The organism is Actinoplanes sp. NPDC049316 (assembly GCF_040677315.1).
In the GTDB taxonomy this organism is placed as follows: Bacteria; Actinomycetota; Actinomycetes; order Mycobacteriales; family Micromonosporaceae; genus Actinoplanes.
In genome coordinates this window covers 1-48,717 of the sequence record NZ_JBFAQM010000015.1, presented here as the reverse complement: position 1 = coordinate 48,717, position 48,717 = coordinate 1, and the positions used below count along the sequence as shown (strand labels likewise).

Below are 48,717 nucleotides of genomic sequence, written 5' to 3'. Positions count from 1 at the left end.
GTCCGCCGGACCCGGCCTCCTGCCGCCTCGGCAGCATGGTGGCCACTTCCACCACGCTCCGGTAGCTGATGTCCGGCATCACCGCGAGCGACTCAACCGTGCCCGCCGGGCATGTGTTGCGTTTCGCGTGGCGGATGATGTCGAGCTTGGTCGCAGGGACGTCCAGGCCGCTCAGCCACGCCGGGACGTGGATCCGATCGTTTGTGTCCATGCCGCCGCACCTACCCCGCCGAGTATCCCGTACACGCGACCCCGCGGACATTTTCCCCGCCGTCCCGCCTGCGGACGGTCACCCGGTGATGCCGGCCCTCCGCGCCTGCTAGGCGATCATCGCCGTGGGTTCGCCGGCCAGGGCCCCGACGACCAACCGGTCGGCGAGCGGCAGCCCGGCCAAGGCTGGGGACGCGCCCTGCCCGGCCGGCAGCGAGACGGCGTACGCGGCGTCGCCGAGCAGCACCGTCCGGCCGACGGGCGCCCCTACCCGCGGGCCCGGCGGGCAAACGGTCGTCCGGGCCCCGGGCGGCGGGTCACGCCCCGGACGGACGACCACGTCGGATCCGGCCTGGTCGGCGTTTCCGCGGCCGGCCTCCGGGTAGGCGGAGGGCACGACGCCCGCACGACCGGGGAGGGAAGATGATCAAGCTCGGCACGCGCCGCGACGACCCGAGCCGGTGGCGGCTCATCAGCCGCACGCCTTCCGGGGCGGAGGTGCTGGCCCACGAGGCCACGGGGGCGGATCGGCCGCCGTGGCCGGAGGCGGTCGCGCTGCTGCGTGAAGGTCGGGGCGACCTCGAGGTGGTCCGCGACGCGGGCATGCACTTCCGGTGGCTGCTGCACGCCGCGGGCGGGTCCGTGGTCGCCGAGTCGCCTGCCGTGCACCGCGACGTGGAGGCCTGCCGCAGCAGCTACACCAACGCACGGCGAGCCGCCCGCACCGTGCTCGGGCCGGTTCACGCGCCGGCGCACGACCTCCGGACCGACGGTTAGCGCCGGCAGCCAAAGGGTGGGCTGCGGCCTCAACCGCCGCGTCCGGTCTCCCGGCGGCATTGCCGGGACAATCGGTCGGCCTCGGCCTGATCATGCTGAAGGTCGTCAGGGATCCGTCGAAGCCGTGCCGTCTGCAGCTGGCGCAGGCCAAGAGGTGTCCTCTCTGCGTGGGCACGGTCGTACCCGGGCGGGCAAGCCGGCGAGCGGGCCTGCACGCACGGGCGGCGACGGCCGCGCGGACAAGGTGCCGCGGCGCTCAACGGCGTCGGGCGAGACCCAGGCCCAACATCGCCGCCCGCAATCTCAAGATGCAGCGTTCGCAGGCCGTCGGCTGCATCGTCCTCGAACCGCACTCGCTGTTCCTGGAAGATCCGAACATCGGCGGCATCATGCTCGGCGCCAACGCCACCCTGTCCGCCGCCGACTACCAGATGGTCTTCGCCGACGCCGGCGGTTCCCGCGTCGCCACATGACCTGAACAACGCGGTGGCGGCCGGCCACATTTGGTCGAAAGCCCCGGACCTCGGCCGCAATCGCACGCGATCACCGACGCCTGATCGTCGCCGGCACCGTCCGCGAACGCTCGGCGGCGAAGGTCGCGCCGGCGACCCACTGGAGCGCTAGAAGACGCGTACGGCGACCTCGGCGGGCGCTCTCAGCAGCCGGTCGATCTCGTCGTCGAGGCGGACGAGGGTGAGCGAGGCGCCGGCCATGTCGAGTGACGTGCAGTACTCGTTGACGTAGCTGCGGCCGACGGAGATGCCCCGGTCGGCGAGCTGCTGGTGGGCGCGCCGGTAGAGGACGTACAGCTCGCTGATGGGTGTTCCGCCCAGACCGTTGATCATGAGAGCGACCCGGTCGCCGCTGCTGTACGGGAGGTCGGGGACGACCGCATCGAGCATGGCGTCGACGATCGCGTCCGCGTTCGACAGCTTGCGCCGCTCCCGCCCGGGCTCGCCGTGGATGCCCACCCCGAACTCGATCTCGTCGTCGCCCAGGTCGAACAGGGGGCTGCCCTTGGCGGGCGGGGTGCAGGCCGTGAGCGCGACCCCGAAGGAGCGGGTGACGTCGTTGACCTTCGTCCCGAGGCGGATGAGCTCGTCGAGGTCGGCGCCCTGCTCCGCGGCGGCGCCGACGGCCTTCAGGACGAAGAAGTTGCCTGCCACCCCACGCCGGCCGACGGTGTAGAGGGAGTCCTTGACCGCCACGTCGTCGTTGATGGTGAGCACCTTGACCTTGATGCCCTCGGACTCCGCCATCTCCCGGCCCATGTCGAAGGCCATCCGGTCGCCGGTGTAGTTGTTCACGAGCAGGAGCACGCCCTTGGGAGAGGCCAGCAGCTTCGTGGTCTCGTACACGTAGTCCATCGGTGGCGCGGCGAACACGTCGCCCGGACAGGCGGCGTCGAGCATGCCCTTGCCGACGATCATGACGTGCGCGGGCTCGTGCCCGGAGCCCGAACCCTGGACGATGGACACCTTGTCCTCGCGCGGCGCGTCGGCCCGCATGATGAGGTTGTAGTCGGGCACGTACCGGAGGGTGTCCGGGTTGGCGAGGGCGAGGCCCTCCAGCATCTCGGGTACGAAGTTCTTCGGGTCGTTGACGAACTTCTTCACGACATGGCTCCTTATCTGGACCAGACCTGGCTGATGCGCTCGACGATCACGGCCACGGCCATCGCGCCGGCGTCGACTGAGCCCTTGCTGCGTTCCCCGGTGTAGGCGGCCCGCCCGCGCTTGGCCACCATGTCCTTGGTGGCCTCGGCCGCCTCGCGCGTCGTCGCCGCGGCCGCGGTGAGGGCCTCCGCGGCGGACCTGCCCTGGTGCAGCTGCTGCTCCAGCGTGTCGGTCATGGGCACCAGCGCGTCGAGCAGGGTCTTGTCGCCGACGTCGGACTGCCCACGGGCCTTGATGCCGTCGACGGCGGCCCGGAGCATGGCGACCGCCTGCTCGCTCGAGATGTCGTCGTTGTCCCCTGCGGCGATGCCGGCCCGCATGAAGGCGGTGCCCCAGATCGGCCCGGAGGTGCCGCCGATCCGCGAGGTGATGGTCATACCGCTCTTCTTCAAGAACGTTCCGACATCGGTACGGTCGAGGGCGTCCCAACCCTCCAGCAGCTTCTCGAAGCCCCTCGCGAGCGAGTAACCGAAGTCGCCGTCACCGACGACGGCGTCGAGGTCACCGAAGTACCTCTCGTTCTCCACCGCCGTCTCGGCGACCGTGCGCACCACCAGCTCGGTCCGCTCCAGCGCGTCGCTGCTCACGTGGTCCCTCCCTCGTCCGGTTGCGCTTGCAAGCAGGAGCTGAGGTCCTCCAGCGTGAGGTACTCCCCCGGGCTCGCCTTGCTCCGGTTGGCCAGCACCTGCACAGGCGGGCGACCGGGGTCGCCGAGCTCCGAGACGACGAGCACGGCCTCGGTGAAGTCCTCGTCGCGGGTGTAACCGTTGACGGTGACGAGGCACGCGAGCCCCGCCCCGGTAGCGGCCAGCAAGCCGTTGCGGGAGTCCTCGACCACCAGGGTGTCCCCGGGTTCGAGTGAGAGCCGCGAGACGGCGAGCCGGTAGATGGCGGGGTCGGGCTTCTTCGCCGGGACGACGTCGCCGGCGAACAGGGGGACCCGGTCGGCCACCTCCTTGCCCACGGCGTTCTCGAGGACGGCTCGTACCGACTCCTCCGCCGAGGTGGAGGCGACCGCGACGGTCCAGCCTGCCTCGAGCGCCGCCGGGATGATCCGGGAGATGCCCGGCCGCGGGGGGATACGGCCCTCGGACACCAGTCGTTTGAACGCGGCGGTCTTGGTCTTGTGCCACTGGGCCAGGAGGTCCTTGCGCGCGTCCTCGTCCTCCGGGATGCCCGCGGCACGGATGAACTCCGGGTCGGCGAACAGGCTGGCCATCCGCTCCTTGCCGCCGCCGATTCTCAGCTTCTCGGCGTACTCGTCCTCGCTCCACCGTACGGGCAACCCGAAGTGCTCGAAGGTCTCGTTGAAGGCGGGTAGGTGTCCGTCGCGCTCGGTGTCCGCCAGGACACCGTCGCAGTCGAAGACCAAGCCGGTCACCAGGCACGCCCCGAGCCACCGAAGAGCCGGATGTGCCGCTTGGCCATCTCGATGACCGCGCCCCGCTGCGCGCTGAACAGCGAGGGTGGGTCCCACTTGTCCTGCACCTCGGCTGCCTTGAGGAACCTCAGGCTCTCCTTCATGTAGCTCTCTTTCAGCGCCGTGGAGATGTTGACCTTCGCGCACCCCCGGGAGATGAGGTCGGTGAACTGCTCGTCCGAGAGGCCGGTGCCTCCGTGCAGGGCCATCGGGACGCCCGTCGCCTCGACGAGGTCGGACACCCGCTGGTGATCGAGGACGGGCGCGGACTTGTACTGCCCGTGCGCGTTGCCGATGGCCGGGGCGAAGCAGTCGACGCCGGTCTGCTTGATGAAGTCGACGGCGACCTCGAGACTCTGGACGTGGGAGGCCTCGTCCGAGCCGATGTCGTCCTCCACGCCCTGGATGCCCTCGATCTCACCCTCGACGTGCGCGCCCGTTCTGCGGGCCTCGGCGACGACCTCCGTGGTCTGGCGCAGATTCTCCGCGACATCGAGCTCGTGGGCGTCGAACAGGACACTGTTCCACCCACCGGCCAGGCAGTCGCTGATCACCTCACGGTGGGGGCAGTGGTCCAGGTGCAGCGTCACCGGCACCGGCACGTTCCGGACCAGGGCCTCGAAGATTCCGAAGAGCTGCCGGCGACCGTACGACCGCACGGTCTTCACAGAGGTCTGCAGGATGACCGGAGCGTTCTCCTCGGTCGCGGCGGCGAGGACTGCCTCGATCGTGAGGTCGTTGAGGATGTTGAACGCCGCGACGCCGTACCTGTCGGCAAGCGCACGGTCCAGCATCTCTTTCATCGGGACGACGGGCACCGGGTTCCTCCCTGCCGGTCGAGTGGCGAGGCGCCTGGTCAGTAAAGCCCTCGTCGCCGCAGCCCAACCATGGGGGAAATTCCCCAGTCTCCCGGTGGACGTCCTTTCATATGGGGCGTGATCCGGCGTTCGCCCTGTCCATTGCGTCTGCTCGTGCGGTCCTTCTACCGTCCAAACCATGCGGCACGAGGGGCGAGGTGCGCCGGGCGACGGCCGCCCACCGCTGGACGTCGCCGTCAGTGGTCTCTACTCGGGTCAAGGCTTGGCCCAGGTGTTGCGCCATCTACTCCTGACGAGCAGCGGAGTGGTGCCGGGGATCGCGGGCAGCGTCTCCCTCGTCGACGCCCGCAGCGGGACGTACAGCAAGGTGGCCGAGATCGGCGTCCCGTGCAAGCTGGGTCGCAGCTTCCCGCTCGACGAGGGTGCGACGGGGGAAGCCTTCGCCCACCGCCGCCCGGTCGTCCTGCCCAGCTACGAGCAGGTGTTCCGGCGGCATCTGCCACCCGGACACCGCGCCAGCCGGGGGTCGGCGGTCGCCGTCCCCATGTGGTGGCGCGGCGAGGTCATCGCGGTCAACGTCGGGTTCGCCGGCGAGTCCCGACGCTACTCCGCGAGCGAGATCGACGCCCTCGAGGTGCTGAGCCAGGCCGGAGCCGGGGCCATTCTCCGGGCCGGCGGCACCGGGCAACCTCTGCTCGCCCGCGTCATCCGTGAGCGCTTCACCGCCCAGGCGGAACTCACCCGGATCGCGACGCGGGTCACCGAGGTGGGGACCGCCCGCCCGCTCGGCGAAGACGTGGCGCAGGTCGCCGCCGAGGTGGTCACGGTCGCCGCCCTCGCCGCCTCGCGCAGCGAAGGGGTCAGCCGGGTCCACGTCGCCGTCGTCTACCGGGCAGAGGGTCTGCGGCTGCTCGTGCAGGACGACTCGTCGCTCGCCGGGCACACGAGTGCGCACCCGGACCCGCTCGGCCTGGGCACCAATTCATGGTCGCAGCTGCTTGCCGCCGCGGGCGGGGCGGTCTCGGTGGACCGGGTCCCCGGCTGGGGCACGGTCGTCCGAGCGGACGTCCCCTATGCCGCCGGTATCAACCGGCCGGCGGCCGCGTTGCCGGTTGCCGCCGTGCCGTCGCCGTTGAGTCCCCGGGAGACGGAAGTCCTGACGCTGCTGGCTCAGGGCCGGACCGACCGGGAGGTGGCGGCTGTGCTGTTCCTCTCCCCCAAGACGGTGGAGAAGCACGTGGGGTCGGCGCTCCGCAAGACCCAGACGACCAGTCGTACGGGCGCCGTCGTACGGGCACTGGAACACGGCTGGATCGAACGCACAGCGCCCTGACGACTCTGTGCTCGCCGACCGAGCCTTGCTGCGCTCAGCCGCCGCCCTTCCGGCGTCGCAGAGTGATCACTCCCGCGACGACCAGCAGAACGGGCAGGACAAGTCCCCACAGCAACCAGCCGTTCACAAGCAACCTCCACGAGACTCGTACGGTCCTTCAGCTTCGCGGCACCGGCTGACGGCGGAATCATTCCGGTGGGATGAACGGCGGCGAGGCAGGTCACGACGAGCGCCGGGAGCAGTATGAGAACCCGCCGTGCCGGCACCGCGCCCGCCCTCCGGAGGCCGCCGTCCGGGCGGCGGCCCGGCCTCCGATGGTGCGGCCTCCGGGGCAGCGCGGCGTCATCCCTCCGGGATGGTCGTCGGTACGTCACGGCGGCACCCGTCTCTGCCCCGGGTGCCGTGAGCCGACGGGGGGAACGGGAAAGCGGCGTTTGGCTATGGTCGTCGGATGACCGGTGATCTCGACGCGCCGCTCGACGACCTCGCGCGGGTGGTCGTGCCGGCGATGCCCGCCCTCCGGCAACGGATTCCCGCCTCGCCGGCCCGGCTGCTCGGACGTCTGGGCGCCCCGGCGGAGGTGGACCGCCACGGTCCGGGGAACCGCCGGCCGCAGCACCCGGCCGATGGCGAGCCTGCGAGCCTGACGGCATTGCAGGCGCTGGGACCTCTGCCGGTGGAACGCCTGCTCGGCGCGCTCGAACTCGGCGTCGCCGAGCTGGCCGGCACCGATCTACCCGGTCTGCTGTCGGGTGTGCCGTGGCCGCCGGACGGCCGGTACGCATGGATCGCCTCGGGCGGGCACGAGAGCGAGGCCACCTCCGCCGTCCGCGTGCTGGAGGGTCTGCGCCCCGGCTTGGCCGACCGCACGCTTCAGCTCGTACGCCGGATCGCCGCGCACCCGGCGCTCGCGGAGTCGCTCGCCGTCGCGCCGGACGCCGCCGGGGAAGCGTCGATTGCGGCCGCGCACGGGGCCGCTCACCTGGCGCTGGCGGTGGCCGTGGCGCGCGTAGTCATGGATCAGGCCGATCCGCCGCCCATGGTGGAGCGGGCCGCGGCGACCGTCGGTCTGGGAGTCGGCGCGGCGGCTCTGCTGCTGCGGGAGAAACCCATGCCACAGGCGTACGGGGCGGCGCTGCTCGCCAAGGTCCGTGCGGAGTACCTCCTCCCCCGTCATTCCGTTACCTCGGTGGAGGTGGCGGGACATCGGTTCGCCCTGGTCGAGCAGGCCTTCCCGCGGCACGCCGACTTCTCCGGCAACGGCCTGGTCGCCGTCACCGAGGACGGAATCGTGGTGCACACCGGTGTCGAGCGCGGCCGGGTGAACGTGGAGCTGGAGGTGCTGGAAAGCGCACCCGACGAGCTGGAGCCGGGCTGGGAGGAAACGGTCGAGGTCGGCTGGCACGCCACCGAAGGCCACGCCGGCCTGATGGGACCGGGCAGCCCCGAGGGACGCGGGCTGAACCGGCAGACCCCTCCGTGGCCCGGCGACTACCGCGTCCGGGTCCATGCCCGGGGACGCGACGACAACGACACCGAGTACGAGCGTCACAAGCTCGTCGTCTGGGCGGCGCCGCCGGCGCCCGACATCGTGCACAGGCGCACCGACCGGTTGGGGCACCGGCTCCGCGGCGAGCCGGAACCGGTACGCCCGCCCCGGCCGGAACATGCGTACCGGTGGGTGCGGCGCAGTCCGCTCGCGATGGCGGCGACGGTCACCGTCATCACCGGGGCGACGGCCGATCAGGCGCTACGCGCGTTCGGCGCCGATCCCCGGCGGCCCGAGCCGATCGACGCCATCCTGCGTGATCTGTCGCTGCAGTCCTCCCACGACCCGTGGGTGACCCTGCTCGACACGGGCGCCGCCGTGCTCGTGGTCGAGGAGAACGGCTTCCGAGGTACGCGACCGGAGGTCCTCGTCGCCGCGTCGTCCGGCGGGCGGGCGGCCAGCATGTTCTGGAACGTCAACGCGCTCACCCAGCTGTCCCTGGCGGAGCGCGGCCGGTTGCTCGCCGCCTTCGAGCCGTGGGGACGCGAGGACGTGCCGGCGGAGGTCGCCGCGGCCCTCGACGGGCTCGATTTCGCGGAGGCCGGCGACCGCGTCGAAAAGGGGCTGGTCGCGGTCGAGCGGTTCACCGGCACGCGAATCACTCCCGATGACCTCGGCCGGATCCGGGAAGCCGGGATCGGGTACCGGATCGCGACTTGACATCCTCTCCGCTCCAAAGGACGGAGATTCCCGCCGCGCTGCGCGTGGGCCGCGCGGCGTCCGGGTGGGTTACCGCTTCCTTGCGCGCCGCCGGGACGAGTCCCGGTCTGCGGTGCCGAGACCAACAAGATCCCCACCATCTCCTGCCGAGAACACGGGCAAGAGCCGCGACCGAGAGACCGTCCGATCTGGCTCCCCGCGGCGGGAGCGCCGGGACAATCTGGAGATGCCGGAGGACGGCGCGCGGACGTAGGCTGTCGCACCGAGGGGGTATCGACGATGACACTCCGCGACGCCCCGCCCTTCCGGGCGGATCATGTCGGCAGCCTGCTCCGGCCCGCGCGCCTGCTGCGGGCCCGCGAGGAGCACGCGGCCGGGAAGATCGGCGACGATGACCTGCGCGCCGTCGAGGACGACGCGATCCGCGAGGCGGTCGCCATGCAGCGCGACGTCGGGCTGCGCTCGGCGACCGACGGCGAGTTCCGGCGTACGTCCTGGCACATGGACTTCATCTACCAGCTGGGCGGCATCAGCCGCACCGAGGAGAAGATCCAGGTGCACTTCCGCAATGCGGACGGCGAGCTGGACTTCGAGTCCGCCGCGCTGGCCGTCGACGCGCCGGTCCGGCTCACCGACACCATCTTCGGGGAGGCGTTCGCGTTCCTCGCGCGGACCGTCGGCCCCGGCGTGACGGCGAAGCTGACCATTCCCTCGCCGAGCATGGTGCACTACCGCGGCGGCCGGGCGGCCATCGATCCGGCGGTGTACCCGGACGAGGACCGGTTCTGGGCGGACCTCAGCGCCGCGTACGCCGAAGAGGTGCGCCGGGTCCACGACCTGGGCTGCCGGTACCTGCAGCTGGACGACACCAGCCTGGCCTACCTCAACGATCCCGCCCAGCGCGCTCTGCTCAGCTCCCGCGGCGACGACGCCGAGCACCAGCACCTGCGCTACATCCGGCAGATCAACGCCGCGATCCAGGACCGGCCGGCCGGGCTGGCGGTCACCACGCACATGTGCCGCGGCAACTTCCGCTCGTCGTGGGCCGCCGAGGGCGGCTACGACTTCGTCGCCGAGGCGCTGTTCAGCGAACTGGCCGTGGACGGCTTCTTCCTGGAGTACGACGACGAGCGCTCGGGCGGCTTCGCCCCGCTGCGGTTCGTGCCGCCCGGCAAGATGGTGGTGCTCGGCCTGGTCACCACCAAGCGCGGCGAACTGGAGTCGAAGGACACGCTGAAGCGCCGCATCGACGAGGCCGCCCGGTATGTGCCGCTCGAGCAGCTCTGCCTGTCCCCGCAATGCGGCTTCTCCTCCACCGTCGAGGGCAACGTGCTCTCCTACGACCAGGAGGTCGCCAAGCTGCGGCTCATCGCCGAGACCGCCGAAGAGGTCTGGAGCTAGCCGCATCCAAGGGCTGCCGGCCGTTCCGCCCGCGTCCACAAGGGCTCCGCGAGCCGGGCACCATGAGGCAAGCTGTGGGGCGTGACCGACTACGCGTACGCAACCGCAGCCGAACTGGCCGCGGCGATGGATGCCGGGGAAGTGTCAGCGGTCGAGCTCACCACAGCCACGATCGCTCGGATCGAACGACTCGACGGCGACATCAACGCGATCTGCGCGCCCGACTTCGACCGGGCCCTCGCGGCGGCGGGTGCGGCCGATGCGGCGCGGTCCCGGGGTGAGAGTGGGCCCGTGCTCGGCGTACCGATGACCGTCAAGGACTCGATCGACGTCGAGGGGTTGCCCACGACCTGGGGTTTCCCGCAGTTCAAGGACCACGTGGCCGCCTCCGACGCGGTCGCGGTCGCCCGGCTCAGGGCGGCCGGGGCCGTGCTCCTCGGCAAGACGAATGTGCCGCTCGGGCTCGGCGAGTTCCAGTCCTTCAACGCGATCCACGGCACCACGAACAATCCGTGGGATCTCGGGCGTACGCCGGGTGGCTCGTCCGGCGGCTCGGCCGCCGCCCTCGCCGCCGGCTTCGGCGCCCTGTCGACGGGTTCGGACATCGGCGGCTCGCTGCGCGTGCCGGCGCACTTCTGCGGGGTGTACGCGCACAAGCCCTCGATCGGCCTGCTCCCGTTGCGGGGGCACACGTTCCCGGGCACCCGGCCGCTCCCCGAGTTCGGCGGCGACCTGGGCGTCATCGGACCGATGGCCCGCAGCGCGGCCGACCTCGCGATGATGGTCCGCCTGCTCTGCGATCCCGACGAGGCAGGCCCCGGCATCGCGTACCGGACTGCGTTGCGCCCGGCCCGGCACGACCATCTTGGCGCGTTCCGGGTCCTGATCCTGGGGACGCATCCGCTCATCTCGGTCTCGTCCGAGGTGCGCGCCGCGATCGACGACCTCGCGACCCGGCTGGAGGCGTCCGGGGTGACGGTCCGGCGGCACAGCCCGCACCTGCCCGATCTGGCCGCGGGCGCCCGCTGCTACATGCGCCTGCTCCAGTCGGGCATCGCGGCGGGATTCCCGCCCCGTGTCTACGCGGCCGGTGTCGAGGCCGCGGCCGCACTCGACCCGTCGGACACGTCGCTGTCCGCCGAGCGGGCCCGGGGTGTGGTCCTGAGCCATCGCGACTGGGTCGCGGCCGACACTGTCCGCGCCGTCCAGCGGGCCCAGTGGGCCGAGCTGTTCACCGACGTCGACATCGTGGTCGCGCCGGTGTTCTCGACCCCCGCCTTCCCGCACGATCACAGCGAACCGATGATCAAGCGCGGCATCCCGATCGACGGTGAAGAGCACGACTACCTGGACCAGTCGGCGTGGGGCGGCATCGCCACGGCGCCCGGCCTCCCGTCGACCGCGGTGCCGGTCACCCGCTCGGCGCAGGGGCTGCCCATCGGCGTCCAGCTGATCGGCCCGCTCCTGGAGGACCACACACCGATCCGTTTCGCCGAGCTGCTCGAGCGCGAGTTCGGCGGATTCACTCCACCCCCGCTCGGCGCGTCCGCGTAGACCCGGCCGCCGACGGCGGCGTGACGGTGGGAACAGACCGTCCCGTAGTCGTCGGTGCGGTGGTACGACCGCTCAAGGCCGAGCGGTCAGTCCCTTGGCAGCGCCGGGGGTGAGGAACTCGACGCGGGTGCCGGTCAGGAGCGGGTCCTTGCGGGCGTGGAACTCCCGGACGTGCTCGGCCTGCTCGTGCGCCGCGAACGCGTCCCGGTCCCGGTAGACCTCGTAGAAGACCCGCGCCAGCGGCTCGCCCTCCACCGCCGCGGTCGCGTAGACCAGCGTGCCCGGCTCCCGTTCGGTGACGAGCCGGACGGCCTCGGCGGTCAGCTCGTCGAAGCGGGCCGCCGCGATCTCGTCCCGGCAGTCGAAGCGGACCACGAGCGCGAACACGCTGCCAGCCTACTCAGGCACCGATCAGCCGGAGGGCGGCGGGCCGCACCCGGACCGTGACGGGGCCGGGCGGCAGCGGCTCACCGTCGGCGTAGCAGCGAAGCGGACGGTCGGTGGCGACGGTGACCTCGCGGATCGGGCGGGACGTGATGCCGGGCATCGTCACGTGCGCGCCGCGGCGCATGGCGGCCAGGACGGGCACGAGGCGGTGGCGTCCCATCTCGCCGACCGTGACCAGGTCGAGCAGGCCGTCGTCGAGCAGTGCCGCCGGGGCGATCCGCAGCGCGCCGCCGTACCACGGGCTGTTGGCGATCACGACCGTGTGGCCGCGCAGCCGCTCGGGCACCCCGTCGACGACCAGGTCGTAGGTGATCGCCCGCCAGCGGGTGAGAACGCCGGCCGCCGCGATCTGGTACGCGACGGGCCGGCGCGGCAGTCGCCAGCGGTTGGCCGCGTCGTTCGCCGCGGCGTCCAGGCCCGCGCAGACGCTGCCGAGCACGACGCGTTCCGCGGCCATCGCCACGTCGACCGGGCGGCTCGGTCGCTCGCGCAGGGCCGCGGCGAACGTCGCCGGGTCCTCGCGCGGCAGCGGCACCGCGCGAGCCAGATCGTTGCCGCGGCCGGCCGGGACCACGCCCAGCTCGGCCGCGGTGCCGGTCAGCCCGGCGGCCACCGCCCCGGCGAGCCCGTCGCCGCCGGCCGCCAGCACCGTGTCGCCCCGGCCCGCTGCCGCGGCGGCCAGCTCGGTGGCATGGTCCAACCCTCGGCTGTACGCGACCTGCACGCGCGCCCCGGTGTCCCGCAGGTGACGGGCCAGCGTGATCATCGTTGCCGCGGCGGTGCCCCGGCCCGCAGCGGGGTTGACGACCGCGGTGAACGTCTCGCGCATCACGGGAGCAGGATTCCGGGGTTGAGCACGTTGCCCGGGTCGACAGCGCGCTTGACCGCGTGCAGCACGGCTGTGCCGACGGGTCCGATCTCCTGCGCGTACCAGGGACGGTGGTCGCGGCCGACGCCGTGGTGGTGGCTGATGGTCGCGCCGGACGCGACGATCGCCTCGCCGGCCGCCGCCTTCGCCCGCCACCACTGGGCCACCGGGTCCTGCGCCTGGGCGGCCACGACCGTGAAGTAGAGCGACGCGCCCGTCTCGTACACGTGGGAGATGTGGCACATGACCAGCGGTGGCGTGCCGGCCTCGCTGAGCGCACCGGTCAGCGAGTCGCGCACCGCCGTGTACGTCTGCGGCAGCCGGTCCCAGAAGGCCGCGGTCTCCGCCGTCTCGGCGAGGGCCCCGGCGTCGAGCAGCGCGTCGCGCAGGTACGGCGCCCGGAACCGGCCGGCCGCCCACACCTGTCCCGGCTCCTCGCCGAGCGGTTCACCCCCGTACTGCGCGAGCCGTCCGGACGGGTCGGCCTCGGGGAAGTGACCCACGACGGCGAGACAGCCGCCGGCTGCCTCCGCACCCGAGCCGGTCGCCGCGTTGATGGCCGTCTCGGCCTCGTCCGAGAGCCGCAGCACCGCCGGCAACGGCCCGTCCTGGGCCAGTGCGCGAACCGCGCGCATGCCGGCCTCGAACGACGGGAAGGCCCAGCCGGCATACGTGAGCTCCCGCCGCGGACGGATCCGCACCGTCAGCTCGGTGAGCACCCCGAAGGCGCCCTCCGAGCCGAGCAGCAGCTGGCGCAGGTCCGGCCCGGCCGCCGACTGTGGTGCGCGACCGAGCTCGAGGGTGCCGGCACCGGTCGCCGCCCGCAGCGCCACGACCATCTGGTCGAAGCGGCCGTACCCCGCCGACGCCTGGCCGCTGGAGCGGGTGGCCGCGAAGCCGCCGAGCGTCGCGTACTGGAAGGACTGCGGGAAGTGGCCGAGCGTGAACCCTTCCGCAGCCAGCAGTTCCTCGACGCGCGGACCGGGAACTCCCGCCTCGAAGGTCGCCGTCCGCGAGATTGGGTCCAGGCGCAGCAACCGGTCGAGGCCGCTGAGATCCAGGGCCACCACCGCGGTGTAGCCGTCGCGAACCGCCCGCAGCCCGCCCACGACGGACGTCCGGCCGCCGTGCGGCACGACGGCGACCCGGTGTTCCGTGGCGAGCCGCAGCACCTCGAGCACCTCGTCGTGCGACGCCGGCCGCGTCACGCCGTCGGGCGCATCCGGCACCGCGCCGCCGCGGGCGGTCAGCAGGTCCTGCGTGGACATGCCGGCGGCGTGCCGCAACCGCGCCTCCGGCGAGACGTCCAGGCCCGGGAACGGCGGAAGTGGCGCCGGCGCGGGCAGCACCGGATCGGTCACCGGGCGCGGCCCGGTCACCCCGAGGGCCGCCGCGAGCAGGTCGCGGACGGCGGACGGCAGGGTCACGGCGTCGGCCGGGTCTCCCCAGCGGAAGGCAGTCATGAGTTACACTGTTACACATGACGTCAATTCGTAACAGTGGTTCTCATGCATAACAGTGCCGACGGCGCGCTCCTCGACGCCGCCCGAGACTGTGTGCTCGCCGTCGGCCTGCGCCGCACGACCCTGACGGACGTGGCACGGCGGGCGGGCGTCTCCCGCATGACGATGTACCGGCGCTGGCCCGACATGGCGACGCTGATGGCCGACCTCATGACCCGCGAGTGGAGCGCGTTGGCCCTCACCGCCGAGGCGGAAGCCGAAGGCGCGACGGCCCGCGAGCGCATCGTCGACGGGCTGGTCCGAGGCGCCCGCGCGCTGCGCCGGCACGCCATGTTCCGCCGAGTCGTCGAGCTCGATCCCGAGGTTCTGCTCCCCTATCTGGTCGATCGCAGGGGCAGCGTGCAGGACGCCATCCTCGAGCACCTCGTGGCGTCGATCGCCGAGGGCCGGGACGACGGCTCCCTGCGCCCGCAGGAACCGGTGCTGCTGGCGCGCGCGGCTGTCCTGGCCGTGCACGGGTTCGTCGTCTCCGCGGCCACGATGACCGGGCCCGGCGGAACCGGCACCGACATCACGGAGGAGGCCCTCGACGACGAGCTGCGCCTGCTCCTCGACCGGCACCTGCGGCCGTGAGCACGTCGCTGTCCGCGGCGCGCCGCGAGCGGGAGCTGGCCGAGCTGGCCGGCGGCAGCACCGTCGACCTGCTCGTGGTCGGCCTCGGCGTGACCGGCGCGGGGGTCGCGCTGGACGCCGCCGCGCGGGGACTGTCCGTCGCCGCCGTCGACGCCGGGGACCTCGCGTACGGCACCTCGCGCTGGAGTTCGAAGCTGGTCCACGGTGGACTGCGGTATCTCGCGGGCGGGCACGTCGGGCTTGCCTTCGAGAGCGCGGCCGAGCGGGACGTGCTGCTGCGGCGTACGGCCCCGCATCTGGTCGGCGCCCTGCCGTTCGTCCTGCCGCTCACGCCCTTCGTGCCCGGCGCCAAGGCGTGGCTGGCGCGGGCCGGTTTCGCCGCGGGCGACGCCCTGCGGGTCGCGGCGGGCACTCCCCGGGCGGCGCTCCCCCGGTCCCGGCGCATCTCCGCCGCCGAGGTCCGGCGGCTCACCCCGGCCGTGCGCCGCACCGGTCTGCGGGGCGGCCTGCTGCAATGGGACGGGCAGCTGGTCGACGACGCCCGGCTGGTCGTGGCGCTCGCGCGGACGGCAGCCGGTCTCGGCGCGCGCATCGTCACCCACTGCGCGGCGAAAGCCCTGCACGGGCGCGGCGCCACCGTGCGGGACACGATGACCGGCGCTCACCACGATATCCACGCGCGAGCCGTCGTCAACGCCACCGGCGTCTGGGCCGGGCAGCTGGATCCGGCCGTTCGCCTCCGCCCGTCGCGCGGCACGCATCTCGTGCTTCGCGCCGCGGCCCTCGGCCATCCCGCGGCGGCGCTGACGGTGCCGGTGCCGGGCGAGACCAACCGGTTCGTTTTCGCGCTCCCGCAGCCCGGCGGGCTCATCTACGCGGGCCTCACCGACGAACCGGTCGACGGCCCGGTGAGTGACGTGCCGCAGCCCAGCCGGGCCGAGGTGGGGTTCCTGCTCGACGTGCTCGCCACGGCCCTCGAGGCGCCGGTCACCGAGGCCGACGTCGTGGGGACGTTCGCCGGCCTGCGGCCGCTGCTGGCGGGACGCGCGGGCGCCACCGCCGATCTGTCCCGGCGGCACGCCGTACGTACCTCCGCCGCCGGTGTCACCACAGTCGTCGGAGGCAAGCTCACGACGTACCGGAGGATGGCAGCCGAGGCGGTCGACGCCGCGGTGACCCACGCGGGGTTGAGCGCCGGGCCCTGCCGCACCGCCCGGCTCCCCCTCGTCGGGGCCGCGGCACCGGCGCGCCTGGCGCGGCTCGCCGTGCCGCAGCGGCTCGTCGCCCGCTACGGCGCCGAGGCCCCGGCGGTGCACGCCCTCGGCGCGGCCGATCCGGCGCTGCGCGAGCCGGTCGCGCCGGGCGTCGAGGTGACCGGCGCCGAGCTGCTCTTCGCGGTGCTCCACGAGGGCGCGCTGACCGAGGAGGACCTGCTCGACCGGCGCACCCGGCTCGGCCTGGTCCCCGCGGACCGGGCCAGAGCCGTCCCGGCCGCCCGCTCGGCCCTCTCCCGGAGCTGACCCTGAGCCGGGCACCCTGCTGATCCGGCTGCGTACCGGATCCGCCTGCCGTCGCGACATGCGCCGGGAGTACGCGGTACGGTGGTCCGCGTCACCGTCCACAGAGGCTCGCGAGGCGGAGGTAAGGCGTGCCGGTCACAGGCCAACGCGTCGTGCGGCGGGCGCTGGGGCGGCGATTGACGCGGCTGCGCACGGCGTCCGGGATGAGCCGGCGTGATGTGGTGGAAGCGCGGCTGGGCATCTCGGAGCCGACGCTGCACCGCATCGAGACGGGCAAGGTGCCGGTCACCGGGGCCAACGTACGCGCGCTCTGCTGGCTCTACGGCGCGGACCAGAGCATCACCGACGCGCTCGCCGACCTCGCGCTGGGCACGTCGCAGCAGGAGTGGTGGGACGCCAGCCCGGTCATCCCCGAGTGGTTCAAGCTGTACGTCGGGCTGGAGGCGTCCGCGTCCCGCATGTTCGGGTACGACGGCGAGGTCGTTCCCGGCGAGCTGCAGACCACCGACTACGCGAGAGCCGTCTTCGGCGCCGAGCAGCCGGCCGACTCGGAGGCCGCCGAGCGCCACATCAAGCTCCGCATGCAGCGGCAGAAGACGCTCTTCGCTCGCAACCCTCCGATCCGCCTCGTGACGGTGCTCGGTGAGGGGGCACTGACCCGGCCGGTCGGCGGCGAACAGGTGATGAAGGGGCAGATCGAGCATCTGCAGCGGCTGTCTCAAGAGCCCACGGTCGACATCCGGGTGCTGCCGTTCTCAGTCGGGGCGCACGCGGCGATGGCCGGCGCCTTCCGGATTCTGGAGTTCGACGACCCGGACGATCCCGACGTGGTCTACCTGGAGTCCCACGTCGGTGCTCTCTACCTGGAGGAGCAGGCCGAGGTCGATGAGTACCGGCGGATCTTCGATCTCATCAACAAGGAATCCGTACCGGTCGGAGAGTTCCGGTGACGAAGTGGGGAACGACGTGACAAGCGCGGGCCGCGGCGCCCAGGATGCCCATCGGAAGCCCGTCACGGCTGCCCGGTTGTACGACTACTACCTGGGCGGGATCCACAACTTCCCGGCGGACCGCGAGGTGGCTAAGGCCCTCCTGGAGCGGACCCCGAGGCTGCGCACGATCGCCCGGGACAACCGGGCGTTCCTCGCCCGCGCCGTCCGCTACCTGACATCGGTCGGCGTGCACCAGTTTCTCGACATCGGCTCCGGCATCCCCACCGAGGGCAACGTCCACGAGATCGCGCAGGCGGAGGTCCCGGGCTCCCGGGTGGTCTACGTGGACATCGATCCCGACGCGGTGTCGGAGAGTCTGGAACTGCTCGAGGGCAATCAGTACGCCACCGCCATCCGCGCGAACGTACGGGAGCCGCAGGCCATCCTCGACCACCCGCAGGTACGCGATCTGCTCGACTTCGACCAGCCGATAGCCGTACTGATGGTCGCGGTGCTGCACTTCGTCGAAGACTCCGACGAGGTAGGTGACATAGTGGCCACGTTCCGCTCCGCGCTTGCGCCCGGCAGCCACCTCGTGGTCGCGCACGCGACGATCGACGAGCTGATCGTCGACGAGCGGCTCTGGGAGAAGACTCAGAAGGAGTACCGCCAGCAGACCACGACGCCGCTCGTTCCCCGCAAGAAGAGTGACGTGGCCCGGTTGTTCGACGGGTTCGAGATGGTCGAGCCTGGCCTCGTCTGGCTCAACGCCTGGCGGCCGGACCCGGGCATGGTCGACGAGTTCAAGGACAAGCCGGAGAAATCAAGCTTCTACGTCGGTGTGGGCCGCCTGCCTTGAGCTGACCGTCCACACAGCGAGGTCGAGGTCGCCGCGATCAGTCGGTCAGGAGCTGGTCGAACTCGCCGCGCTTGGCGCCGAACAGGAACGAGTCCCACTCCTCCAGCGTGAACACCACGGTGCCGGCCTCGCGTGCCTTGCTGTTGCGGACCTCGATGAGGCCGTCCCGGCGGCGGGCCTCGACGCAACTGCCGCCGTTGCCTGTCGACCTACTGGAAATGATCCAGCCGGTTTCGCTGCTCATCACTGCCCTCCCCCTAGAGCTGATCACTATGCGTAACCGACGTGCCACGAATCCTGTGGCCAGTGTGTCACTCAACGCCCGCTTTGAGTACACGATCAACGCGTAAATAGACGCGCGACTCTTTCATCACGCAAGAAGCGCGCACCTAGAGTAGCCGAAACCGGCCTCCGATGCATCATGTCATCGCGACAGTTGTCGGCGTGAAATCTTGCACGCACCTCGGCCGACTGCCATGATTCCTCTGTGGAGCTTGACGGGCCCTCCTCGTCGGCTCGACAGCCCCCGCTGGTCCGCCGCAGTTCTGAGAGGACGGCCCGATGCGGATCCTCGATCCTGCCGCCGCCGACACGGGCGGTGTCCTGCCGGACAACGCAGAGCTGCGGACCGAGGCCGAAACCGCCCGTCTCCAGGCTCGCATCGATCAGCTGGCGGCGCACGTCCAGCAACTCGAGCAGGAGCGCGCCTCGCTGCGATGGATGGCCGGCCACGACGAGCTCACCGGACTCGCCAACCGCCGCCTCTTCCACTCCCTCGCCCCCGAGCTGCTACACAGCGAGGACTGCTCGGCGGCCGTCCTGATCCTCGACCTCAACGGCTTCAAGCCGATCAACGACACGTACGGGCACGACGCCGGCGATGAGGTCCTCCGCGTCGTCGCGCGCCGCATGGCCGCCTGCCTCGACGGTCACCTGGTGGCCCGGTTCGGCGGTGACGAGTTCGCGGCGCTGCCGCGCGTCCCGCGCCCGGACGCCCCGGAGGTGTGCTGGCACCGGGTGGCCGACTCGCTGAGCGCGGCGATCGCGCCCCCGATCGACGTGCAGGGCCGCCCGCTGTCCGTCACCGCCTCGATCGGCGTCGTGCCGGCCGGGCCCTCCGCCGACCTTGTCCACCTGCTGCAACGCGCGGACCAGGCGATGTTCAGCGCCAAGCGGCACGCGAGCACCACCGACAAGACCGGTATCACCTGGGTGGTGGCCACCGCGAGCGGCGACCACACCGAGACGTACCGGCCGGCTGCCACGCCCGTGTCGCCGCCGGAGCCGACCGCCTCGGCACCCGCGGTGGCGTGCCGGCCGGGCGACCCGGTGTGGGTGCACCGGAACGGCACCCGTCGCGCGGGAGTGGTCGAGGGCGCCGGCGAATGGGCGGCGCTGGTCCGTTACCGATGCCCGAACGGCGCCGGCACGATGGTCGACACGATCCCCACGCACTGCCTCACGATCCGCGCGGAGGCCGATCCGCACCTGGACCGGACCTCCTGCGCGCCGACACGGTCGGGCTGACCCGGCGTCACGTGCTGCGCTTCCGCTCAGCCGACTGTCAGCACGATCTTTCCGCGCAGGCCGCCGGCCATGACCCGCCGGTGGGCGTCGGCCGCCTCGGTCAACGGCATCGTGGCCGCCACACGCGTGCGCAGCCGTCCCGCCGCCACCTGCCCCACCAGGCAGGCCAACAGGTCGTGGTCAAGCCGGATGAGTTGCAGCTCTTGGCGCACGCCACGTGCCGGAACAATGGGCGGGGTGGGCCGGGTGGTGACCACTACTCCCCTGTCCCCGACGGCAGCGGCGGCCGCCTCGCCGATGGGAACCGCGTCGAAGACCGCGGCCACCGGCCCCACCGTGGCCAGATCGGCGGAACGGGGAACCACCTCGTGAGCGCCGAGATCGTGCACCCATTGCTCATCCCCCTGGCCGGCCTGTGCCAGGACCCGGTAGCCGCCCTGAGCGGCGAGCTGGGTGGCGAAGCCGCCGACACCGCCGCCGGCCCCGGTGACGAGGATGCTGCTGCCGGCCGGAAGCATGGCCAACGACACCAGCGCCAGGCCCTGGTGTGCGGTCTGGGCGTTGAGCGGAACCGTGGCCGCTGACACGAAGTCGAGCCCGTCCGGCAACGGCACCACCCAGTCCGCGTCGGCGGCCACCAACTCGGCATAGCCACCGGGGGTGCCCCGGGTCGAATACCACGGAATCATCCCGACGACCCGGTCACCCACCCGGAAGTCCGCCGTATCGGGACCGACCGACACGACCTCACCGGCGATGTCCCACCCGGGCGAGAACGGCGGCGGCACCGGCCCGAGAGGGATGTCTCCGGTCGTTGCGGCGATGTCAGCCGGGTGCACACAGACCGCGCGGGTCCGGACGACCACCTGCCCGGGACCCGCCTCGGGGTCGGGCAGTTCAGTCACTTGCAGCACCTCAGGACCGCCGAGCGCGGTCGCGACGACTCCCAGCACGCGTCCACTCTAGACTCCGCCACCGAGCCGGCACGATGCCCACCCGTGAGCTCCTCACGAAGGAGCCGGTCGATCGACTCGGATGGCGAGTACACCCCTTGGGCATGCCCGGACCGGAATTCCGGCCGCCCCGCCGGACGGAGCGGCCGGCGTACGGGTCAGGCGTCGGTCTCGGCGATCTCTGCCCCGGCGGCCGCCCGCTGCACGGCGGCACAGCCGTCCTTGGCCCCGGCCTTGCTGTCGTACGCCTCCCCGGTGGCGACCACCTGCCCGTTGGAGGCCTTGAGCCGGAACCGGAACTTGCCGGACTTGTCGGGGTAAACCTCAAACTTGCCTGCCACAGTCGCCTCACCTTCGACCTCGGGACCGCCGTGCGGTCACTTCGCGGGACGCTCCCGCGATTGACCACCCGTTACCCAGACGGCTTGAGCATGACACCCAAGATCGAAGTTCTGCGCGCGCGGCATCGAGACGGCTGGGGCGCCCGTCACCCGGTCGGCGTCCGGCTATGATCACCCCGGTGGCGCCATTCGTTCTCTTCCCCGGCCGGCATCATCTGCTGACCCGCTTCCAGGCCGATTATCTGCTGCGGCTCGCCGCGGACGGCTCGACGATCGTCTGGGCGGTCACCTCGGCCAACCATGAGAACACGAAGCGCAACCCGGTCCCGTACCACCGCCGGGAGGCCGCCATCGAACGATTCAGCGCGCTCACCGGGCTGCGCTCGATCGTCGTCCCCATCTTCGACACCGCGCCCACCGACGCCTTCGCCGAGGTGACTCTCAAGACCATCGCGGTGGCCACCGGCCTCGACCTCACCCCCGCGAACACCCTGGTGGCCTGCTCGACCCCGCAGGTGGCCAAGCTGTACGAGCGGCTCGGCTTCCCGATCGCCTGGGCCGAGGCCGACCCCGCACTGCCCACCGCGCCGGAGCGGCCGTGGGACGTGCTGCTGCGGCTGAGTCAGGGCGATGACACGTGGCGCGACCTGGCCCACCCGGCGACGATCGATGTCTTCGCGCGGTACCGCCTCGTCGACACGGTGCGTACCGTCATCAACGACCCGATCATCGGGGACGAGGGCGGCCTCACCACCACCCGCGACTACCGTACGTACGTCGAGGCGTTCACAGTCGCCGCCGAGCGCAAGTGGGCGGCGGTCCGGCAGTATGTGCAGCCCGGCCGCATCGTCGACATCGGCTGCGGCGCCGGCTCGGTGCTCGAGCTCGCCGACCGTGAGCCCGGCCTGCACGAGAGCGACCTGATCGGCGTGGAGCTCGCCCGGCACCTCTACCAGGAATGCCTGCACAAGAAGGACCAGGGCGTCTTCCGCAACGCGAACGTCTACTTCTATCAGCGCAACGTGCTGGGCGGGGCGATCTTCGCCGACCGCTCGGTCGACACCACCCTCACGTTCGCGCTGACCCACGAGATCTGGTCGTACGGGCGACGCCGCGACTCACTGCTGCAGTTCGCCCGCCGCATCCACGACCACACCGTCCCCGGCGGCGTCTGGATCAACAGTGACGTCTGCGGCCCCGACGAGCCGCACCGCCCCGTCCTGCTGCGTCTCACCCGCGACGACGGCGACAACCCCGCGAAGCCCCGCACCGACCTGGCCGACCTGCCACCGTCCGAGGTCAAGACGTACGTGGAGAGCCTGTCCACCCGCGCGCGCCTCGACCAGTTCGCCGTCGACTTCGCGTTCCCGTTCGGCTACGAGCCGGTCGGCGACGACACCGTGCGCCTCGACCAGGCCTCGGCCATGGATTACCTGACCCGCAAGGATTACGTCGACAACTGGCTCTCGGAGACCCGGGAGCAGTTCTGCGGCCTCAGCTTCGCCGACTGGACGGACCTGCTGACCGAGGCCGGTTTCGAGATCGACCCGCACTCGGCCCCGGTGCGCAACGACTGGGTGATCGACAACCGCATCGCCCCGGTCGCCACGATGACCGGACTCGACGGCACCCCGCTCGACTGGCCCACCACCCACCTGCTGGTGGTGGCCCGGCGTCCCCGCAACGGCTGACCCGGGAGCCGTAACGCGGACACCGACGCGACGTGCCGAAGAGCGCACTCAGTTGATCGGTGCGTCGGAGCCGCTCGGTGCCGGGCGGGGCGCGAGGTCGCAGAGGGATGCCACCTCGGTCTCGGGCAGCTCGGCCTGCTCCGGAATGCTTCGCTGAGCGGTGGTGAACGTGTTGCTGTAACGGTTCTCGGAGGTGTCGCAGCCCGACTCCTCGGGCTCGTCGGACACTCCCCCGCCGATGATCTTCCCCGCGGCGTCGCGCAGGACGTAGGACGAGCCGCGCGAAATCAGGTCGGTGCAGTTGGCCGAGCGGGCGTCGTAGGTGATGGCGCCGGTTCCGTCGGCGTTGCGGGTGGTCTTGTCCGGCACCAGCGTGGTGGTCACGGGGGCGAGGCCGTCGTTGCCGTCGCCGGCCGGCAGCCACTGGGTCACCACCGGCCTGACCGACACGGTGCCGACCTCGGCGAGGCGGGTGACGCCCAGCGAATCACCGACCGGGATCCTCGCGCCCGGCAGGATGATCGGCACCTCGAAGACCTGGAACCTGCGGAAGACGTCGCTCACGACACTACGGCCGTCGGGCCCGAGGACGTCGACGGTGACCCGGGTACGGTACGCGACGCGGTCGCTCGGGTTCTCCAGCACCGCGCCGACCGTGACCGTCGAGCCGGCCGGCGATCCGACCCTGGTGAAGCCCTGCTCAGTGACGCGGACCGTACCCGTGTCGTTGACCGGCGCCGACGACGGCGGGGTGACCAGCCGGCACTGCGCCGCGGGAGATCCGTCGTCGTCGCGGACCAGGAACACGACGACGACTGCCAGTACGACCACGACCCCCGCCGCGGCGGCCGGCCAACCCTTGCCTCGCACTGGTCGGGTCCCCTTCGCTCGTTACCGGTCGTAGCCGTGGTACTTGTTCGACAGCTCGGCGATCTTCGCGAACTGGTCGTTGATCAGCTCACCGGCCGCCTGCGCCGCCGCTTCGGCGAACTCCTGCTCCGACAGTGCCCGTACCGTACCGGGGGTGATGTGGACGTCCCACTGCCGCATCCCGACCGCTTTGACGGCTATTCGGCCGTCCGCCGAACAGCCGCACGCCACCAGCTCGTCGCGCTCCTCGCGCCAGTCGAGGTCGCGGGCGCTGACCGGGGTGTCCTCACCGGTGACGGTTTCGCCCGCGACGTCGCTGAACGTACGCCAGTATTCGCGGGTACGCGCAACCCAGAGCAGCTGCGCCAGCGTGGCGAGCCGGCGTTCGAGGTCGCTGTCGTCGCACAGGTCGTACCAGCCCTGCAGGAATGTCAGCGTCAGTTTGCTGCGGTCGTACAGTTCCGCGGAAATGGCGCCGTCCGGGGTGGAGGCCCGGACCCGCATGCTGTCGACCCGGTCGGCGAGCTCGCCCATCAGATTCTCACTCCGCCGTGCCGAGGCCGTTGGGACCGTTGCCGGTGACGGTCGCGGCGGTGGCGTCGGCCAGCGCGGGCCGATTCGACAGGAACTTCTCCCGGCTGCCGGTCAGCACGGAATGGGAGGAGGCCATCGCGTCGGCGATCACGCGTTCTTTGTCGGTGATGTCCTTCGCGAGCTCTTCCAGGCCTTTGCGGATCTGCTCGACGATCGCCATCGCATTCTTGCCGTTGAACCGTACGGGCTTCGGATCCTCCATCGGAATCGACGCCGCCGACGACGCGACCTCGCCGACCACGGTCAGGGTGACCGCCAGCGACGTACCGAAGCTCGGCACCGCCGCGGCCACCGCGAAGATCGACCCGACGACGGTGAGCAGGCACGCCGTTTCCTTCGGGTTGCAGTCGAGCATGGCGTCCAGCGACTGCTGAGCGGCGTGGGCGAGCTGGTCGACGCTCTCCCGGGCGGCCTTCCACAAGCCGCGCTCCGCCTCCAGGCCACCCTTGAGGGTCAGCGCCATCGCGTACTGGTTGGCCGTGACACCCTTGAACCGGTCGAGGTAGTTGTTCCGGAATGCCGTCGCCGCCGGCCCACGCCAGTCCGCGACCAGCGTGCCGACCCGGTCCATTCCGCCGAGATCCTGATTGACGGTCACGCCGACGTTGTTCACCACATCCGGGGCCGTGCCGTTGTTGAGCTTCGACGCTGCTCGGGTGAGGTTGGAGATCGCCGGCTCGAATCCGGCCGGGTCCGGCATGTTCAGGAACGGCGCGAACATCTCCGCCACGCCGGCGAAACGGCCGGCCGTCGTGTCGACCACGGTCTGCATCTGCTCGTCGGTGATGCCCACGCCGCCGTACCACTTGCCGTGGCTCTTCTGGAAACCCCGCTGCTTGAGATCCATCTCGATGGCGGAGATCTCCAGCTTCGCGGCGTGATCCGCGAGTTGCTCGTAACTCACTGCGGCACACCGTCCTCGGTGTGGGCCGCCTCCACCGCGGGCTTGAGCTCCTCGAACTTCTTCGCCGCCACGGAGTCCGTGCTCGCGTACTCGTCGGCCGCGAGGACCATCGCGTCGCCGGTCAGATCCAGGTTCTCAGCCGTCGTCCGCAGAACCTCGAAGAAGTCGTCGCGCAGGCTCTCCCAGGCCGGCTTCGCCGGACCGTACGGACCGCCGAGCTTGCCGTCGCGATACCAGTTGTAGCCGCTGTTGTCGGCCAGCAGCAGCGCCCCCGCGGCTTCACGGATCTGCGAGGCCACCGGCTTGAGCTCGTACTGGCCGGCCTCCCACAGATCCACCAGGTCAGCACCCAGCTCGTCCCCGCTGTGCGGCATCGTGACCTCCCCCGTCACCAGCGCATCGACGCCCGTCGCAGGCGACACGATACCGCAGCCCGGCGAAATGCCGAGCTCAGCTCATCGAGGCGCAGTTCGCCCTGGCCGACGCGCACGCCGCGCACGCCGCGGCGGAGACCGGCTCTCGCCGCCGCAAGATCGCGCTGACCGTCTGATCTCGCTGAGCCCGGGCCGCTCGCAGGTCGCAGCACGAACGGGGCGGCCCGCTGGACGCCTTCTTGACAGGACGTCCCTTGACGCCACCGTCCGGCTCTGCGAATCTAACGACGTTAGAAAATCTAACGCCGTTAGAAATGTGCGGCTTCCGGCGACGCCGCACCCCCTCAGGACAAGGAGACTCTTGTGCGTACTCGTACCCTCATCCCCGGCCTCGCCGCTGCGGTGGCCGCAGCGGCTCTCATCGGCGGCACCATCGTTGCCGGGTCCACGGACTCCTCCGCGGCATCGCCGCGGGAACTGGTCGCGCAGGCCGCGACCCAGCAGGCCGTCGAGCATGCGCACGGGGGCGGGAAGAGCGATCAGGTGCCGGCGATCGGGCGGCGCTGGGCCGCCGCGTGGATGACGACCGACACCCGCGATCTCGCTCGTCTGTACACCAAGGACGCCGTCTACACCGACCGAGCCCTCGACATGGTGTTCCGCGGCCGCCAGGGGGTCGCGGAGTGGGAAACCGGGTCCCATCAGCTCATCGAGGACTTCGGGTTCGAGGTGACGGGCGGGTTCGGCGGAAGGGACGGGGTGGTGGTCGAGGGGGTGTTCAGCGGCCACATCGTCGGTGCGCCCCACCCGTTCTCGGTTCCGGCCGTGACCGTGCTGCGGCTGCGCGGCGACCTGATCCGGTCGAGCGACGACTACTACAACCGGGGTGAGATCTTGAGCGATTCGGGGCTGCCCGCGGACTGGACCCCGACCGGCAACTGATGCCGTCCGCCGCGCCCGCGCCCCGCGACCGCGACCACATCAGATAGGCCGGCTGACAGTTTCGGCCCGGTTCCGCAGAGGCGGATCCGGGCCGAAGCCGTTGCAGTGCGCCCGATGGGGACGACGCTCGTGGCTACGGGTTTCCCGGTACGTCGCTCCGCCAGCCGCGAAGGAGCGTACGCAGCGCCTGCTGGGCGAGCCGTCGCGCGCGTTCGTTGCCGACAGTGCCGAGGTGGCCGAGCGAGGCTATGCCGTACAGCGTGCCCCAGATGATGTCGCAGGCCTCGTCGAAGTCGGCCAGAACCACGTCGTGGGTGTCCGCCCACGCGGTGAGCATGTCTTTCAAGAGGTCGATGGCGGGGGCCGCGGCGCGCCGGCGTTCGTCCGCGTCGACGGCATCGCCGTTCATGACCTGATACAGGTGCGGGTGTTCGCCGGCGAACCGGACGTACTCGGAGGCGACCCGCATCATGCGCTGGTCGATGCCGGGCTCCTCGGCGGCCTGCTGAAGCTCGGCCATCATCAGGCGATGGCCGTGGACGACCAGCTCCAGCACGAGCGCTTCCTTGTTGGCGAAGTGCTGATAGACGACGGGCGCGGAGTATTCGACATCGGTGGCGATACGCCGGACCGTCAGCGCCGCGACGCCCTCGTTCTCCAGGACGTGCAGCGCGGCGTCGATGATCCGTTCGCGGGTGTTCGCGCGTTCGCGGGCGCGTCTGGTGCCGGTCGGCACAGGTGTCACCTCGCTTCGAGCGCGTCCTCGGGAGACGAGCCGCCGGCATCGGCGGTTCTGTCACGGCACAGTCACCTTAACAACGTTAGGAACGCGCGGTGGATGACGCATCACCGCACCGCGCGTGCCGCCTGGGCGGCCGATCCGATCGGCGGCGCTCAGCTCATGTCGATGGCGTACGCCTCCTCGCGTACGTCCGCGTCCGGGTGCCGGCGCAGCCCGATCAGCAGGTCCTGCCACGGTGTTCCCCAACCGAAGCCGGCTCCGTGCCGTACCAGTGCCACCGCGAACAGCCCACCGGCGAGGTCGCCGCGGCCGGCCATCCGCGCGACGGTGTTCGCGAGGACCGCCGGGTCGGGCCACTGACGCAGGCCCCGCAGCCGCGCGCCGACGCGTCCGGCGGTACGCACCGCCAGGACGGGCCGCCCCGCGCACAGGTCGGCGACCTCGTCCAGATCGTCCAGGCGGCCGAGGTCGATCAGCAATCCTGCGGCCGTACCGGCGAAAGCCGGGTGCCCGGCGAGCCATCGCGCCGATTCGACCAGCATGGTCCGGTCGGCGTCGTCCGCCCGGCTCGCCGACCGGACAGCCGCACCGCTCGCCAGGAGAAGGATCCGGCGTCGCGCCGGGCGGTCCGAGGCCGGGTCACCGGGATGGGTGTCGGCCGCGTCGCGGTCCACGAGCCGGGTCAGCGCGGGCAGGAGTGCCGCGTCGCCGCCGGCCTTGAGCAGGTTGGCGATCTCGATCTGTGCCATGGTCTCGCCGAGGTCGGTGAGCCGGTCCACGACCAGGTCCGTCACTCCCGTCAGCCACGGCGACCATTCGCCGAGCTGTCCGAACGCGGCACGCCGGACCTCCCGGTCGGCGGCGTGGCAGGCGGCGACGACCAGGGCGCCGTAGCGGCTGCGATGCCGCTCCGGGATGGTGTGCGGAAGCGCGCTCAGAACTGCACGGCGTTCCTCTCGGCTGCCGGCGAGGGCGGCATCGAGGATGCTCCAGCTCGCGTCGGCTTGCAGCCGCTGCCGCGCGGCGGCGACGATCGCCGCGCGCAGGTCGCGGTGCGCGGCCGGATTCAGGTACGCCTCGAGCAGCGTCGCCATCACCCGCGGCGGCCCGTGACGAGCCAGCAGCCGGGCCGCTTCCTTCCGGCTGGTGATCTTCACGGGGCCGGTCAGCACCGCGCCGAGCACATCGGGCAACCGGGACGGCTGCGTGTACCGGGCAGCCCGGCCGGCCGCGTACAGCGCCACCCGGGCCCGGTCGCCGTCGGCGTACCGCAGCAGCACGGACAGGGCCTGGTCGGGTCGATCAGTCCAGACCAGTGCTCCCAGCGCCGCCTCCACGATCGGCACCTCAGCGGCGTCGAGACAACGCAGTACCAGGTCGCGGCCCGCACCGGGGACGTGGGCCGCAGCCCAGATCGCTGCCGCGCGCTGCCACACCGGCTGCCCGGGGTCGGCGACGACGACCTGCTGCAGCTCCACGAAGCGGGCCTGCTGACGCGGCAGCCAGCGCTCGGGGTGCAGGGCCCGGCCGGGCACCCAGCGCTTCCCCGGCTCCACGAACCGGCCGTGTGGGCGGCCACTCAGCACCCCGTCCAACAGATCGGTGCGGGAGGCGCAGACGGTCGCCCATACCGCGTGGACGGCCACCGCGGTCGGGTCTGTCGCGAGCACCTCGGCGACTCGCTGCGAGCGGGTCCGCGGATCGTCGAGCCACAGCCCGATCGCCGTACGGGCCACCGACGGCAGCGTGCGCGGGCCGATCGCCCGCCGCAGCAGCTCCTGCAACGGCGGCAGCCGCCAGGCGCGCTTGCCGAGAGCGTGAGTCAGCGCGAACAGCGGGCCGTACCGGCCACGGGCGACGGCCGCCTCGACCCAGCCACTCAGCCGCTCGAAGACCATCGCCTCCTGTCCGCGACGCAGGACCGTGTCGAAGCGGCGCAGCACCGGTGCGTGCGAACCGCTGCTCGTCAGGTCGATGGTGAGCAGCGCCCATTCGCACAGCTGCGGCACCCCGACATGGTGCTGCAGGACGTCGGCGGCGAGTGTGCTCAACGCTGCCGTGCCGGCGGCGGACGTGTCACGGGCGTCGACCGCGTCGGTGGTCAGCCGGGTGAGCCCGGCTGCCATGTCCGCGGTGAGCAGCGGCGCCACCTTGGCCAGCGCGGTCAGCGCGGATGTGCGTACCGGGTCCTGTTCGTTGCGCAGCCGGCCGAGCCGGACGATCACGTCGGCCACCGCCCGCGGGTCACGGGACCGGCGAGCAGCGTCGACCAGCAGCGCGTACCCGGACGCCCGTTCGTCGGCGTCACCCGAACGCAGCGCGGCCTCCAGCACCACGGATGCGTCCGGCCACGCCAGGTACGCACTCCACGCGAGCACCTGGGCCTCCCGCTCCTGAGTCTTCGCCAGGCCCAGCACCCGGGTCGCCTCGCGGATCCGGACCGCGGCCGGCAGCACCTCCATGATCTCGGCAGCCGGTATCAGCGAGCCCGTGTCGACCTCGGCCATCGCCCGGTCGTACAGCTCTCCGCGCCGGGCAGGCGCGACAGCGCGAAGCAGCGCGGCGAGCGCACGGCTGTGCTCACGGAGTCGGGCGGCGAGCGGCGCCAGCTCGTCGGTGGACAGCGTCACGAGGCGGCGCAGCAGGGCCGGCGGCAGCGCCGTCCGCCCCAGCCAGGCCGCACGGCCGGGTGCGGTCAACAGGTCCGCAACGCGTCCGGCGTCATGCGAGGCGAGCAGTCCGTACGCGGCAAGGGGCCCTGGCAGCGACTCCTGCGGCGCATACCGTTCAAGCAGATCGAGCGCCCGCGCGGGGTCACACCGCAGCACCGCACCGGCGGCTTCACCCCAGATCCGCCCGCGCAGCTCGGCCGGGCTCACGGCCAGCCGCTCCTCGACCCGGTCCAGCAGCGGGCCAGGATGCCACCGGACGAGCCGCTCAAGGTTCAGCGCATGCTCCAGGTCGGGCAGCGACACGCGTACGGTGTCCTCGCCGCAGGCGGGCAGCAGTGCCGCGGCCTCCTCATCGCCGAACTCGGCGTGAACGACCGCGATCAAGGCGTCGGCGACGTCCGGCGCATGCCGCCGGCGCAACGCCCGATACACCCGCCGCCGCTCCGTCACCGGCCGATCGACATGATCTCCGTCCGCAATTCCCGCCCGCACCGCCGCGGTGAGCGCGGTCATCCTGATCGACGGCTGCGGATCACGTGTCGCGGCGGCGATGCCGTCGCCGTCCTGCGCGACGACAGCGGCGACCAGAGCGAGATGACGCTCGTAGGGGCCCCGCGAACGCAGGTCGGCGCAGACCGCGGCACGGTCGGACGCGGTACGCGCCCACCCCGCGAGCCGGGCCATCCGACGGCGGTACGACAGCGGATCCAGCGACGTCAAGAGGGCACGGGTAGCAGTGAGCACGGCGTACATTGTGCCCGCGAACCGGCCTGAGCAAGATCGATTATCGCCTCGCCGGGCGCCACGGCCGGCCTACCGACGGTGTCAGCAGGCACCACCCGCACGGGCCTCAGCGGCCCGGATCATCGAGGCGCCGAGCCAGATCAGGGGCGCGTTGCCGACAGTCAGCAGGGCGACCGCCCAGGAGAGGTCCGCCAGATCCGCCCAGCCTCCCCACATCAGCAGCGCGACGATCACGGATCCGAGGTAAAGGACGGTGTCGGTGACCAGTACCCAGCCGAGAACCCGCGCTCGCGGAAACCACCGGTCCTCGTCGCGGCGTACGCCGGCCGCGACTGCGACGGCCGCGGCGATCGACAGCAGGGCGAGGATCCCTTCGGCCACCGGCGGTCCCGTGGTGCCGAGCGGGCCGTCGTTCAGCAGGCCGAACGTGACCGTCCCGAGCACCGGGCCGATGATGAGGAGGCTGAACAGCCAGCCGAGCCCGCGCACCACGACGGCCACCACGGTCGCGATGATGACGCGCCGGCTGAGGGCGACCCCGGAGCGCACGCTCCTAGCCGGCATCCAGACATTCATGAAGACGGGCCAGCCCTTCGTCGATGCGGTGCACGTCGATCATGCCGTACCCGAAGACGACGCCCGGCGGCCCGGACGTCGCGGTGGAGATCTCCTCGAAGCCGGCCAGACCGATGCCGGCCGCCCGGGCCCTGACGAGCGCGTCGGCGGAGGTGGCCCCCCGCACCATGGCGCTCAGGTGCAGACCGGCCGCGGACGGCACGACCGTGAAGTACGCCGACAGCGGGCCTGCGAGCGCGGCCGCGATGCGTTCGTGGCGTTCCCGGTACACCCGGCGGACCCGCCGCAGGTGCCGGGCGAACATGCCCTGCTCCACGAAATCCGCCATGGCTGCCTGAATGGGCAGGCCGGTGTGCCAGTCGGTCAGGAATTTGGCGGCGTGCAAGGCGTGACGCAGCGACGGCGGATGGAGCAGGAAGCCCAGCCGTAGCGTGGGCAGGAGCACCTTGGAGAACGATCCGATGTAGACGACCCGGCCGCTGCGGTCGATGCTGTGCAATGGTTCCAGCTGCTGTTCCGAGTAGCGGAACTCGCTGTCGTAGTCGTCTTCGACGATGGCCGCGTCGTGTCGTTGTGCCCATGCGAGCAGTTCGACTCGCCGCCGCAGCGACAAAGCCACGCCGGTCGGGTACTGGTGGGATGGCGTCACATAGACGAGCCGCGCGTCCGCCGGCAGCGCGTCGACGATCAGCCCCTCCTGGTCCACCGGGACGCCGGCCACCTTCACGCCCTGGGCTTCCCATACGAGTTTCGCAGGCGCATAGCCGGGTTCCTCGATCGCCGCCGTGGCGCCGGGCTCGAGCAGCACCCGTCCGATCAGATCGAGTGCCTGCTGCACGCCACAGGTCATCAGCACATCCTGCGGACGGGTCTCGATGGTCCGGGCCGTGCGCAGATGACGGGCGATGAGGGTACGGAGCCCGAGATGGCCGGCCGGCTCGACGGGCATTCCGGTGCCCATGGCCGACGGCCGGAACTGATCGGCCAGCAGCCGGCGCCAGGCGGCGTACGGGAACAGCCGGGCGTCGGGCGCACCGACCCGGAAGTCGAATTCCGGTGCGTCACCGAAATCGGGCGGCACCGGCATCGAGGGCCACACCGCGCGCGGCATGAGAGGCCCGGACGGCGGCTGAGGCACGGCCGGCTCCGCGAAGGGCACGGCGTTGACGAAGGTCCCGGCACCTGCTCGTCCGATGAGATATCCCTCGGCTACCAGCCGCTCATAGGCGGTCGTCACCGTATTGCGCGAAACCTTCAGCTGCCCGGCCAGTTCCCGGCTGGACGGCAGAGCCTCGTCCCGGCGCAGCCGCCCGTCCAGGACGGCATCGCGCAGCTGCCGGTAGATCTGCCCCGCCAGGCCCCCGGCCCGGTCCAGCCGGACGGCTATCTCCACATCCAAGATCCTAAGTGGACCTGTCAAGCCGTCGGCGAATTGGCCCTGGGCGCGAATCGTCGGGGCTCCTAGGGTCATTCACAGGGAAAGAACGGCATCAGAATGCGATCCGGCCACTAATGCCGGGCGATCCGCCGTATTCACGAACGGGGAGGGAAATGCTTCGAAAAACTGGGACGACCGTGGTGGCGACCGTCGTGGCACTCGCGGTCTCGGGGCTGGCCGCCCAGCCCGCCATGGCCGACGAGCCGAACTGCAGTTCCGGCCGGGACGGCACCGCCAGCTGGAAGTTCTGGGCCAACTGCACGAATCGCTCCCACCGCGTCGGCGTCACCTGCCACACCCAGTCGAAAGGCAACATCACCAAATGGGGTGCGTGGCAGAACCCGGGCACCCGCTCCATCGTGTATTGCCCCGACGACACCTGGGGTTACAGCGGCCTCGGCGCGGACTACCCGGACTGACATTCGTCTCGACCTGACGGGAGTGATCTTCTTGCTGCGTTTCCTCACATTCAGACCGATCGCTGCGCTTATGGTGGCAGCGCTTCTCATCACCCTGTCGCCGACCGAGCCGGCAGCCGCGCACTATTTCGGTCTGATCAAGATGGACGACTCGGTCGTCGACTTCGGGTCGGACGAGGACAATCAGGATCACCATCTTTTCTGGAACCATTTCATGCACTTCCAGATGTACGACCAGTACGCCGCCCGCACCGATCTGTCGGCAGTCGAACGATGCCAAGGCTGCTGGACCAACTCGACCGACGTCGTCTGGTTCGCCACCGGCGACATCCCGACCCTGAACGCCGACGAAGTCTGCCGCGCCACCTCCGGCGGCAGGTGCAACCGGGCACGGGTGCGGTTCAACCAGGCGCTGACCCGGCAGATCCCTGGTGACGGGGGCTTCTTCCTGGCCTGCCACGAGGTGGGCCACGCCCTCGGGTTCGAGCACCTGTCCGACGGCTGCATGTACGACCCGGTCAACCCGTACTCGCCACCACAGGGTGGAAACCTCAGCTCCCACATGATCGACCACATCAATGCGCAGTACTAGGGAGGTGCGTACCTTGACACGACGCTGGAGGACGTTCGCGGCTCTGGTGCCGCTTGCCGCACTCGCGATGCTCGCCGGCTGCGCCACCGGCCCAGCCGCCGGGAGAGGCCCCGAACCGGGTGCATTGCCGAAGTTCCACGTCGGCGGTGACACCGTGCTGGTGGCGCCGTTCCACTCCTCGGCTCGGCAGTACACCGATCTGGAGGCGTTCGTCGCCGCGGCACCGATCGTCGTCACCGGGAAGGTGGTGGCGGCGGACGACACGGCGTACGAGGTGCTCCCCGACCCGGACGCGGAAGGTGTGCTCCCGGGCGAGGGTCCGGACATCGTCGGATCGATCACGTTCGCGGTGACCGGCACGGTCAAGGGGCCGTTCTCGCAGAAGCAGATCGAGATCGTCTACGAGAGCGGTAAGCGGGAGACGTCCGACCGCCGGATCGCGTACTCCCACGAGGGTCTCGCGCCGTTCCAGACCGCGAGTGGCAGGGTGCGCGGCGCCGATGCTCTGGCCGGGCGGGAGTTCGTGATCTTCGCACGACCCAACACGGTCTTCCCGGTGCGGGCGGGCGCCTACGTGCTCGCCCACCCGCTGGGCATCGCCTCGCTCGCCTCCGGCGGCTCGGTGCGGTTCAACCAGCCGGGCGCCCGGCCGTTCGGCCCGGCGGCAGCCGGTCCGTTCAGCTTGACGCTGAAGCAGGTACGGGCAGCAGCCCGCTGATCGCCGCGAGCCCGGTGGCCCCTGCAGGGTCGCCGGGCTCACGGCATCGGGAAGGTACGCGCCTGCGGCCCCTCAGCGCCGGGTGTAGATGAAGCCGATCTTGTCGGCTTCATCGCCGGAGCGGCCGTGGAAACCGGCCGGCTGCCAGCCGCTCGGCACCGACCGGGTGACGCAGTCCGATGTGCTGGTGCCGCCGGTCAGCGTCCGGCCGGCGCTGGTCGTGAACTGCACCGAGAAGATGCGGGTGGTGCCGTTGTGTCTGCCCCGGCACAGCCGGATCGTCGTGACCTGCTCGGCGGGAGCCAGCGTGAGGGAGGCGGCGGTGCCGCCGGCGCCCCCGTGGGCGAGGACAGTGCCGTTGGTGAGCCTGAGGCCGATCCGGTCGACGCGGGCCCCCGCCCGGATCTGGATCGTGTCGGCCGTCGCGGCCGCGGGAACCGCGTCGATGTCGGTGTAGTAGCCGCCGTGCGGGCCACCGAACTGCTCGCTCATCTGATAGGCCGGGTTGGTGGACCAGGAGAATCCGACGGCGATCGGGTCGTGATCGGACAGCATCCGGTCCGCTTCGTCGAGGAAGGCGGTGTGGAGGTTCCGGTAGGAGACCGCGTTCAGCGTGATGAACCGGCTGCCGCGGTACAGGACCTTGTCGACCACCTCGCACGTGTCACTCGGCGCCGTGGCGTCACAGAGCAGAGGGGCGCTCCCGGCCTCCGGCGCCACCCCGCCGCGCTCCAGATCGACCCAGGCGTCGGTGAGACCGTTGGCCGCCGCGAAGGCGGCTATCGTGTCGCCGGTACGGGTGTAGCGGGCGTTGGTGTCGCCCATGACCAGGACAGCGTTACCCGCCGAATGCGAAGCCAGGAAAGCGCTGAGCTGATCGAGGTTGTCCGCGCGTGATGACTGGTCCCCGGCCGTGGTGCCGGCGTTGGTGTGCAGGTTGTAGAGGTCGACGTACGCACCCTCGGTCAGGCGCAGCCGCATGAACGTGAAGCCCTTGGGGGTCAGGCAGTCGCCGGAATCCAGCTGACAGGATCGCCACCGCACCCGTTCGAAGTCGTCCTCGTCGTACGGCAGGTTCGACAGCGTGTTGAGGCCGCTGCCTATGCCCGCGCCGCCGCTGGTCGGCGTGCGGTGGGTGTGGTCGTCCGCGGCGTAGAGGTGGGCGTGGTAGTTGAAGTCCTCCTGGACGTGGACGACCTCGTACGGCGACAGGCGCTCCCCGATCGCCTCGGTGGCCGGCTCCCGGGGGCTGGGCGCGCTGGACAAGCCTTCGGGCAGCCCGGCCACGTTGTAGGTCAACGCGTCGAACGTGCCGTACGCCTGGACGGCCGGCGCGGCTGCCGCGGGACGGGCGATGCCCGCGCCGGCGAGCGTGATGAGCGCGGCAAGGCCGGCCGCGAGGTGCCGAGTGCGGGACATGCAGACACCGTAGTGTCGATGACCGTCGATGAAAACGCCCTACGGGGCGACCGTGGTCGTGTCGGCGATGCCCCGGAGGCGGTCCAGTTCGGCGAGATACATCGCCTGCATGCGGCCGAAGTGCCGGACCAGCAGGGTGAGCTCCTCGACGCTGTAGCCCTCGATGAGTCGTTCCGCCCGCTCGGCGAACCGCTCGTACGGTCGCTCCAGTTCGGTGATCCGCTCGGGCCGCAGGGTCACGATCACCCGCCGCCGGTCGGCCGGGTCGCGTTCGGCCGTGACCCAGCCGGCCTGCTGGAGCCGGCGGAGCATGCTCGTCACCGCGCCCGTGGTGAGGTTGGTCCGCTCCGCGATCTGCCCCGCGGTGGCCGATTCGACGTCCGCCAGGAAGTCCAGGCACTCCAGGTCGCTCACGGTGAGGCCCAGCCGGTCCGCGACGGCGTACCGGAAGACCATGGACAGCCGCGAGGTCTCGCGCCCGGCGCGCATGAGGTCGGCGATCGCGGACGCGCGGTCCGGCTGGTGGGACATGCCGCCATCATGCCTCCGGTACGGTCACCCGGTGCAGCCGAGGTAGCACCCGGGTCAGCACCCAGTGCGGCGCTGCCGCGGCCCCGGTGAGGCGGCGCATCAGCCCGGCGGCGGTGTCGACGGCGCGGAAGGCGTACGGCACCATCTCGTCCTGGTAGCCGGCGATCGCCTCCTCCACCGGCGTACCACCCACCCGGGCCTCGACGAGCCGGCGGCCGAGCAGGGCGGCGTCGCGCAGCGCGGTGTTGCCGCCGTGAGCGCCGAACGGCGGCATGACATGCACGGCGTCACCCATCATCGTCGCCCGGGGCACCGGCCACTCTCGCGGACGCCGGCCGGTGGCGAAGAAGGTGAGCACGGTGGCGTCCAGCTCGGCCGTGTCGACGAGCCGCCGGACGAGCGGGTGGAATTCCGTGCTCACCCGGGCGGCCAGCTCCTGCAGCGCCAGCTGGTCCCCGCGGACGCCGATCGGTATCTCGTCCTGCTGGAGCAGCAACCCCCACATGACGTAGTCGGCGCCGGTCGGCGCATAGCTGCCCGGGGCCAGGCGCGCGAACGCTCCCGGCGGGCTCTCCCCGAATTGCATGGGGGTGAAGAAGAAGGCGCGGCCCGGCCGGTCCGCGATGGCCAGGACCCCACTGGTACGCAGCACCTCCGGGATGACGCTCTCGCCGCCGCGCCGCAGGGGCGACCGGCCGTAGACACCCGCCAGCGGGGTGCTCACCGGCTCCGCATCCGGCATGAGCTGCGCGCGTAGTGCCGAGCCGGCGCCGTCCGCGCCCACGACGACGGTCGCCGTGACGGCCCTTCCGTCGGCGAACCGCAGCCGCAACCCGGCCGGGCCGGCGCCGTCCACCGCGACGGCGGCCTTGCTGTAGTGGATGCGGCCGTCCAGCCCGGACATCAGGATCGCCCGCAGGGTCAGCCGGTCGACCTGGCGGGTCGCGTACGGCTCGTCCTTGAAGGTGATGGTGAATGCGTCGCGCAGCCGGCTGTCGGTGAAGCGCATGTGTCCGCCGGGCTCGCCGCCGGTGGCCAGCGCCAGGCGGTACAGCGGGCGGGGCAGGCTCTCGCGCAGCGCCTCGAGCCCGTACCGGTCGAGGATGATCCGGTAGCCCTGCCGCCGGACGAAGGGGCCCGAGTCCCGCTCGTAGACGTGCACGTCGATGCCGGCCCGCAGGAGGTAGTGGGCGAGGCAGAGCCCGGAGAGGCCGGCGCCGGCGATCGCCACCGTGAAGTCGGTCGATGCCCTCATGCCGTTATCTTAATGACTAAGATGATCCGGGCAAGAAGGTGCGGAGCTCACCTCGCCGGGATCGACGGTGCGTCAGGTGAGCTGGAACTCACGGACGAGCGTGCGAAGCTGGGCGGCCAGCCGCGCCAGGTCGGTGGCGGCGCTCTGCGTCTCCCCCGCGCCGACGCTGGTGAGCGACGCTCCCTGGACCACCTCGTCGAGGCTTCCGGTGATGCCGTCGACGGCGGTCACGGCGCGCTCCACACTGCTGGAGATCCGGGCGGTCGCCCGGCTCTGGGCCTCGACGGCGCCGACGATGACGTCCTGGGTGCCGTTGATGTCGCCGACGATGCGGGCGACCTCGGCGATGGCCTCCCGCATCGCCTGCGAGTCCCGCTGGATCGCGTCGATCTGCTGAGAGATGTCCTCGGTGGCCGCCGCGGTCTCCCGGGCGAGATCCTTGACCTCGCCGGCGACCACGCCGAAGCCCTTGCCGGCTTCCCCGGCCCGCGCGGCCTCGATCGTGGCGTTGAGGGCGAGCAGGTTCGTCTGCTCGGCGATCGACGTGATCAGCTTGAGCACGTCGCCGATCGCCGCGCTCGACGCGTCGAGACGCTGAGCCAGCTCTCCCGAGGTCGCGGCTGCTCCGGCGGCGTCGGCGGCGATCCGCCGGGCGTCGTCCGTACGGGCGGCGATCTCGTCGATGGAGCCGGTGATCTGGTTGATGCTGGATGCAGCCGCGTTGACGGCTTGGTGCACGGTGCCGGCGGCTTCCGACAAGACAGAGGTCCGTTGCACCGTCGCGTTGGCGCCGTCGCTCATGCTCGCGCTCGTGGCGTGCATCTCCTCGGAGGCACTGGCCAGGGTGTCGGCTGCCTCGTCGAGGTCGCCGATGGCCAAGCGAACGTTCTCGGTGGCGCGAGCCATCGCGGTGGAGAGCTCGGCCACCTCGTCCGATCCGGAGACGCGCGGCTGCACGGAGAAGTTCTTGACCGCGATCGCGTTGGCCACGGCGAGGCAGTCGGCGAGGCGGCGGCCGGTGTGCCGGGCGAGCAGGACCGCGGAGCCCAGCAGCAGCACGGCGGCGGCGACGCTGCCGGCGATCGTGAGGTTGCGCGCGGAACGCTGGGCGGCGTCGGCGTCGGCGCGCGCCTGTCGCGCCTCGGCGGTGATGGCCGCCTCGACGGGCTCGAGCGCGGTCCGGAGCATGTCGGAGGATTTCTGGAACTGCGGCAGCGCGGCGCGTGCCCGGTCCTGACCCGGATCGGTGACGCCGAGGTTGGCCAGGCTCACCAGCCGCTGACTCAAGGTGATCAAGTCCTCCACCTTGTCGTCCAGTCCGGCAGCGGCGGCGCGTACCGGTGCGGGCGACGAGTCCGCGTGCAGAGCGGCGATGCTGTCGCGGAGCGTCGCGGCGTCACCGCCCAGGCTGTCGAGGGCGGCGCGGCGCTGTTCGGCCGTACGCGCGACCATCGCGGCGAGCACATCACCGCGCAGAACGGCCTGCGCCGCGGCGACGGCCCGGTCCGCCCGGACGGCATCCGTGGCGCGTACCAGGCGATCTTGCGAACGCTGCTGCTGGGCGGCCGCCAGCAGGCCGATCCCGCCGACGGCCAGGACCAGGGCCAGGCCGGCCGCCGCCAGCAGGATGATCTTGCGGCCCAGGGTCAGGCGGGGCACAGCTCGGGCCATGGCGACCTTCCGACGACAGTAGTTGCCTACCGGTTCGGCCGATCCGGGAGCAACCTGAGGGGGAACGATTCCTCATCCCTCCCGGTCGGCGGCCGATCAGTGAGGAGCACACCACGCTACGTTTCGGGAGACGACCATGCGCGCGATCCGTTGCCTGACAGCGCTGGCCGCCGTGGGCGCTGTCATCGTCGGCGCCGCCGGGTATTCGGGCGCGGCCGCCGGTCGGCAGAGTGCGGCGGCGGCTGCGGTGCCGGCCGACGTACGCGAGGCCGGTGTCCTGGTGGTGGCGTCGGAGATCGCGTACCCGCCGTTCGAGTTCTACGACGATCAGAAGCGGCCGCAGGGCGTCGACTACGACCTCGCCGTCGCGCTCGCCGACCGGATGGACCTGCGGCTGGAGTTCCGGAACGTGCCGTGGGACGACATCATCCCCACCGTCGCGGAGCACCGGGCCGACGCCGTCATGTCGGGCATGACCGACAACGCGGAGCGGCAGCAGAAGCTGACCTACGTCGACTACCTCGTCGAGGGCTCCCAGGTGGTGGTGGTCCGCGGCAACCCGGCCGGCATCGGCGGCCTCGACGCCGTCTGCGGACGCCGGGTGGCCCTGCAGGCCGACACGACGCAGTCCGACCTCGTGGGCTCCCAGGCCAAGCTGTGCACCGCTGCCGGGCGTCCCGCCCCGAAGGTGCTGGCGGTCTCGTCCGGCGACACGTACCCGCTGCTCAAGAACGGCACCGCCGACGCTGTGGTGGACGGTTACACCAGCGCCGCCACCCAGGTCAAAGAGGGTGCTGGCGCTTTCGAGTTCGCCGGGGTCCAGGTGGAGGCCAGCCCCATGGGCATCGGGCTGGCCCGGGACCGCGTCCAGCTGCGGCACGCCGTGCAACTGGCCCTGCGGGAGCTGATCGCCGACGGCACCTACGCCGAGCTGCTCGACAAATGGGGGCTGCGCGCCGAGGCGCTGACGACCGCGGCGATCGACGGGGGCGTCTGAGCGGAACACGGCCCGCCGCAAAGCGAACCGCAGGGCCGTAGCTACCGAACACCACCGTGGACTCGCGTCGGGCTTCAGGCGCCGCCGACGCGGAGGACCTCGCTCAGGCGGTTGCGCCGGCGGACGGCCGCCTCGGCCTGCACCACCGCTACCACCATGACCGTGAACGCGACGGCCACGACCGCCAAGGAGAGCCACGGCACGATCAGCTGCGGGTTGCCCGGCTGGGCGGTGAGCAGACGCAACCCGAGTGGCCCCAGCGTGAGCACGGCGAGCAGCACCCCGAGCGCCGGCCCACCCACCGCGGCGACGAGGGCGAGCGGCAGCAGCTCCCCCGCGGCGACCCGGCGGGCTTCGCGCGGGCGCAGACCGAGCGTTCGCAAGCGGCTCAGCGTCTGCCAGCGTTCCGGCGCCCCGGCGGCCGCGCTGAGCGCGAAGCCCAGCAGGCCGAGCGCAAGCAGCGTGGCCGTCGACGCCCAGGCGAGCTGGATCAGCCCGGCGACCAGCGGCGCGGCGCGGCGTTCCCGCAGGACGTCGGTGCGCACGACGACGGCCGCGCCGGGGGCGGACGCGGTGGCGGCGTCCGCGGCGCCCGGACCGGTGACCCAGATCGTGTTCGGGACGACCGGGACGCCGGCGGCGCTCAGCGTCGCCGCGTCGGCCAGCACCACGTCGCCGGTGCCGCCGATCGAGGTGGCGCCGGCGACGGCGGTGAGTTCGATCGCGGGGGCGCCTTCGCGGATCAGGTCCAGGGCGTCGCCGGGCCGCAGCGTGCCGTCCGGGGAGTGGACCAGGACCGGTACGGGGCCGTCCGCAGCGGGCAGGGCGGGCAGCAGTGGCTGAGCGGCGCCGGCGAGCAGGTCCCGGTAGGCGGCGGTGTCGACGGCGATCAGCCGGACCTGCCGGGCGGCGCCGCCGACGACGACCTGGGAGGCATCGGTGATCTGGGCGGCGACCGCGTGCCGGACCCCGGGCGCGGCCGCGATCCGTTCGGTCAGCGCGGCGGTGGTCCTGGCCGGCTGCTCCCGCAACTCCACCCGCGCGTCCGCCCCGACGCTGTGCCACGCCCCGTCGGCGAGCCCGGCGCCGACGGTGCCGCCCAGGATCAGCGCGTACGCCGCGAGGGCGGCCGAGGCGACCAGGGCCAGCACCGGCAGGGCCCGCCGGGCCGTGAACGCCGCCCGGGCGGCGCCGAAGACGGCAAGGGGTCTCGTGGACCGCACTGCCTGCCGCAGCGCCAGCCCGGTCGTCAGCGGCAGCAGCCGCAGCAGCACCAGCGCCCCGGTCAGCGCTCCCAGGGTGGGGGCGGAAGCCGGCAGGAGCACCGTTCCCCCGGCCGACGGCGACGCCCCGCGCTGGTGGAGCACGGTCATCGCGATCGCCGCCGCCGCGAGCACCGCCAGCTCCGCGGTCAGCCGGCGCAGCGCGGCCGTCCGGCCGGCCCACCGCCGGGCGCTGCGGTCGGCCGGGACGCGTTTGTCGCGGGTGGCCCGGTACGCCGTGGTCAGCCCGAAGCCGGGACCGGCCAGCACCGCGGTCACGCCGGCGGGCAGCAGCCAGCCCCACGCCACGCCCCCGGCAAGCTGCCACGCGATCAGCGCGCCCGTCGCAGCCGCGGCCGCGGTGAGCAGCACCGATTCGAGCACCAGCTCGGCGCCGAGCGCGACGAGCGACGTTCCGCGCTGCCGGGCCACGGTCAGGGCCAGCTCGCGCCGCGTGGCCAGCAGGCGTGCGGCCAGCAGCAGGATCAGCACGGCGACCAGCGACACCGCGCTGAGCAGTACGGAGGCCTGCGCCTTCGCCGCGTCGACCTGTTCGCGGACGTCGCGCAGCACCCGGTCCAGCTGGGTGGCCCAGCGTGCGGTGCCGTCCCGGCTCGCGGAGGAGCCGGAGGTCGCCTTGAGCGTCACCACGGCCGCCGCGATCCGCTGCGCGGAGTCGAGCGTCAGCACATCGGCGTCGGGACGGAACAGGACGGTACGGGTCACCTCGTCGACGGGGAACGCGAGCCGCGCATCGGGCAACGACTCCACGCTGAGCAGGCCGCCGAACCGGGTGATGCCCGGACCGTCCGCGCCGGCCGCCGGGGCGAGCAGCCACGGGGCGGCCTGCCACGCCGGGTCGCGGGGGTCCACGGGCCGGAAGACGCCGCTCACCCGCACGTCGGAGGGGTTCTGGTTGCGGTCCTCGGCCCGCAGCCGATCGCCCGGCCCGACCCCCAGCCGGGCCGCGGCGCTCTCGGAGAGGCCGACCTGGACCGGCCACGGATCCGGTGTGAAGGGCACCTCGATGTCGGGCTGCTCGGTCGAGGCCGCGGGCGCGGCGCCGGCGACCCAGGTGACGGCCGGTCCGGCGGCGCCCGAGACGTAGCCGAGCCGCAAGCTGCGTGGTTCGTCGCCGTCGAGGAGCTTCAGGTACGGGCCGGTGGCGAGCTCGATCGGCGGGAGCAGCTGGTCGCGCAGCGGGCCGAGCTGGTCGAGGGCACGGTCGCGCAGGTCGTCGAGCAACTCGGCTGAGCGCGGGGTGCGCACCCGGCCGCCGTTGGCGCCGTCGTCGTACTCCCAGTCGGCGCGAACCTGGACGTCCGCCTGCCCGGCCGCCGCCCGTACCGCCTGCCGGACGGCCTGGTCCGCGGTGGTCGTCAGCAGCACCGGCACCGCCGCGGCCAGCGCGGTGGCCGCGGCGACGACGACGGCCGTCAGGGCCAGCGGCCCGGCGTCGGCCCGGGCCCGGCCCCGGACGCTGGGCCAGTGCAGCTGCGGCAGCAGACGCCGGATCATGCCGCCTCCCGCAGCTGGGCGGCACCGGCGCGGCGGGCCTGGAGGGTGGCGACGCTGCCCGCCGCCGCTGCGCAGCCGGCGACGAGCAGCAGCAGCAGGAAGCTCTCGGTCGTCCACGGCCACACCGGGGCGACCCCGGGTACGGGCGGAGCCCCGGTCTCCGAGCGGATCAGCAGCGGCGTGATGATCCAGGTGGCCAGCGCGCCGACGAGGGCGCCCGCGGCGAGCAGCGGGATCAGCACGAGCGTGTGCTGTCCGAGCAGGACGGTCCGGATCTGCCGGCCGGTCAGGCCCAGGCCGCGCAGGCGGGCGACCTCGACGGCCCGGTCCCGCAGGTCGTGGGTGACGTGCAGCAGCACCCCGGCGAGCAGCAGCAGGACCGCGGCGGGGATCAGCAGGCGCAGCACGGCGGGCAGCCCGGCGTTGAGCGGGCCCGCGGTCAGCCGCGCGGTCTCGCCGGCCCGGGTGGTGACCGTGCCCAGGCGCAGGGAGGCGACGTCGTTCCTCGCCGGTGCGGCGGCCCACCAGGCGTCGACCGGGCTCTGCAGGTCGCCGTACGCCGCCAGGACGCGGGTCAGCGTGTCCAGGTCCGCCAGGACGGCGGCGGTGCCGGGCGCGGCGGGCACCTGCGGCACGACGCCGGCGACCTCGACGGGTACGCCGGTGTTGCCGACCAGCAGGTCCAGGTGCGAGCCGGTGGTCACGCCGATGCCGTCCGCCAGGGCCCGGGAGATGAGCACGGGCACGGCCTCCGGCGCCCGGAACGCCGTCGCGACGAAGGTCGGGGTGGCCGAGGCCGCGCCGCCGATCTGCGTCTTCGCGGCCATCCGGACGGTGGCGCCGGTGGCGGTCATCGTGAGGTTCTGCAACCGGCCCGAGTCCGGCAGGGCCGACGCGGCGGTCCAGGCGCCCAGGTCGCCGGCCGGAGCGGGCAGGCGCAGGACGGCTTCGATCGAGACGTTCTCGCCCGCGGAGAAGTAGCCGGGCTCGGTGTCGACCGGCAGCGCCACGGCGATGAGCTGCATGCCCTCGGCGGGCAGGCACCCGGTGATCGCATGGCGGGTGCCGTCGAGGGCGAAGGGCGCGCTGGTGCACGTGGTACGCAGCCCGGACCGATCCTGCAGGAGCAGGGCCGGAGCCACGGTCAGCGGTACGCCACCGGTCGCCGTCATCGCCAGGGAGAACGTCCCGCCGAGCGGCAGCGGCACGCCGCGGACCGGCTCGTCCGGCGCGAGCCCGCGGGTCGCCTGCGCCCAGTCGCGCCCACCGGGCAACCGACCCCGGAACAGCTCGTTCGCGTGCGTGGTGTCCGCCGCGACCAGGCGGGGCGGGACGCCGTCGCCGAGCCACTGGCCGATCGCGAGGCCCCGGTTCGCGGCCGGGCTGACGACGGCCGCGCCGGTGGCCGCGGTGATGGCGGCGCCCTGCCCGGCGACCGGCGGGGTGGTCAGCGCGACCGCGAGATCGGTGCCCACGGCCAGGTCCGCCTGGTCGCCCTGCGACCGGTGCCAGCTGCTGTCGAACGCCACCGCGAACGTACCGGTGGCGGCGGCCAGGCAGATGAGCAGCCCGGCGGCGGCGGCCTGCGGACGGCGTGCCGCCTCGAACGCGGCCAGCGGCACCGGCAGCCCGTCGGAGCGGCGGGCGAACCGGTCGGCGATCCGCAAGGCGGGCGGGACCAGCCGCAGGGCCAGGGCAGCGCCGGCGATCAGCATGAGCGCGGGCGCGAGCACCTGGAGCAGGTCGGTGTCGGCGCCGCGGGCGTGCAGCTGCCACCAGCCGAGCCCGGCGAACACGACCAGCAGCAGGTCGGCCCCGGTCCGGGCGAGAACCTCGCGACGGCCGCGATCGCCGTGCGGAACCTCGGCGCGGATCGCGATCAGCACCAGGACGAGGGTCAGCGCGAGGGCGCCGGCCCCCACCGCGAGGATCTGAGCACCGGCCAGGGCCGGACCGGCGGTCAGGCCGGCACCCACCATCGGTGGCAGGTGGCTGAGGCCGCTGTGCAGCAGCGCCGACAACGGTACGGCCAGCGCGGTCGCCACCACCGCGATAACGCCCGCCTCCAGCGCCGCCACACCGGCGAGCTGGACCCGGCTGGTGCCCAGGGCCGACAGCAGCGAGGTCTCCGCCGCGCGCAGCCCGGCGGTCAGCCGTCCGGCGAGCATGAGCGCGACCGCGGTCAGCACGCTCCCGAGCACCGCGACGGCGAGCACGGCCGCCTCGGTGATGTCCTGCTGGCGCTGCTGGGCGCGCAGGGTGTCCGCCAGCTGCGAGCCGACCCGGGCGAAACGCGCCCGGTCTCCGAGCATGCCGGTCAGCCGCGGGTCGGCGTCGCGTACGCCGGCGGCCAGGGTGGACAGCGTGGCCGGGGTGGCGCCGGAGAAGTCGGGGTGGGCGGTGATCTCCAGGCGGCTCAGCGACGACCCGCCGCTGAGCAGGCCGTCGAGGTTCACCAGGAACGGCCCGTACGCCGGGAATCTCCGTACGCTGCTGCCGTCGGTGAAGTCCGGCTGGAAGCCGGTTCCGGCCAGCGGGTCGCGGTCCCAGCCGCCGCCGGGCAGCGGCCGCGCGACGCCGACGACGGTCAGGTCCACCGCCGGCGCGGGATCCTCCGGCGGCTTCGCGGCCAGGTGCACCCGGCTGCCCACACGCAGGCGCAGCAGCTTCGCGGTCGGCTCGAGCAGCACCGCTTCGCCGGCGGCCCGCGGCCAGCGACCACCGGTCAGCTCGGCCCGGTCCGGCAGGTCCTCGATACCGGAGAGGTACGTCCGCGCGTCGTCGCTGCGCCCGGGCAACGGCCGCAGCACCGAGGACGCGCGGGCCGCCGTCCGTACGGGAAAAGGCGCCAGCGCCGAGGTCAGGACGTCCCGGGTGGAGTCGGCCACCGCCGCCGCGTCCGCCCCGCCGATGGCCGACGTGTACGCCGTGACCGTGGCCTGTTCCGCGTCGGTCCGGTCCGCCGCCACCCCCAGCGCGAGATCGGCACTGTGCGTCACGAGCAGCGCGCACACGCCGAGCAGCGTCGCGCCGAGCGTGACCACGGCGAGCAGCGCGGCGAGGACGGGCCACTGGCTACGGGCCCGGCGGCGCACCAGAGCGATCACTCCGCGAGCCGTCCGTCGGCGATCCGGACCACGCGGTCGGCCAGCGCCATCATCACCGGGTCGTGCGTGGACACCAGCACGGTCACGCCCTCGGACTCGACGACCCCGCGCAGCAGCGCCATCACCGAACGGCCGGTCTCCGCGTCGAGCTGCCCGGTCGGCTCGTCGGCGATCAGCAGCCGGGGCGAGGCGGCCAGGGCCCGGGCGATCGCCACCCGCTGCTGCTGGCCGCCGGAGAGCTCGCCGGGGCGCTGCTCGGCGTGCTCGGCGAGCCCGACGAGGTCGAGCAGCAGCCGTACCCGCTTCTCCCGCTCGGCGGCGGCGGTGCGGGCCAGCCGCAGCGGGGCGCCGACGTTCTCCGCCGCGGACAGCACCGGGATCAGGCCGAAGGTCTGGAAGACGTACGACACCTTGTCGCGCCGCAGCCGGGACAGGCCGTCCTCGTCCAGGGCGGTGATCTCCTCGCCGTCGACCAGCACGCTCCCGGCGTCCGGGCGGTCCAGCCCGCCGATCACGTTGAGCAGCGTGGTCTTGCCCGAGCCCGAGCGGCCCACCAGCGCCACCATGCGCCCGGCCTCGACGTCGAAGGACACGTCGCGCAGGGCGTGCACGGCGGCCGGTCCGGCGCCGAACGTGCGATGGATTCCGCGTACGGTCACCAGCGGCGCGGTCACCGGCCGGTCCCGTCGGGGTGGATCTGGACGTGCCCGGTCTCCAGCGCGAGGCGTACCCGGTTGGTCAGCTGCAGCGCCTCGCGGTACTCACGCGGGATCTGCACCCGACCGGCCCGGTCCATCACCGCGTACTCCTCGGCGATCACGTGGGTGTCCCCGTCCTCGTTCGTGGCCGTACGCCGCAGCACCTCGCTGCTGGTCCGCCCGTCGCGGATCGCCACGGTCCGCTCCACCTGACCGCTCACCGCCTGATCGTGGGTCACGACGACGACGGTCACGCCGTAGCGCCGATTGACGTCCCGCAGCGCGCCGAAGACCTCGGCCGACGTGGCGGTGTCGAGCTCACCGGTCGGCTCGTCGGCGAACAGCACCCGCGGCTCGTTGGCGAGCGCGACCGCGATCGCGACCCGCTGCTGCTGGCCGCCGGACATCTGGCCCGGCCTGCGGTCCGCGCAATCCGCGACCCCCAGCGCAGCGAGCAGCTCGTCCACCCGCCCGCGGCGTTCCTTCGCCGGCCTGCGGGCCGCCGCCATCGGCAGGTCGATCACCTGCCGGGAGGTCAGATACGGTACGAGGTTGCTCGCGGTCTGCTGACGCACGAACCCGACCGTGTGCCGCCGGTACCGGACCCGGTCCGCGCGGGACATGGACAACAGGTCCCACTGCCCGACCCGGGCCTTACCGGCGGTCGGCGCATCGATCCCGGCCAGGATCGACAGCAGCGTCGACTTGCCGGACCCGGACGCGCCCACGACGGCGACCATCTCGCCGCTGTCCACCACCAGGTCGAGGCCCTGCAACGCCTGCACCTCGATCGAGCCGGTCTGGTAGATCCGCACGAGGCTCTCGCAGACGATCAGCGCGTCACCGGGCATCGTCTCCCCCGTCGTCACCTCGATCTTGGGCGCACTTTTGTACCACGGCGTCGCTACCCGCGGCAGCCGAAGACACCGCCGCGCCGTCCACCACGTGGACCACACCCGTGCGGTCGCCCGGTTCGTGGCCCAGCCGTCCCTCTCGGCCCAGCCGGCGCGGAAGCACGGCAGCAAGCTCGTGCCGAGCACCAGCACGGCCGCGTCGCCGATCGGCCAGCCACGACGCAAGAAAGCCAGGCTCTGCACCCGTCCTGCTCCCACCCGGTCCCGCCAACTGCACCGGTGCCGCCGGACCGTCGGTTCTGCACCCGCAACCCCGTGCAGGAGGACGAATTCGTGGCAGGACATCGCAGGACGCTCGCCGGCGCATCGATCGCCGTCACCCTGGTGCTCGGCCTGGCGCCCGCCGGCGTGACGCACGCGGCCACGACGAGGTCCGCCGTCGCGACCGTACGCACGTACGCGACCGACGACGCCTACACCTCCAGCACCCGCCGGGCCGTGAACTTCGGACAGGCCGACAAGCTGGTGGTGGGCCGTACCGGGCGCGAGACGCGGATGTCGTACCTCAAGTTCACCGTCAGAGCGCTGCCACAGGGTTCCCGGCTCACCGGGGCGCAGCTGCGGCTGCCGCTCGCCGGCAAGCCGCCGGCATCGACGTTGACCCTGCTGAGGGTGCCGAGCACCGGCTGGTCGGAGAAGACCCTCACCGCCGGGCGCGCGCCCCGGGCGAGCACCGTCGTGGGCACTGCCAGGCTGTCCACCGCGAGCACCGTCGCCGTCTTCGACGTCAGCAAGATCGTCACCAGGGCGGGTAGCTACTCCTTCGCGCTGCGATCGTCGGCCACCGCAGCCGTCACCCGGTTGCGCTCCGTCGAGTATGGCCACCGCACCACCGGCGGCCCGGAAATCCGTCTGACCGTACGCCGAACCGTTGCCGCACCGGCCCCCGCGGCCAGTGGTGAGTGCAGGGTCGACGCGCTGCTCGTGCCGTCCTGCGGCGTGTTGTGGGGCGCGGCGGCCGGCGGTTTCACCGACACCCCGCGTGACCAGGCGCTCAAGGACTGGGAGGCGCTCACCGGCCGGACCGCGACGATCTACCACACGTACCACAAGGGCAACGAGATGTTCCCGACCAAGGCCGAGATCGCGATGACCCGGGACCCGGCACGCCCGCGGGTGCTGCTGCTG

46 protein-coding genes are annotated in these 48,717 nt (G+C 72.3%); 18 read left to right on the top strand and 28 right to left on the bottom strand.

Translation table 11 applies throughout. The features are described from left to right. Nucleotides 1–211: DUF2795 domain-containing protein (locus AB0K03_RS22720; protein WP_364687900.1), on the bottom strand; the 211-nt coding region annotated here is incomplete at its 3' end. A gap of 108 nt (nt 212–319) precedes the next feature. After that, nucleotides 320–607 carry a hypothetical protein gene (locus AB0K03_RS22715; RefSeq protein ID WP_364688123.1) on the bottom strand — a complete coding sequence of 96 codons (288 nt, stop codon included), beginning with the start codon at nt 605–607 and terminating at the stop codon, nt 320–322. 26 nt (nt 608–633) lie between these two features. Here AB0K03_RS22715 and AB0K03_RS22710 point away from each other — a divergent pair, with 26 nt between their 5' ends. Together AB0K03_RS22710 and AB0K03_RS22705 are read left to right on the top strand one after the other, a co-directional pair. Beyond that, nucleotides 634–987 (top strand): hypothetical protein, encoded by a 354-nt coding sequence (locus tag AB0K03_RS22710; protein WP_364687898.1) that lies wholly within the window; start codon nt 634–636, stop codon nt 985–987. Between the two features lie 308 nt (nt 988–1,295). After that, complete coding sequence (locus tag AB0K03_RS22705; RefSeq protein WP_364687896.1) at nt 1,296–1,460, top strand: hypothetical protein; 165 nt, start codon at nt 1,296–1,298, stop codon at nt 1,458–1,460. Between the two features lie 147 nt (nt 1,461–1,607). On the opposite strand, the gene dhaK is transcribed toward AB0K03_RS22705, so the two are convergent. Genes dhaK through AB0K03_RS22685 form a run of 4 tightly spaced genes read right to left on the bottom strand, consistent with a single transcriptional unit; the run spans nt 1,608 to nt 4,901 of the window. Next, the gene (dhaK, locus tag AB0K03_RS22700; RefSeq protein ID WP_364687894.1) at nt 1,608–2,603 is read right to left on the bottom strand and encodes a dihydroxyacetone kinase subunit DhaK; all 996 of its coding nucleotides are present in this window, start codon (nt 2,601–2,603) and stop codon (nt 1,608–1,610) included. Nucleotides 2,604–2,614: 11 nt separating this feature from the next. Next, complete coding sequence (gene dhaL, locus AB0K03_RS22695; protein ID WP_364687892.1) at nt 2,615–3,250, bottom strand: dihydroxyacetone kinase subunit DhaL; 636 nt, start codon at nt 3,248–3,250, stop codon at nt 2,615–2,617. Beyond that, entirely contained in the window at nt 3,247–4,044 is a 798-nt protein-coding gene (locus AB0K03_RS22690) for an HAD-IA family hydrolase (protein WP_364687890.1), read from the bottom strand. The genes dhaL and AB0K03_RS22690 overlap by 4 nt, the downstream gene beginning before the upstream one ends. Continuing rightward, nucleotides 4,041–4,901, bottom strand: coding sequence for a class II fructose-bisphosphate aldolase (locus AB0K03_RS22685; protein WP_364687888.1), 861 nt, complete (start codon nt 4,899–4,901; stop codon nt 4,041–4,043). The genes AB0K03_RS22690 and AB0K03_RS22685 overlap by 4 nt, the downstream gene beginning before the upstream one ends. A 178-nt stretch (nt 4,902–5,079) precedes the next feature. Between AB0K03_RS22685 and AB0K03_RS22680 the strand changes: the two genes are divergently transcribed. From AB0K03_RS22680 to AB0K03_RS22665, 4 genes are all read left to right on the top strand, one after another. After that, nucleotides 5,080–6,234, top strand: coding sequence for a LuxR C-terminal-related transcriptional regulator (locus AB0K03_RS22680; RefSeq protein ID WP_364687886.1), 1,155 nt, complete (start codon nt 5,080–5,082; stop codon nt 6,232–6,234). Nucleotides 6,235–6,685: 451 nt separating this feature from the next. Then, a complete protein-coding gene (locus AB0K03_RS22675) occupies nt 6,686–8,443 on the top strand; it encodes a DUF6461 domain-containing protein (RefSeq protein ID WP_364687884.1) in 1,758 nt (585 codons plus the stop codon). A 279-nt stretch (nt 8,444–8,722) separates the two neighbouring features. Then, complete coding sequence (locus tag AB0K03_RS22670; RefSeq protein ID WP_364687882.1) at nt 8,723–9,844, top strand: 5-methyltetrahydropteroyltriglutamate--homocysteine S-methyltransferase; 1,122 nt, start codon at nt 8,723–8,725, stop codon at nt 9,842–9,844. An 81-nt stretch (nt 9,845–9,925) separates the two neighbouring features. Further along, a complete protein-coding gene (locus AB0K03_RS22665) occupies nt 9,926–11,398 on the top strand; it encodes an amidase (protein WP_364687880.1) in 1,473 nt (490 codons plus the stop codon). A gap of 72 nt (nt 11,399–11,470) precedes the next feature. Here AB0K03_RS22665 and AB0K03_RS22660 read toward each other — a convergent pair whose 3' ends face one another. From AB0K03_RS22660 to AB0K03_RS22650, 3 genes are read right to left on the bottom strand one after another with little or no spacing between them, the layout of a single operon-like run. Further along, nucleotides 11,471–11,785 (bottom strand): antibiotic biosynthesis monooxygenase, encoded by a 315-nt coding sequence (locus AB0K03_RS22660; protein ID WP_364687878.1) that lies wholly within the window; start codon nt 11,783–11,785, stop codon nt 11,471–11,473. 13 nt (nt 11,786–11,798) lie between these two features. After that, entirely contained in the window at nt 11,799–12,674 is an 876-nt protein-coding gene (locus AB0K03_RS22655) for a diacylglycerol kinase family protein (RefSeq protein WP_364688117.1), read from the bottom strand. Continuing rightward, the gene (locus AB0K03_RS22650) at nt 12,674–14,176 is read right to left on the bottom strand and encodes an FAD-binding oxidoreductase (RefSeq protein WP_364687876.1); all 1,503 of its coding nucleotides are present in this window, start codon (nt 14,174–14,176) and stop codon (nt 12,674–12,676) included. Before AB0K03_RS22650 ends, AB0K03_RS22655 begins: the two co-directional genes overlap by 1 nt. Nucleotides 14,177–14,221: 45 nt before the next feature. Here AB0K03_RS22650 and AB0K03_RS22645 point away from each other — a divergent pair, with 45 nt between their 5' ends. From AB0K03_RS22645 to AB0K03_RS22630, 4 genes are all read left to right on the top strand, one after another. Next, nucleotides 14,222–14,809: a helix-turn-helix domain-containing protein gene (locus tag AB0K03_RS22645; protein ID WP_364687874.1), complete on the top strand. Its 588-nt coding sequence runs from the start codon at nt 14,222–14,224 to the stop codon at nt 14,807–14,809. Then, nucleotides 14,806–16,329 carry a glycerol-3-phosphate dehydrogenase/oxidase gene (locus AB0K03_RS22640; RefSeq protein WP_364687872.1) on the top strand — a complete coding sequence of 508 codons (1,524 nt, stop codon included), beginning with the start codon at nt 14,806–14,808 and terminating at the stop codon, nt 16,327–16,329. Before AB0K03_RS22645 ends, AB0K03_RS22640 begins: the two co-directional genes overlap by 4 nt. A 128-nt stretch (nt 16,330–16,457) precedes the next feature. Next, on the top strand, nt 16,458–17,279 hold the full coding sequence (locus AB0K03_RS22635; protein WP_364687870.1) for a helix-turn-helix transcriptional regulator: 822 nt from the start codon (nt 16,458–16,460) through the stop codon (nt 17,277–17,279). 16 nt (nt 17,280–17,295) lie between these two features. Continuing rightward, nucleotides 17,296–18,120, top strand: coding sequence for an SAM-dependent methyltransferase (locus tag AB0K03_RS22630; protein ID WP_364687868.1), 825 nt, complete (start codon nt 17,296–17,298; stop codon nt 18,118–18,120). A gap of 37 nt (nt 18,121–18,157) precedes the next feature. On the opposite strand, the gene AB0K03_RS22625 is transcribed toward AB0K03_RS22630, so the two are convergent. Further along, entirely contained in the window at nt 18,158–18,364 is a 207-nt protein-coding gene (locus tag AB0K03_RS22625) for a DUF397 domain-containing protein (RefSeq protein ID WP_364687866.1), read from the bottom strand. Nucleotides 18,365–18,681: 317 nt separating this feature from the next. On the opposite strand from AB0K03_RS22625, the gene AB0K03_RS22620 reads away from it, so the two are divergent. After that, nucleotides 18,682–19,647, top strand: a complete 966-nt coding sequence (locus AB0K03_RS22620) for a diguanylate cyclase domain-containing protein (RefSeq protein WP_364687864.1) — start codon at nt 18,682–18,684, stop codon at nt 19,645–19,647. A gap of 26 nt (nt 19,648–19,673) precedes the next feature. Here AB0K03_RS22620 and AB0K03_RS22615 read toward each other — a convergent pair whose 3' ends face one another. Both AB0K03_RS22615 and AB0K03_RS22610 read right to left on the bottom strand, forming a co-directional pair. Continuing rightward, nucleotides 19,674–20,600 carry an NADP-dependent oxidoreductase gene (locus AB0K03_RS22615; protein WP_364687862.1) on the bottom strand — a complete coding sequence of 309 codons (927 nt, stop codon included), beginning with the start codon at nt 20,598–20,600 and terminating at the stop codon, nt 19,674–19,676. A gap of 158 nt (nt 20,601–20,758) precedes the next feature. Next, the gene (locus AB0K03_RS22610; protein WP_364687860.1) at nt 20,759–20,941 is read right to left on the bottom strand and encodes a DUF1508 domain-containing protein; all 183 of its coding nucleotides are present in this window, start codon (nt 20,939–20,941) and stop codon (nt 20,759–20,761) included. Between the two features lie 179 nt (nt 20,942–21,120). On the opposite strand from AB0K03_RS22610, the gene AB0K03_RS22605 reads away from it, so the two are divergent. Continuing rightward, the gene (locus AB0K03_RS22605) at nt 21,121–22,632 is read left to right on the top strand and encodes a class I SAM-dependent methyltransferase (protein WP_364687858.1); all 1,512 of its coding nucleotides are present in this window, start codon (nt 21,121–21,123) and stop codon (nt 22,630–22,632) included. A gap of 48 nt (nt 22,633–22,680) precedes the next feature. On the opposite strand, the gene AB0K03_RS22600 is transcribed toward AB0K03_RS22605, so the two are convergent. From AB0K03_RS22600 to AB0K03_RS22585, 4 genes are read right to left on the bottom strand one after another with little or no spacing between them, the layout of a single operon-like run. Then, a complete protein-coding gene (locus tag AB0K03_RS22600; protein WP_364687856.1) occupies nt 22,681–23,463 on the bottom strand; it encodes a hypothetical protein in 783 nt (260 codons plus the stop codon). A 60-nt stretch (nt 23,464–23,523) separates the two neighbouring features. Continuing rightward, on the bottom strand, nt 23,524–24,036 hold the full coding sequence (locus tag AB0K03_RS22595) for a hypothetical protein (protein ID WP_364687854.1): 513 nt from the start codon (nt 24,034–24,036) through the stop codon (nt 23,524–23,526). A 7-nt stretch (nt 24,037–24,043) separates the two neighbouring features. After that, nucleotides 24,044–25,000 carry a hypothetical protein gene (locus AB0K03_RS22590; protein WP_364687852.1) on the bottom strand — a complete coding sequence of 319 codons (957 nt, stop codon included), beginning with the start codon at nt 24,998–25,000 and terminating at the stop codon, nt 24,044–24,046. After that, entirely contained in the window at nt 24,997–25,422 is a 426-nt protein-coding gene (locus tag AB0K03_RS22585) for a hypothetical protein (protein WP_364687850.1), read from the bottom strand. The genes AB0K03_RS22590 and AB0K03_RS22585 overlap by 4 nt, the downstream gene beginning before the upstream one ends. Before the next feature lie 315 nt (nt 25,423–25,737). Here AB0K03_RS22585 and AB0K03_RS22580 point away from each other — a divergent pair, with 315 nt between their 5' ends. Further along, nucleotides 25,738–26,316, top strand: a complete 579-nt coding sequence (locus AB0K03_RS22580) for a nuclear transport factor 2 family protein (RefSeq protein WP_364687848.1) — start codon at nt 25,738–25,740, stop codon at nt 26,314–26,316. 133 nt (nt 26,317–26,449) lie between these two features. Here the strand turns inward: AB0K03_RS22580 and AB0K03_RS22575 are convergent, their stop codons facing one another. The 4 genes from AB0K03_RS22575 to AB0K03_RS22560 all read right to left on the bottom strand — a co-directional run bounded on the left by AB0K03_RS22575 (nt 26,450) and on the right by AB0K03_RS22560 (nt 32,443). Further along, a complete protein-coding gene (locus AB0K03_RS22575) occupies nt 26,450–27,052 on the bottom strand; it encodes a TetR/AcrR family transcriptional regulator (protein WP_364687846.1) in 603 nt (200 codons plus the stop codon). Nucleotides 27,053–27,210: 158 nt separating this feature from the next. Next, nucleotides 27,211–30,483 (bottom strand): hypothetical protein, encoded by a 3,273-nt coding sequence (locus AB0K03_RS22570; RefSeq protein WP_364687844.1) that lies wholly within the window; start codon nt 30,481–30,483, stop codon nt 27,211–27,213. 72 nt (nt 30,484–30,555) lie between these two features. Continuing rightward, nucleotides 30,556–31,038 (bottom strand): hypothetical protein, encoded by a 483-nt coding sequence (locus tag AB0K03_RS22565; protein WP_364687842.1) that lies wholly within the window; start codon nt 31,036–31,038, stop codon nt 30,556–30,558. Next, nucleotides 31,028–32,443, bottom strand: a complete 1,416-nt coding sequence (locus AB0K03_RS22560) for a PLP-dependent aminotransferase family protein (protein ID WP_364687840.1) — start codon at nt 32,441–32,443, stop codon at nt 31,028–31,030. The genes AB0K03_RS22565 and AB0K03_RS22560 overlap by 11 nt, the downstream gene beginning before the upstream one ends. A 158-nt stretch (nt 32,444–32,601) precedes the next feature. On the opposite strand from AB0K03_RS22560, the gene AB0K03_RS22555 reads away from it, so the two are divergent. From AB0K03_RS22555 to AB0K03_RS22545, 3 genes are read left to right on the top strand one after another with little or no spacing between them, the layout of a single operon-like run. Then, nucleotides 32,602–32,907, top strand: a complete 306-nt coding sequence (locus tag AB0K03_RS22555) for a hypothetical protein (protein WP_364687838.1) — start codon at nt 32,602–32,604, stop codon at nt 32,905–32,907. A gap of 22 nt (nt 32,908–32,929) precedes the next feature. Then, the gene (locus AB0K03_RS22550; RefSeq protein WP_364687837.1) at nt 32,930–33,499 is read left to right on the top strand and encodes a hypothetical protein; all 570 of its coding nucleotides are present in this window, start codon (nt 32,930–32,932) and stop codon (nt 33,497–33,499) included. Between the two features lie 13 nt (nt 33,500–33,512). Beyond that, the gene (locus AB0K03_RS22545) at nt 33,513–34,217 is read left to right on the top strand and encodes a hypothetical protein (RefSeq protein WP_364687835.1); all 705 of its coding nucleotides are present in this window, start codon (nt 33,513–33,515) and stop codon (nt 34,215–34,217) included. Between the two features lie 72 nt (nt 34,218–34,289). Here the strand turns inward: AB0K03_RS22545 and AB0K03_RS22540 are convergent, their stop codons facing one another. From AB0K03_RS22540 to AB0K03_RS22525, 4 genes are all read right to left on the bottom strand, one after another. Continuing rightward, a complete protein-coding gene (locus AB0K03_RS22540; protein WP_364687833.1) occupies nt 34,290–35,636 on the bottom strand; it encodes a jacalin-like lectin in 1,347 nt (448 codons plus the stop codon). Between the two features lie 39 nt (nt 35,637–35,675). Further along, on the bottom strand, nt 35,676–36,167 hold the full coding sequence (locus AB0K03_RS22535; RefSeq protein ID WP_364687831.1) for a MarR family transcriptional regulator: 492 nt from the start codon (nt 36,165–36,167) through the stop codon (nt 35,676–35,678). Nucleotides 36,168–36,174: 7 nt separating this feature from the next. Continuing rightward, a complete protein-coding gene (locus AB0K03_RS22530; RefSeq protein WP_364687829.1) occupies nt 36,175–37,422 on the bottom strand; it encodes an NAD(P)/FAD-dependent oxidoreductase in 1,248 nt (415 codons plus the stop codon). 72 nt (nt 37,423–37,494) lie between these two features. Continuing rightward, entirely contained in the window at nt 37,495–39,093 is a 1,599-nt protein-coding gene (locus AB0K03_RS22525) for a methyl-accepting chemotaxis protein (protein ID WP_364687827.1), read from the bottom strand. 136 nt (nt 39,094–39,229) lie between these two features. Here AB0K03_RS22525 and AB0K03_RS22520 point away from each other — a divergent pair, with 136 nt between their 5' ends. Continuing rightward, complete coding sequence (locus AB0K03_RS22520; RefSeq protein WP_364687825.1) at nt 39,230–40,090, top strand: ABC transporter substrate-binding protein; 861 nt, start codon at nt 39,230–39,232, stop codon at nt 40,088–40,090. Nucleotides 40,091–40,164: 74 nt separating this feature from the next. Here AB0K03_RS22520 and AB0K03_RS22515 read toward each other — a convergent pair whose 3' ends face one another. The 4 genes from AB0K03_RS22515 to AB0K03_RS22500 are packed head-to-tail and all read right to left on the bottom strand — an operon-like array spanning nt 40,165 to nt 47,526. Then, nucleotides 40,165–42,870 (bottom strand): FtsX-like permease family protein, encoded by a 2,706-nt coding sequence (locus AB0K03_RS22515; protein ID WP_364687823.1) that lies wholly within the window; start codon nt 42,868–42,870, stop codon nt 40,165–40,167. Continuing rightward, nucleotides 42,867–45,977 carry an FtsX-like permease family protein gene (locus AB0K03_RS22510; RefSeq protein WP_364687821.1) on the bottom strand — a complete coding sequence of 1,037 codons (3,111 nt, stop codon included), beginning with the start codon at nt 45,975–45,977 and terminating at the stop codon, nt 42,867–42,869. Before AB0K03_RS22510 ends, AB0K03_RS22515 begins: the two co-directional genes overlap by 4 nt. Beyond that, a complete protein-coding gene (locus tag AB0K03_RS22505; protein WP_364687819.1) occupies nt 45,974–46,651 on the bottom strand; it encodes an ABC transporter ATP-binding protein in 678 nt (225 codons plus the stop codon). The genes AB0K03_RS22510 and AB0K03_RS22505 overlap by 4 nt, the downstream gene beginning before the upstream one ends. Beyond that, the gene (locus AB0K03_RS22500; protein WP_364688115.1) at nt 46,648–47,526 is read right to left on the bottom strand and encodes an ABC transporter ATP-binding protein; all 879 of its coding nucleotides are present in this window, start codon (nt 47,524–47,526) and stop codon (nt 46,648–46,650) included. Before AB0K03_RS22500 ends, AB0K03_RS22505 begins: the two co-directional genes overlap by 4 nt. 336 nt (nt 47,527–47,862) lie before the next feature. On the opposite strand from AB0K03_RS22500, the gene AB0K03_RS22495 reads away from it, so the two are divergent. Next, a partial coding sequence (locus AB0K03_RS22495) for a DUF7594 domain-containing protein (RefSeq protein ID WP_364687817.1) occupies nt 47,863–48,717 on the top strand: 855 nt, incomplete at its 3' end.

Excerpts from the sequence above, each read along its gene's own strand:
- AB0K03_RS22710 (WP_364687898.1), top strand. The coding sequence starts at position 634 with ATGATCAAGCTCGGCACGCGCCGCGACGACCCGAGCCGGTGGCGGCTC.
- AB0K03_RS22705 (WP_364687896.1), top strand. The coding sequence starts at position 1,296 with ATGCAGCGTTCGCAGGCCGTCGGCTGCATCGTCCTCGAACCGCACTCG.
- AB0K03_RS22680 (WP_364687886.1), top strand. The coding sequence starts at position 5,080 with ATGCGGCACGAGGGGCGAGGTGCGCCGGGCGACGGCCGCCCACCGCTG.
- AB0K03_RS22675 (WP_364687884.1), top strand. The coding sequence starts at position 6,686 with ATGACCGGTGATCTCGACGCGCCGCTCGACGACCTCGCGCGGGTGGTC.
- AB0K03_RS22670 (WP_364687882.1), top strand. The coding sequence starts at position 8,723 with ATGACACTCCGCGACGCCCCGCCCTTCCGGGCGGATCATGTCGGCAGC.
- AB0K03_RS22655 (WP_364688117.1), bottom strand. The coding sequence starts at position 12,674 with ATGCGCGAGACGTTCACCGCGGTCGTCAACCCCGCTGCGGGCCGGGGC.
- AB0K03_RS22650 (WP_364687876.1), bottom strand. The coding sequence starts at position 14,176 with ATGACTGCCTTCCGCTGGGGAGACCCGGCCGACGCCGTGACCCTGCCG.
- AB0K03_RS22645 (WP_364687874.1), top strand. The coding sequence starts at position 14,222 with ATGCATAACAGTGCCGACGGCGCGCTCCTCGACGCCGCCCGAGACTGT.
- AB0K03_RS22625 (WP_364687866.1), bottom strand. The coding sequence starts at position 18,364 with ATGAGCAGCGAAACCGGCTGGATCATTTCCAGTAGGTCGACAGGCAAC.
- AB0K03_RS22620 (WP_364687864.1), top strand. The coding sequence starts at position 18,682 with ATGCGGATCCTCGATCCTGCCGCCGCCGACACGGGCGGTGTCCTGCCG.
- AB0K03_RS22595 (WP_364687854.1), bottom strand. The coding sequence starts at position 24,036 with ATGGGCGAGCTCGCCGACCGGGTCGACAGCATGCGGGTCCGGGCCTCC.
- AB0K03_RS22570 (WP_364687844.1), bottom strand. The coding sequence starts at position 30,483 with ATGTACGCCGTGCTCACTGCTACCCGTGCCCTCTTGACGTCGCTGGAT.
- AB0K03_RS22565 (WP_364687842.1), bottom strand. The coding sequence starts at position 31,038 with ATGCCGGCTAGGAGCGTGCGCTCCGGGGTCGCCCTCAGCCGGCGCGTC.
- AB0K03_RS22555 (WP_364687838.1), top strand. The coding sequence starts at position 32,602 with ATGCTTCGAAAAACTGGGACGACCGTGGTGGCGACCGTCGTGGCACTC.
- AB0K03_RS22540 (WP_364687833.1), bottom strand. The coding sequence starts at position 35,636 with ATGTCCCGCACTCGGCACCTCGCGGCCGGCCTTGCCGCGCTCATCACG.
- AB0K03_RS22535 (WP_364687831.1), bottom strand. The coding sequence starts at position 36,167 with ATGTCCCACCAGCCGGACCGCGCGTCCGCGATCGCCGACCTCATGCGC.
- AB0K03_RS22530 (WP_364687829.1), bottom strand. The coding sequence starts at position 37,422 with ATGAGGGCATCGACCGACTTCACGGTGGCGATCGCCGGCGCCGGCCTC.
- AB0K03_RS22525 (WP_364687827.1), bottom strand. The coding sequence starts at position 39,093 with ATGGCCCGAGCTGTGCCCCGCCTGACCCTGGGCCGCAAGATCATCCTG.
- AB0K03_RS22520 (WP_364687825.1), top strand. The coding sequence starts at position 39,230 with ATGCGCGCGATCCGTTGCCTGACAGCGCTGGCCGCCGTGGGCGCTGTC.
- AB0K03_RS22515 (WP_364687823.1), bottom strand. The coding sequence starts at position 42,870 with ATGATCCGGCGTCTGCTGCCGCAGCTGCACTGGCCCAGCGTCCGGGGC.
- AB0K03_RS22500 (WP_364688115.1), bottom strand. The coding sequence starts at position 47,526 with ATGCCCGGTGACGCGCTGATCGTCTGCGAGAGCCTCGTGCGGATCTAC.